This is a genomic window from Micromonospora sp. NPDC048842, from assembly GCF_040649935.1.
GTDB lineage: Bacteria > Actinomycetota > Actinomycetes > Mycobacteriales > Micromonosporaceae > Micromonospora > Micromonospora hortensis.
Map to the genome: position 1 here is coordinate 31,706 of NZ_JBEZGK010000019.1, position 57,671 is coordinate 89,376.

Annotated in this window: 49 protein-coding genes (1 of these 49 cut by a window edge); 35 read left to right on the plus strand and 14 right to left on the minus strand. The window is 70.5% G+C overall.

Annotated features, from left to right (window positions below):
• Window positions 1–316: 316 nt before the first annotated feature.
• Window positions 317–1,567 (minus strand): DUF222 domain-containing protein, encoded by a 1,251-nt coding sequence (locus AB0C19_RS23975; protein ID WP_357188796.1) that lies wholly within the window; start codon window positions 1,565–1,567, stop codon window positions 317–319.
• 354 nt (window positions 1,568–1,921) lie between these two features.
• Between AB0C19_RS23975 and AB0C19_RS23980 the strand changes: the two genes are divergently transcribed.
• The 3 genes from AB0C19_RS23980 to AB0C19_RS23990 are packed head-to-tail and all read left to right on the plus strand — an operon-like array spanning window position 1,922 to window position 4,749.
• Window positions 1,922–2,506 carry a winged helix-turn-helix domain-containing protein gene (locus AB0C19_RS23980; protein WP_357188798.1) on the plus strand — a complete coding sequence of 195 codons (585 nt, stop codon included), beginning with the start codon at window positions 1,922–1,924 and terminating at the stop codon, window positions 2,504–2,506.
• Between the two features lie 42 nt (window positions 2,507–2,548).
• Complete coding sequence (locus AB0C19_RS23985) at window positions 2,549–3,946, plus strand: MFS transporter (protein ID WP_357188800.1); 1,398 nt, start codon at window positions 2,549–2,551, stop codon at window positions 3,944–3,946.
• Window positions 3,898–4,749 carry a menaquinone biosynthesis protein gene (locus AB0C19_RS23990; protein ID WP_357188802.1) on the plus strand — a complete coding sequence of 284 codons (852 nt, stop codon included), beginning with the start codon at window positions 3,898–3,900 and terminating at the stop codon, window positions 4,747–4,749. The genes AB0C19_RS23985 and AB0C19_RS23990 overlap by 49 nt, the downstream gene beginning before the upstream one ends.
• 67 nt (window positions 4,750–4,816) lie before the next feature.
• On the opposite strand, the gene AB0C19_RS23995 is transcribed toward AB0C19_RS23990, so the two are convergent.
• Window positions 4,817–5,779 carry a hypothetical protein gene (locus tag AB0C19_RS23995; protein ID WP_357188803.1) on the minus strand — a complete coding sequence of 321 codons (963 nt, stop codon included), beginning with the start codon at window positions 5,777–5,779 and terminating at the stop codon, window positions 4,817–4,819.
• Window positions 5,779–6,759 (minus strand): hypothetical protein, encoded by a 981-nt coding sequence (locus tag AB0C19_RS24000; protein WP_357188805.1) that lies wholly within the window; start codon window positions 6,757–6,759, stop codon window positions 5,779–5,781. The genes AB0C19_RS23995 and AB0C19_RS24000 overlap by 1 nt, the downstream gene beginning before the upstream one ends.
• 371 nt (window positions 6,760–7,130) lie before the next feature.
• On the opposite strand from AB0C19_RS24000, the gene paaA reads away from it, so the two are divergent.
• The 25 genes from paaA (at window position 7,131) to AB0C19_RS24125 (ending at window position 34,843) form a co-directional block, all read left to right on the plus strand.
• Window positions 7,131–8,207 (plus strand): 1,2-phenylacetyl-CoA epoxidase subunit PaaA, encoded by a 1,077-nt coding sequence (paaA, locus tag AB0C19_RS24005; protein WP_357188807.1) that lies wholly within the window; start codon window positions 7,131–7,133, stop codon window positions 8,205–8,207.
• Between the two features lie 32 nt (window positions 8,208–8,239).
• Window positions 8,240–8,524 (plus strand): 1,2-phenylacetyl-CoA epoxidase subunit PaaB, encoded by a 285-nt coding sequence (gene paaB, locus AB0C19_RS24010; RefSeq protein ID WP_238679931.1) that lies wholly within the window; start codon window positions 8,240–8,242, stop codon window positions 8,522–8,524.
• Window positions 8,521–9,246, plus strand: coding sequence for a 1,2-phenylacetyl-CoA epoxidase subunit PaaC (gene paaC, locus AB0C19_RS24015; protein ID WP_357188809.1), 726 nt, complete (start codon window positions 8,521–8,523; stop codon window positions 9,244–9,246). Before paaB ends, paaC begins: the two co-directional genes overlap by 4 nt.
• A gap of 23 nt (window positions 9,247–9,269) precedes the next feature.
• Complete coding sequence (gene paaD, locus AB0C19_RS24020; protein ID WP_357188915.1) at window positions 9,270–9,764, plus strand: 1,2-phenylacetyl-CoA epoxidase subunit PaaD; 495 nt, start codon at window positions 9,270–9,272, stop codon at window positions 9,762–9,764.
• Window positions 9,761–10,870 (plus strand): 1,2-phenylacetyl-CoA epoxidase subunit PaaE, encoded by a 1,110-nt coding sequence (paaE, locus tag AB0C19_RS24025; protein WP_357188811.1) that lies wholly within the window; start codon window positions 9,761–9,763, stop codon window positions 10,868–10,870. Before paaD ends, paaE begins: the two co-directional genes overlap by 4 nt.
• 186 nt (window positions 10,871–11,056) lie before the next feature.
• Window positions 11,057–12,247: a cyclic dehypoxanthinyl futalosine synthase gene (gene mqnC, locus AB0C19_RS24030; RefSeq protein WP_357188813.1), complete on the plus strand. Its 1,191-nt coding sequence runs from the start codon at window positions 11,057–11,059 to the stop codon at window positions 12,245–12,247.
• Between the two features lie 374 nt (window positions 12,248–12,621).
• Window positions 12,622–14,253, plus strand: coding sequence for a hypothetical protein (locus AB0C19_RS24035; RefSeq protein WP_357188815.1), 1,632 nt, complete (start codon window positions 12,622–12,624; stop codon window positions 14,251–14,253).
• A 198-nt stretch (window positions 14,254–14,451) separates the two neighbouring features.
• Entirely contained in the window at window positions 14,452–15,162 is a 711-nt protein-coding gene (locus AB0C19_RS24040) for a demethylmenaquinone methyltransferase (RefSeq protein ID WP_196920656.1), read from the plus strand.
• Between the two features lie 87 nt (window positions 15,163–15,249).
• The gene (locus AB0C19_RS24045) at window positions 15,250–15,474 is read left to right on the plus strand and encodes a hypothetical protein (protein WP_091395588.1); all 225 of its coding nucleotides are present in this window, start codon (window positions 15,250–15,252) and stop codon (window positions 15,472–15,474) included.
• A 139-nt stretch (window positions 15,475–15,613) separates the two neighbouring features.
• Entirely contained in the window at window positions 15,614–16,891 is a 1,278-nt protein-coding gene (locus AB0C19_RS24050) for a geranylgeranyl reductase family protein (protein ID WP_238684806.1), read from the plus strand.
• Window positions 16,892–17,026: 135 nt separating this feature from the next.
• The gene (locus tag AB0C19_RS24055; RefSeq protein WP_007454588.1) at window positions 17,027–17,392 is read left to right on the plus strand and encodes an NADH-quinone oxidoreductase subunit A; all 366 of its coding nucleotides are present in this window, start codon (window positions 17,027–17,029) and stop codon (window positions 17,390–17,392) included.
• Window positions 17,393–17,406: 14 nt separating this feature from the next.
• Window positions 17,407–18,084, plus strand: a complete 678-nt coding sequence (locus tag AB0C19_RS24060) for an NADH-quinone oxidoreductase subunit B (protein WP_124821345.1) — start codon at window positions 17,407–17,409, stop codon at window positions 18,082–18,084.
• The gene (locus tag AB0C19_RS24065) at window positions 18,081–18,818 is read left to right on the plus strand and encodes an NADH-quinone oxidoreductase subunit C (protein WP_112620361.1); all 738 of its coding nucleotides are present in this window, start codon (window positions 18,081–18,083) and stop codon (window positions 18,816–18,818) included. Before AB0C19_RS24060 ends, AB0C19_RS24065 begins: the two co-directional genes overlap by 4 nt.
• A complete protein-coding gene (locus AB0C19_RS24070; RefSeq protein ID WP_210785487.1) occupies window positions 18,815–20,140 on the plus strand; it encodes an NADH-quinone oxidoreductase subunit D in 1,326 nt (441 codons plus the stop codon). The genes AB0C19_RS24065 and AB0C19_RS24070 overlap by 4 nt, the downstream gene beginning before the upstream one ends.
• A gap of 52 nt (window positions 20,141–20,192) precedes the next feature.
• On the plus strand, window positions 20,193–21,446 hold the full coding sequence (gene nuoE, locus AB0C19_RS24075) for an NADH-quinone oxidoreductase subunit NuoE (RefSeq protein ID WP_357188818.1): 1,254 nt from the start codon (window positions 20,193–20,195) through the stop codon (window positions 21,444–21,446).
• Window positions 21,443–22,759, plus strand: a complete 1,317-nt coding sequence (nuoF, locus tag AB0C19_RS24080; RefSeq protein ID WP_357188820.1) for an NADH-quinone oxidoreductase subunit NuoF — start codon at window positions 21,443–21,445, stop codon at window positions 22,757–22,759. Before nuoE ends, nuoF begins: the two co-directional genes overlap by 4 nt.
• The gene (locus AB0C19_RS24085) at window positions 22,759–25,266 is read left to right on the plus strand and encodes an NADH-quinone oxidoreductase subunit G (RefSeq protein WP_357188822.1); all 2,508 of its coding nucleotides are present in this window, start codon (window positions 22,759–22,761) and stop codon (window positions 25,264–25,266) included. Before nuoF ends, AB0C19_RS24085 begins: the two co-directional genes overlap by 1 nt.
• Window positions 25,267–25,327: 61 nt before the next feature.
• Complete coding sequence (gene nuoH / locus AB0C19_RS24090; protein WP_357188824.1) at window positions 25,328–26,680, plus strand: NADH-quinone oxidoreductase subunit NuoH; 1,353 nt, start codon at window positions 25,328–25,330, stop codon at window positions 26,678–26,680.
• A 1-nt stretch (window position 26,681) separates the two neighbouring features.
• Complete coding sequence (nuoI, locus tag AB0C19_RS24095) at window positions 26,682–27,323, plus strand: NADH-quinone oxidoreductase subunit NuoI (protein WP_357188826.1); 642 nt, start codon at window positions 26,682–26,684, stop codon at window positions 27,321–27,323.
• A complete protein-coding gene (locus AB0C19_RS24100) occupies window positions 27,320–28,090 on the plus strand; it encodes an NADH-quinone oxidoreductase subunit J (protein ID WP_357188828.1) in 771 nt (256 codons plus the stop codon). The genes nuoI and AB0C19_RS24100 overlap by 4 nt, the downstream gene beginning before the upstream one ends.
• A 58-nt stretch (window positions 28,091–28,148) precedes the next feature.
• Window positions 28,149–28,466 carry an NADH-quinone oxidoreductase subunit NuoK gene (gene nuoK, locus AB0C19_RS24105; RefSeq protein ID WP_088951135.1) on the plus strand — a complete coding sequence of 106 codons (318 nt, stop codon included), beginning with the start codon at window positions 28,149–28,151 and terminating at the stop codon, window positions 28,464–28,466.
• 12 nt (window positions 28,467–28,478) lie between these two features.
• Entirely contained in the window at window positions 28,479–30,404 is a 1,926-nt protein-coding gene (nuoL, locus tag AB0C19_RS24110) for an NADH-quinone oxidoreductase subunit L (protein WP_091395553.1), read from the plus strand.
• A 64-nt stretch (window positions 30,405–30,468) separates the two neighbouring features.
• Window positions 30,469–32,004: an NADH-quinone oxidoreductase subunit M gene (locus AB0C19_RS24115; protein ID WP_145794932.1), complete on the plus strand. Its 1,536-nt coding sequence runs from the start codon at window positions 30,469–30,471 to the stop codon at window positions 32,002–32,004.
• A gap of 109 nt (window positions 32,005–32,113) precedes the next feature.
• Window positions 32,114–33,667, plus strand: coding sequence for an NADH-quinone oxidoreductase subunit NuoN (gene nuoN, locus AB0C19_RS24120; RefSeq protein WP_210785495.1), 1,554 nt, complete (start codon window positions 32,114–32,116; stop codon window positions 33,665–33,667).
• Between the two features lie 90 nt (window positions 33,668–33,757).
• Window positions 33,758–34,843 carry a polyprenyl synthetase family protein gene (locus tag AB0C19_RS24125; protein ID WP_357188831.1) on the plus strand — a complete coding sequence of 362 codons (1,086 nt, stop codon included), beginning with the start codon at window positions 33,758–33,760 and terminating at the stop codon, window positions 34,841–34,843.
• Here AB0C19_RS24125 and AB0C19_RS24130 read toward each other — a convergent pair.
• A complete protein-coding gene (locus tag AB0C19_RS24130) occupies window positions 34,819–36,048 on the minus strand; it encodes an MFS transporter (protein ID WP_357188833.1) in 1,230 nt (409 codons plus the stop codon). The two genes, AB0C19_RS24125 and AB0C19_RS24130, sit on opposite strands and share 25 nt — an antisense overlap.
• A 154-nt stretch (window positions 36,049–36,202) precedes the next feature.
• Here AB0C19_RS24130 and AB0C19_RS24135 point away from each other — a divergent pair, with 154 nt between their 5' ends.
• Window positions 36,203–36,985, plus strand: coding sequence for an IclR family transcriptional regulator C-terminal domain-containing protein (locus tag AB0C19_RS24135; protein ID WP_091395539.1), 783 nt, complete (start codon window positions 36,203–36,205; stop codon window positions 36,983–36,985).
• A 102-nt stretch (window positions 36,986–37,087) separates the two neighbouring features.
• On the opposite strand, the gene AB0C19_RS24140 is transcribed toward AB0C19_RS24135, so the two are convergent.
• On the minus strand, window positions 37,088–39,214 hold the full coding sequence (locus AB0C19_RS24140; protein ID WP_357188836.1) for a PhoX family phosphatase: 2,127 nt from the start codon (window positions 39,212–39,214) through the stop codon (window positions 37,088–37,090).
• Window positions 39,215–39,440: 226 nt separating this feature from the next.
• On the opposite strand from AB0C19_RS24140, the gene AB0C19_RS24145 reads away from it, so the two are divergent.
• Both AB0C19_RS24145 and AB0C19_RS24150 read left to right on the plus strand, forming a co-directional pair.
• On the plus strand, window positions 39,441–39,956 hold the full coding sequence (locus AB0C19_RS24145) for a sigma-70 family RNA polymerase sigma factor (protein ID WP_051708644.1): 516 nt from the start codon (window positions 39,441–39,443) through the stop codon (window positions 39,954–39,956).
• Entirely contained in the window at window positions 39,953–40,669 is a 717-nt protein-coding gene (locus tag AB0C19_RS24150) for a zf-HC2 domain-containing protein (RefSeq protein WP_357188838.1), read from the plus strand. Before AB0C19_RS24145 ends, AB0C19_RS24150 begins: the two co-directional genes overlap by 4 nt.
• Window positions 40,670–40,790: 121 nt before the next feature.
• On the opposite strand, the gene rarD is transcribed toward AB0C19_RS24150, so the two are convergent.
• The 4 genes from rarD to eccE all read right to left on the minus strand — a co-directional run bounded on the left by rarD (window position 40,791) and on the right by eccE (window position 44,831).
• On the minus strand, window positions 40,791–41,735 hold the full coding sequence (gene rarD, locus AB0C19_RS24155; protein ID WP_357188840.1) for an EamA family transporter RarD: 945 nt from the start codon (window positions 41,733–41,735) through the stop codon (window positions 40,791–40,793).
• The gene (locus tag AB0C19_RS24160) at window positions 41,732–42,229 is read right to left on the minus strand and encodes a GNAT family N-acetyltransferase (protein ID WP_357188842.1); all 498 of its coding nucleotides are present in this window, start codon (window positions 42,227–42,229) and stop codon (window positions 41,732–41,734) included. The genes rarD and AB0C19_RS24160 overlap by 4 nt, the downstream gene beginning before the upstream one ends.
• A 128-nt stretch (window positions 42,230–42,357) precedes the next feature.
• A complete protein-coding gene (locus tag AB0C19_RS24165; protein ID WP_091395522.1) occupies window positions 42,358–42,744 on the minus strand; it encodes a phage holin family protein in 387 nt (128 codons plus the stop codon).
• A gap of 62 nt (window positions 42,745–42,806) precedes the next feature.
• The gene (eccE, locus tag AB0C19_RS24170; RefSeq protein WP_357188845.1) at window positions 42,807–44,831 is read right to left on the minus strand and encodes a type VII secretion protein EccE; all 2,025 of its coding nucleotides are present in this window, start codon (window positions 44,829–44,831) and stop codon (window positions 42,807–42,809) included.
• A gap of 228 nt (window positions 44,832–45,059) precedes the next feature.
• Between eccE and AB0C19_RS24175 the strand changes: the two genes are divergently transcribed.
• Window positions 45,060–45,380, plus strand: coding sequence for a WXG100 family type VII secretion target (locus AB0C19_RS24175; RefSeq protein ID WP_091395516.1), 321 nt, complete (start codon window positions 45,060–45,062; stop codon window positions 45,378–45,380).
• Between the two features lie 21 nt (window positions 45,381–45,401).
• Window positions 45,402–45,695, plus strand: a complete 294-nt coding sequence (locus tag AB0C19_RS24180; RefSeq protein WP_238684789.1) for a WXG100 family type VII secretion target — start codon at window positions 45,402–45,404, stop codon at window positions 45,693–45,695.
• A 106-nt stretch (window positions 45,696–45,801) separates the two neighbouring features.
• On the opposite strand, the gene mycP is transcribed toward AB0C19_RS24180, so the two are convergent.
• Window positions 45,802–47,025, minus strand: coding sequence for a type VII secretion-associated serine protease mycosin (mycP, locus tag AB0C19_RS24185; RefSeq protein ID WP_357188848.1), 1,224 nt, complete (start codon window positions 47,023–47,025; stop codon window positions 45,802–45,804).
• Between the two features lie 152 nt (window positions 47,026–47,177).
• Between mycP and AB0C19_RS24190 the strand changes: the two genes are divergently transcribed.
• Together AB0C19_RS24190 and AB0C19_RS24195 are read left to right on the plus strand one after the other, a co-directional pair.
• Window positions 47,178–49,991: an SseB family protein gene (locus AB0C19_RS24190; RefSeq protein ID WP_357188850.1), complete on the plus strand. Its 2,814-nt coding sequence runs from the start codon at window positions 47,178–47,180 to the stop codon at window positions 49,989–49,991.
• Window positions 49,988–50,353: a hypothetical protein gene (locus tag AB0C19_RS24195; protein ID WP_266303938.1), complete on the plus strand. Its 366-nt coding sequence runs from the start codon at window positions 49,988–49,990 to the stop codon at window positions 50,351–50,353. The genes AB0C19_RS24190 and AB0C19_RS24195 overlap by 4 nt, the downstream gene beginning before the upstream one ends.
• A gap of 4 nt (window positions 50,354–50,357) precedes the next feature.
• Here AB0C19_RS24195 and AB0C19_RS24200 read toward each other — a convergent pair whose 3' ends face one another.
• The 4 genes from AB0C19_RS24200 to acs form a co-directional block, all read right to left on the minus strand.
• The gene (locus AB0C19_RS24200) at window positions 50,358–51,290 is read right to left on the minus strand and encodes an alpha/beta hydrolase (protein WP_112638703.1); all 933 of its coding nucleotides are present in this window, start codon (window positions 51,288–51,290) and stop codon (window positions 50,358–50,360) included.
• Between the two features lie 214 nt (window positions 51,291–51,504).
• Window positions 51,505–53,958 carry an immune inhibitor A domain-containing protein gene (locus AB0C19_RS24205; RefSeq protein ID WP_357188918.1) on the minus strand — a complete coding sequence of 818 codons (2,454 nt, stop codon included), beginning with the start codon at window positions 53,956–53,958 and terminating at the stop codon, window positions 51,505–51,507.
• Between the two features lie 333 nt (window positions 53,959–54,291).
• A complete protein-coding gene (locus tag AB0C19_RS24210; protein WP_357188852.1) occupies window positions 54,292–57,087 on the minus strand; it encodes an immune inhibitor A domain-containing protein in 2,796 nt (931 codons plus the stop codon).
• 267 nt (window positions 57,088–57,354) lie between these two features.
• Window positions 57,355–57,671, minus strand: the final stretch of a protein-coding gene (acs, locus tag AB0C19_RS24215; RefSeq protein WP_357188854.1) for an acetate--CoA ligase. The gene runs 1,648 nt beyond the window's last position; the window shows 317 of its 1,965 coding nt (coding positions 1,649–1,965); its start codon lies off the right edge, out of view; the stop codon is at window positions 57,355–57,357.

Sequence of the window (57,671 nt, forward strand, 5' to 3'; positions counted from 1 at the left end):
GGTGGCGGTGGCAAGGCGCGGTGCTGAGGCGACGGTGGTGAGGCCGTGGCGGTGGCAAGGCGGTGGCGGTGGCAAGGCGCGGTGCTGAGGCGACGGTGGTGAGGCCGTGGCGGTGGCAAGGCGGTGGCGGTGGCAAGGCGCGGTGCTGAGGCGACGGCGGTGAGGCCGTGGCGGTGGTGAGGCCGTGGCGGTGGCAAGGCGGTGGCGGTGGCAAGGCGGTGACAGTGGCGGCGATGCGTGCCTGGGTCTCCGGGTCTGCGGCGGCGCGGGCGCTCGCAAGATGTGGGCGCGGGCGGCGCCGGCTTGGTTGCCGGAATCAGCAGCGCAGGTGGTAGAGGTTGCGACGCGGGGTGCGCAGTGGGTCCAGCCAGCCGGGCGGGAGGAATTCAGGTCGACCGTCCGCCGCGAGACGGACCGTCCAGTCGCCGCGGTGGATGAACCGGTGATGGTAGCCACAGAGCAGTACCGCATTGCCCAGCGCCGTCACCCCGCCGTCGGCCCAATGTCGGATGTGGTGACCGTCGCACCATCTCGGCGGCCGATCACAACCAGGAAAGGCGCAACCGCCGTCCCGCAGGACCAGCGCGCGCCGCAACGGGCCGGTGAATAGCCGGCGCTGCCGGCCGACGTCCAGAACCTGACTGTTGCCGTCCAGCACGACCGGCAGCACGCCCGCATCACAGGCCAGGCGGCGGACCGCACCGGGGGTGAGGCGCGTGCCGGTCTCCAGTGTTCCGGCGCGTACGCCGTTGACCAGTTCCTCCAGCGAAACGCTCACCACCAGCTGAGGACGGTCACCGCCGTTGTCGGGCAGCTGACCGGTACGTAACGCCAGTCGGCAGATCTCGCCCAACGCGTCGACGCGGCGCTGACCAGGACTGCGGTCATCCTGCTCACCCGCTGGGGCGCAGAGCGGGTCGATCGCCTCGCGCAGCAGGCTCGCGGTTTCGGTGTCGAGGTTGCCGCTGAGGCGTACCTGGCCGTTCCGTTGCTCGGAGAGCGTGACGTGCCGGCGGGCCTCGGCTCGCTCGGTGGCCCGCTCCAGTGCCTTCAACTCAGCCTGGTCGGCCAATTCCGGGGCGACGTGCGCGAGGACGCGCTCGCCGAGCCGGCTCAGGCTTGTCGGATCGAAACGGTCGGCCCAGGTGACCAGTAGTTGGGTGGCCTTGTCCGCCACCTCGGGACCGGCCTCGACCGGGAGGGCGGCGATCGTCTCGGCCACCACCCGACCCTGCTCGACGGTGATGGCACCGCTGAGCAGCGCGTCGCGCACCGCTGGCGGGGCGGCGTCGATGACGGCGGCGAGCTGGACCAGTTGGCGCGCGCTGCGACCGGAGAGCCGGAGCCGCTCCCGAAGCCAGACGGCGGTGGACGAGGCGCCCTGGGTGACCGCCAGCCCACGACCGTCCAACTCGCGGACCAGACCGAGCTGAACGGCGGCCAACCGCTGCGCCAACACGTGAGTCGCGTCGAGAGAAGCAAGCAACTCGTCATCGGAGAGCGCCCAGAGCGCGGTCTCGGCGCAGTCGTCAACTGCCCCATCCACCTGCGCCAACGCCTCCAGCATAAAAGCAGAATAGAACTGGTGTACGACAACTTGGAGTCGCCCTGATCGATGAGCCAACTAAATTTCGTCGATCATCGTGAGCTGCCCACTTGTCCCGTCAGCTTGCGCATCCGCCAAGCTGCGTCGCCAAGCTGCGTCGCCAAGCCGTGCCGCCGTGCCGCCGCGCCGCCGTGCCGCCGCGCCGCCGTGCCGCCGTGCCGCCGAACCGCCGTGGCGCGAAGCCGCCCCGCCAAGCCGTGCCCGCCGTCAAATCCGCTGCTCGCGGCCGAAGGCAAAGGCGCGGCCGACGGGCGTTGGTCCGAGCGGGGCGCGGGGGTGATGGCAGGTTGGGGGAGCTGCCGGGATCATGGGCGTATGACCGAGGCCCGCTCCGACTCGCGCCGGATGACAATCAGTGACCCCCAGGTGATGCGGGCGATGGCCCATCCGGCCCGGATCGCGATCATGGAGTATCTGAACAGTCGCAAGGGTGGTGGGACTGCCACGGAGTGTGCCGAGATCGTCGGGCTGTCGCCGAGCGCAACCAGTTACCACCTGCGGGCGCTGGCGAAGTTCGGCCTGGTTGAGCAGGCGCCGAGCCGGGGGGACGCGCGCGAGCGGCTGTGGCGTGTGCCGAGTGTGAGTGTGCTGGTCGAGGCGGGTCGTGATGCCGGGCCCGAGGCGCGTGCGGCCGAGCAGGCGCTGGTGGAGGCGCATGCGGTCCGGGCCATGGAGCGAACCCGGGACTGGTTGCGGCGCGCCGGGGACGAGCCGGCCGAGTGGTACGACACGGCCTTGTTCAGCGACACGCTGTTGCTGCTCACCGCCGAGGAGTTGGCCGAGTTGAACGAGGCGGTGCTGGCGCTGCTCCGGCCGTATCACCCGCGGCGGCGGCAGGGTGTCCCGCCGCCGGGGGCGCGCACTGTCGCTGTGCAGTACCGGACGGTGCCGCTGGCATAGCCGGACTTGCATGAATCAGTTGTGAAGTATTATTTTCGAAGTATGTCCTTCACAACTGACGAGTCGCGCTGGTCGGATGTCTGGCTCGCCGCTGCCGCCCGGGGCACCACCATCTGCGGTGACTTCCTCGCCGCGACCGCGCTGGCGCTGGCCCTACAGGGCGCTGGCGCAGGTGGGCTGGCCGTATCGGGGCTGCTGCTGGCCGCCACGCTGCCTCTGGTGGTGTTCGCCCCCCTCGCGGGCCGACTCGCCGACCGGATAGACAGCCGTACCTTGCTGGTGACAATCGGGTTCGGGCAGGCCGCGATCTGCGCGCTCCTCGCCGTCGTCGAACAGCCGGTCCTGGTGGTCGGGCTCGTCGCCCTGTTGGCCTGCGGGCTCGCGGTGACGCAACCCTGCCTGGCGGCGCTGCTGCCGGCGATGGTCCGCCCGGCTGACCTGCCCCGAGCCAGCGCGATCAGTCAGAACGCCGTCTCGCTCGGTGCGCTCGGCGGGCCGGTACTGGCCGGCCTGTTGGTGGGGCAGTTCGGCACCCGCGTACCGCTGCTTCTTGATGCCGCTACCTACCTGGCGCTCGTGGTCGCGGGCCTGCTGCTGCGGACCCGACGCGGCGGCCGCCGGCCCGCCGTGAGCAGCGAGGCCGCCGTTGCCAGCCCGGCAGCCGTGAGCAGCGAGGCCGTCTCGGGCAGCCAGGCCGTCTCGGGCGGCGTGGCACCCCCCGGGGGTACGGAGATCGGCTGGCGGCTGCGTCGTGATCCGCTGATGCTCGTCATGGTGGTGAGTACCGCAGTGGTGATCGCGGCGATCGGCGGTATCAACGTGATCGAGGTCTTCTTCATCCGGGAGACGCTGGGGGATTCGGCGACCACATACGGCCTGGTCAGTGCCGCATGGATGGCCGGCATGCTGCCGGGGAGCTGGCTTGCCGTACGACTCGCCAGGCGGCTCTACGACGACGGCGCGTTGGTACGGGGGGTGCTGGCCACTCTGGCCGTGTGCAGCCTGATGGTGTTGCTCGCGGCGACGGTGCCGGCGGCGGGTGTGCTGGTGCCGCTCTGGCTGGTGGGGGGCGCGGCCAACGGCGGCGAAAACGTCTTCGCCAACCTGCTCACCGCTCGGCGGGTGCCGGAGGCGATGCGCGCTCGGGCGTACGCCACCTACGGCGCGGCGGTGCAGGGTGGTTCGATGGTGGGCTTCCTGATCGGCGGGGCGTTGCTCGCGGTCGTTCCGCCTCGGCCGCTGATCGCCGGCGCCGGTGTGGTGGGGCTGCTGGTGGTGCTGGCCTTCGTGCCGGTCGTGACCCGGGCGGTACGACGGTCGTCAAGTGCGGGCTTGGCCACTCCGGGCCGGCCCGCCGAGCCGGAGCCAGCCGCCGGGGATACGGTCGGGCCATGGCTGAGCGCATCGCACGCCCGCGGGTCGGGCACATCCAGTTCCTGAACTGCCTGCCGATCTACTGGGGTCTGATGCGCTCCGGTGCCCTGCTCGACGTCGACCTGCACAAGGACTCGCCGGACCGGTTGAGCGCGGCGCTGGTCGCCGGCGACCTCGATATCGGCCCGATCACGCTGTTGGAGTATCTGAAGCACGCCGACCAGCTGCTACTCCTGCCGGACCTGGCGGTGGGCAGCGACGGGCCGGTGCTCTCGGTCAACATGGTCTCCACCCGACCGCTCGCCGAGCTGGACGGCGCCCGGGTGGCGCTCGGCTCGACCTCGCGGACCGGGGTCATGCTGGCTCAGCTACTGCTCGCCGAGCAGTACAACGTGCGGCCCGAGTACTTCCGCTGCCCGCCGGACCTGACCCAGATGCTGCTGGAGGCCGACGCCGCAGTGCTGATCGGGGACGTGGCGCTGCGGGCGTACTACGAGGCACCGCAGAAGGGTCTCACTGTCACCGACCTCGGGCAGGCGTGGCGGGAGTGGACCGGGCTGCCGATGGTCTTCGCCGTCTGGGCGGTCCGCCGCGACTTCGCCGCCGCCCACCCGGGCCTGGTGAAGGAGGTGCACGAGGCATTCCTGCGCTCGCGCGATCTCTGCCTGGCGGAGTTGGACCAGGTCGCCGAGGCGGCTGCCCGCTGGGAGACCTTCGACGCGGAGACGCTTGCCACGTACTTCCGGACCCTCGACTTCTCCCTCGGCGAGCGGCAGGTCGCCGGGCTGCGCGAGTGGGCCCGGCGGGCCGCCGCCATCGGCGAGGCCCCGGCGCTGCCGGACGGCGGCCCGGAGTTCTTCGCCGGCTGACCGCTGCCGGCCGGGCCGGCAAAGCGCCGGCCGGGCCGGCGCATGCCTAGGCGTCAGCCCGAGGGGCTCAGGTGCCGGGGCGGAGCAGCGCTTCGGTGATCTTCTCGCAGTTCTTCATGCCGTAGTCGTAGCCCATGTTGATCGGGTACTTGACCATCACGCCCATCGTCCAGGTGTCACCGATGGCCAGGCAGTTGATGTGCATCTCCTGCTCCCTGGTCCGGTCGATCCACCCGTTCTTGATGGCGATCTTCTTCTGCTCGGAGGCCGGGAAGGCCTTGCGGATACCGAAGTCGCCGGCACCGCGAACCAGTTTCATCTCGTTGAGCAGCCACTTGGTCCACTTCGGCCCGGCGGCGGTGCCGGTGGCGATGCAGTTGCCCATCCGGGCGGTGTCCCGGGGGGAGAGCGCCGTCCGGCTCCAACCCTTGTCGGGGGCGACGCTGCTGTCGGTCAGCTTGCACATGGAGATAAGCCGCCTGATCGAGGCGTCCCGGTCGACCTGGTTGTAGAACTGCTCGGCCCGAGTGTTGTCGCTGTCCCGGATGATCCGCGTCGCGTCGGCGAGCTTCGCGTCGCTCGGGGTCTGGCCGGCGTCGGCCGCGCGACGCAGGTAGTCGGCGACGATCCAGGCCTTGATCAGCGAGGCGGTCGTGCTGGTCTCGCCCATGTTCTTCGAACCGATGATCTTTCCGGTTCGGCGGTCGAGGACGCTCCAGGAGTACCAGCCCTCGATGTTCAGGTCGAGGTCCTTGGCCACGAAGGGCAGCGGTTCCAGCGACGGGCTGGGGCTCGGCGACGGCGAGGACGGCTTGCGGGCGCTGCGGTCGGTGCCGGCGCCGGTGGGGCGGTCGCTCGTGCCGGAGTCGGTGTCGCCCCACTTGGCTGCGGCGGACGACTCGAACGGCGACCCCGGCAGCAGCCGCAGCGACACCAGGACCAGCCCGATCAGGATGACCGCGACGGCGATCAGCCGGACCGGGGAGGCCTCGCCGCCGTTGCGCCGGTCGACCCGACGGTTGCCTGCCATCAGAGCTTTCCGACCGGCTGCTGTGGCACCTTGAGCGCGGCGCCCGGCTGCGGGGTGACCAGTTGGGTGGCCACACTGGCGCAGACCTTCGCGCCGTAGCTCAGACCACTCTTGATCGGGTAGCGCAGCATCACCGCGAGGCTCCACTTGCTGGTGACGGCGAGGCAGTTGACGTGCCAGTTGTTGTCGTAGGCAATCTGTGTCCAGCCGTTCTTGATGCTGACCGGCCCCTGCGCGGTGATCGACTTCGGTAGACCGTCGATGATGCCCCACCTGCCGCCGCCGGAGCGCTCCTGCTGCTTGGTCACGCTGCCCCGGACTTGGGCCATCTCGTTCAGCACCCACTTGGTCCACTTGGGGCCGGCGGCCTTGCCGTCAGCGATGCAGTCACCGAGCCGAACGGCATCGCGGGGGGACATCCGGGTGAAGCTCCACCAGCCCTCGTAGTCGGGGATGTTGCTGCGCTTGGTGTCGGTGAGGCGGCAGATGCTGATGGCCCGCTTGAGCACCGGACTGGGCTGGCCGCCCGGCAGGGCCTTGTACGAACCGCCGGCCGCCGAGTAGAGCCAGTTGGCCGCGTCGTCGCTGCTGTCCCGGATGGCAGCGGTCGCGTACTTCAACTTCTCCGCCGACGGCTCCCTGTCGCCGAGCTGGCGCAGGTAGTCGGAGACGATCCACGCCTTGATCATCGACTCGGTGGAGCTGGTCGCCGTCATGTTCGGCGACCCGGAGATCTTGCCCGTCTTCCGGTCCAGCAGAGCCCACGAGAAGAACTGACCCTTGAAGCTCACCGACACCGGGCCGGCGGCCAGGGTGGGCGGCGGTGGTGGGGTGGGCGCGGGCGCGGCGACGCTCGACGTACCTCCGCCGCCTCCGCCGCTGTCGTCGCTGGCGAGCCGGGCGTACGCGGTGGGGACCAGTAGGACGCCGCCGAGCACGACCGCCGTGATGGCGAGCACCAGGGTCACGCGAGATCGCATGAGTGGGTGAACTCCAGGTGTCAGGGCCGGGGGGACCGGCTTGTCGTCGGGACGAATCGGGTGCGATCGCCGAGGCCGGGGGAGGTGGCCTCTGTGGAGATGTCGATGTCGGCAGCCGATCGGTTGTCCGGCAGAAGTCTACGTCCGGACCGGCAGACCGCCAGGGTTCGACACTAGGCAACCTGCGATAAAGGCGGGATCTGGGGCCGGTATGAGGTTTTTGCAGGGATTCACCTTTGTTTCGTGGCCTAGGTCACGGCGAGACGGCGGTGTCCAGGTAGCGCAAAGCGCTCATCCGCTCACAGATGGGATGCGCGGATTCCTGTTACACCCCCTGGTGCAACGCGGCGCAAGCTGTAACACTTAGCCTCATGTATGGCAACGACTTCTCCGCCCCTGACGGCGCCACCGACGAGGCGCCCGGCGGCCTGCTGGGCGAGGTCGAGGCCGCCGAGGCCGAACTGCGGGCAGCGGCGGCGCGCGGACGGCGCGGCGGGCCCGCGCCGGACGAGGACCTTGCGGCGTACTTCGCCGAGGTCGTCGACGCCGAGCAGAAGATCGAGCCCCGCGACTGGATGCCCGACGCGTACCGGCGGACGCTGATCCGGCAGATCGCCCAGCACGCCCACTCCGAGATCATCGGCATGCAGCCGGAGGGCAACTGGATCAGTCGGGCGCCGTCGCTCAAGCGCAAGGCGATCCTGCTGGCCAAGGTGCAGGACGAGGCGGGTCACGGCCTCTACCTCTACGCCGCCGCCGAAACCCTCGGCATCAGCCGCGACGAGCTGGTCCAACTGCTGCTCGACGGCCGCCAGAAGTACAGCTCGATCTTCAACTACCCCACCCTGAGCTGGGCCGACGTCGGCGCTATCGGGTGGTTGGTGGACGGCGCGGCTATCGTCAACCAGGTCCCGCTCTGCCGCTGCTCGTACGGCCCGTACGCCCGCGCGATGATCCGGGTCTGCAAGGAGGAGTCGTTCCACCAGCGGCAGGGCTACGAGATCCTGCACACCCTGGCGCACGGCACCCCCGGGCAGCAGGCGATGGCCCAGGACGCGGTGGACCGTTGGTGGTACCCGTCGCTGGCCATGTTCGGCCCGCCGGACGGCGACTCCACGCACTCCGCCCAGTCGATGGCCTGGAAGATCAAGCGCTTCTCGAACGACGATCTGCGCCAACGCTTCGTCGACATGTGCGTCCAGCAGGCCGAGATCCTCGGGCTGCGCATCCCCGACGCGGACCTGCGCTGGAACGACGAGCGGCAGGCGTACGACTACACCCAGCCGGACTACGACGAGCTGATGCAGGTGATCTCGGGCGACGGACCGTGCAACCGGGAGAGGATGGCCCACCGCCGGGCCGCCCACGCCGACGGCACCTGGGTACGCGAGGCCGCCGCGGCATACGCCGCGAAGCGGGCGGGACAGAAGGAGGCGGTGGCCGCGTGAGCGAGCGTCGCGAGCAAGCCGAACAACCTGGCATGACGAGTCATTCGCCTTTGTGGGAGGTCTTCGTGCGGGCCCGGCGCGGGCTGTCGCACACGCACGTCGGCAGCCTGCACGCCCCCGACGCCGAGCTTGCCCTGCGCAACGCCCGCGACCTCTACACCCGCCGCCAGGAGGGCGTGTCGATCTGGGTGGTGCCGGCCGGCGCGATCACCGCGTCCAGCCCGGACGAGAAGGACTCCTTCTTCGACCCGGCCGCCGACAAGGTCTACCGCCATCCCACCTTCTACGAGGTGCCGGACGGGGTGGCACACCTGTGAACGGGCCCTTCGACTTCACCCTCTCGCTGGCTGACGACGCGTTGATCGCGGCCCAGCGGCTGGCCGAGTGGACCACCCGCGCACCGGAGATGGAAGAGGACATCGCGCTGGCCAACATCGCCCTCGACCAGCTCGGCGCGGCGCGCCTGCTGCTGTCGTACGCGGGCGAGCTGGAGGGCGCCGGCCGCGACGAGGACGCGCTGGCGTACCTGCGCGACGACCGCGAGTTCCGCAACGCGCTACTGGTCGAGCTGCCCAACGACGACTTCGCGGTGACGATGGCGAAGCTGTTCTTCCTGGCGGCGTACCAACTGCCGCTCTATACGGCGCTGGCGGGCTGCGCGGACGAGCGGTTGGCCGCGATCGGCGCGAAGGCGCGCAAGGAGTCGGCGTACCACCTGGACCACGGCGCGCTGTGGGTGAAGCGGCTCGGTGACGGCACCGAGGAGTCGCATCGTCGGATGCAGGCTGCCGTCGACCAGGTGTGGCCGTACACCCACGAGTTGTTCGCAGCGGACCCGGCGGCGCCGGTCGACCCGGCCACAGTGCGGCCGGCGTTCGACGAGGTCGTCGGCCCGGTGCTGGCCGAGGCGACGCTCACCCGGCCGGACAGCGCCTGGGCCCCAGCCGGTGGGCGGGCCGGTGTGCACACCGAGCACCTGGCCTACCTGCTCGCCGAGATGCAGGTGCTGCACCGCGCCCACCCAGGAGCGACGTGGTGAGCGCGAGGAGCGCGAGCCCCGCAATCGCGAACCGCGCCGCCACGGCGAGCGCGCGGGAGGCCGCCGCGAGCGTCGTGGACCCGGAGATCCGGGTCATCACCATCGACGAGCTGGGCATCCTGCGGGCGGTCGAGGAGGACGCGGCCAGTGGTCGGGTCACCGTCACCATCACCCCGACCTACACCGGCTGCCCGGCGATGGACGTGATCCGGGCCGACATCCGCCGCGCGCTTGCCGCCGCCGGCCACCCGGACGCGCAGGTCCAGACCGTCTACAGCCCACCGTGGAGCACCGACTGGATCTCCGAGCGTGGGCGGGCCAAGCTCGCCGCCGCCGGGATCGCCCCGCCGGCCCCGGTACGCACCGCCGGCGTCGTGTCGCTGACGCTCGCGGTCCGCTGCCCGCAGTGCGGTTCACCGGAGACCGAGCAGGTCAGCCGGTTCGGTTCCACAGCGTGCAAGGCGTTGTGGCGGTGCCGCTCCTGCTCCGAACCCTTCGACCACCTGAAGGCGCTGTGACTGTCACCATCACCCGCCCGGTTCGCCGCCGGCCGGTCTTCCACCCGTTGTCAGTCGCCGCCGTCGACCGGCTCACCGAGGACTCCGTGGCGGTGACCTTCGCCGTACCCGAGGAACTGCGGGAAACCTTCGCGTTCCGCGCCGGCCAGCACCTCACGGTGCGGCGAGCCGCTGAGGACGGCACCGACGTGCGCCGGTCGTACTCGATCTGCTCCACCCCCGACGACCTGGCCCGGCACGGCCGGTTGCGGATCGGGGTACGGGAGATCCCCGGCGGTGCCTTCTCGGCGTTCGCCTGCGGGGCGTTGCGCGGTGGCGACACCGTCGAGGTGCTGCCGCCGCTGGGCACCTTCACCACGGCGTTCGCGCCGGACCGCGCGCGGCACTACGGCGCTGTCGTCGCCGGCTCCGGCATCACCCCGGTGCTCGGGCTGGTCGCGACAGCCCTGGCCATCGAGCCGGCCAGCACCTTCACAGTGGTGTACGGCAACCGCACGGCGAACACCGTGATGTTCGCCGAGGAGTTGGCCGACCTGAAGGACCGTTACCCCACCCGGCTGCACCTGGTGCACGTCCTCTCCCGGGAACAGGGCGAGTCGCCGCTGCTCTCCGGTCGGATCGACGCCGAGCGGCTGGGCCGGTTGCTGGGCACCATCGTGCCGGGCGACCTGATCGAGGAGTGGTTCCTCTGCGGCCCGTACGGCATGGTGGTCGACGTCCGGGACGTGCTGACCGGACGCGGACTGCCCGAGTCGGCGGTGCGTACCGAGCTGTTCCACGTCGACACGCCACCGGAGCCGGTGCGCCGACCCGTCGATCAGGTGGGCGCCGGGGCCGAGGTGACCATCGTGCTGGACGGCCGGTCGTCGAGCTTCACAATGGGTCGCGAGGAACGGGTGCTGGACGCCGCGCTGAAGGTGCGGGGTGAGCTGCCGTACGCCTGCAAGGGTGGCGTCTGCTCGACCTGCAAGGCGAAGGTCGTCGACGGCGCTGTCACGATGGCCCGCAACTACGCGCTGGAGCCCGACGAACTGGCCGCTGGCTACGTGCTTACCTGCCAGTCCAGCCCGACCACCGACAAGCTCACCATCGACTACGACGCCTGACGGCGTCCTGCGCAGATCTTGGACACTTTCCGTTCCGAGCTGACGGTAAGTGTCCAAGATCTGGCCGCTGGACGGGGCAGCCCGTCCGGGCGCTGGGTCGAGAGGGTGCGAATGTCGGGCTGGGGTGCACGTCACCGGCAACGGAGGGGCGTGCCGGCCGCGAAGCGGGCGACGTAGGCTCGGGGTGTGACGGTGAGCCGGGAGATCCACGACATCCTGCAGCGCGGCGCGGACGGTGGGCGGATCACGCCCGAGGAGGCGCTGCTGCTCTACACCGAGGCGCCCTTCCACGCGTTGGGCGAGGCGGCGGACGCGGTGCGTCGGCGACGCTACCCGGACAACGTCGTCACCTACCTGATCGACCGCAACATCAACTACACGAACGTCTGCGTGACGGCGTGCAAGTTCTGCGCGTTCTACCGGGCACCCAAGCACAAGGAAGGGTGGACCCACCCGACCGAGGAGATCCTTCGCCGCTGCGGCGAGGCGGTCGAGCTGGGCGCCACCCAGGTGATGCTCCAGGGCGGGCACCACCCGGACTACGGCGTGGAGTACTACGAGGAGCTGTTCTCCTCGGTCAAGCAGGCGTACCCGCAGCTGGTCATCCACTCGATCGGCCCCAGCGAGATCCTGCACATGGCCAAGGTCTCCGGGGTGAGCCTGGACGAGGCCATCGCCCGGATCAAGACCGCCGGCCTGGACTCGATCGCCGGCGCCGGAGCGGAGATGCTTCCCGAGCGGCCCCGCAAGGCCATCGCCCCCCTCAAGGAGTCGGGCGAGCGCTGGCTGGAGGTCATGGAGCTGGCCCACCGGCAGGGCATCGAGTCGACCGCCACCATGATGATGGGCACCGGCGAGACGCACGCCGAGCGGATCGAGCACCTGCGCATGATCCGTGACGTGCAGGACCGCACCCGCGGGTTCCGGTCGTTCATTCCGTGGACGTACCAGCCGGAGAACAACCACCTCAAGGGCCGCACCCAGGCGACCACGCTGGAATATCTGCGCCTGGTCGCGGTGGCCCGGCTCTTCTTCGAGACCGTGCCACACCTGCAGGCGTCCTGGTTGACCACCGGCAAGGACGTCGGGCAGCTCTCGCTGCACATGGGCGTGGACGACCTCGGCTCGATCATGCTGGAGGAGAACGTCATCTCCTCCGCCGGTGCCCGGCACCGCTCCAACCTGCACGAGCTGATCGGCATGATCCGCTCCGCGGACCGGATCCCGGCGCAGCGCGACACCCTCTACCACCGGCTCGCCGTGCATCACACGCCGGCCGACGACCCGACCGACGAGCGGGTGGTCTCGCACTTCTCCTCGATCGCGCTGCCCGGCGGCGGGGCGGGGAAGTCCCTGCCCCTGGTGGACGTCAGCTGACTGTCGGCACCCGGCCGTTCGGCTGATCGACGCTCATGCTCCCGCCGGATCACCCCGGCGGTACGGGTGGTCCCCGCCGCCGCAGCGTCAGCCTCTCCGGTGCGGGGCTGGTGGAGATGATCGTCGGCGGCTAGCGTCCCGGCTCATATCCGTCACCACCGTCGACGGACGAGGCTGTCCTCCATCGGCCCGCTGCGGGTCGTTCATATAACGCACGGCAGTACGGGCGGGATGGGTGACCATCCCGCCCGTACTGTCTGCGCAGCTCGGACCGGACGGTTGAAAACGGCTCCGCCTGCTGGCGTGGAAGATCGGCCTCCGATAACGTCCGCTCGTTCCGCAACCATTCTTTCTTCCCTACCCCCGGGGGACTGATGACAGCGTTCCACCGCTCGACGCTGGTGCGCGCCAGTGTCGTGGCGCTGCTCGCGGCCGGCGGCATCGCCGCAGTGGCCGCTCCGGTGCTGGCGGCCGAGGAGGCCGATCTGGCCCTGGTGCCGCTCAGCTACAACCTGGCCAAGGGTGTGACGGAAGCCAAGAGCAAGCCGTTCAAGTTCTCCGTCGACAACACCCGGAGCAAGGAAGACGCCAAGGGCGTCAGTTACACGGTGGACACCAGCAAGCTGAAGACGAACAAGGTCCGGGTCGTGGTGCCCGACGGCTGCCGGGTGAACGGCAAGAAGTTCACCTGCCGCCTCGGCGACCTGGCCGCCGGCACCAGCGAGGACTTCGGTATCCCGATCTTCTCCACCGGTGGTAGGGGCGCCGCCGGCACTCTGGTGGTCACCATCCGCTCGGCCACCGAGGACCCCAACGAGGACGACAACAAGGTCCAGCACGACATCACCGTCACCGAGCCCGGGTACGACCTGACCAGTTGGGTGCAGGACGTCAACGCGAACGTCGTGGTGAACGGCGTCAACGGCGACGACCCCGACCTTCGGCCGGTGCGGCCGGGCGAGACGGTGCCGGTCGACTGGGCGGTCTACAACGACGGCAGCCGTAAGGCCACCGGCCTCGCCTACGTGCTGACCCTCCCGGCGGGCGTCACCTTCGACACCCTGCCGGACACGTGCACCACGCAGACCTTCGGCGTCGTTCAGGCGCTCTGCCAGGACGACGGCGCGGTGATCCGGCCCGGCGACTACTACACCGCGGACATCAGGGTGACCGTCGGCAAGAACGTCACCGAGCCGGTGCTGCGGGTCGGTGAGCTGGTGGCGCACGGCCTGGACGCGGCAGCCGGCAAGCCCGAGGAGCAACCGCGGCGGGCCAGCACCGCCCAGCGGAAGGCCTTCACCGAGATCGACGAGGGCGACAACCAGGCGATCTTCGACGTCTTCGTCGACCAGGCCGTCGATCCGACGCCGACGCCCACCCCGACGGGATCGCCGACGCCGACGCCGACTGTCACCCCGACCGAGACGCCGACCCCGACGGAGACGCCGACGCCGACGCCGACTGTCACTCCGACGGAGACGCCTACGCCGACCCCGACGGAGACGCCGACTCCGACGCCGACGGTCACGCCGACCGAGACGCCGACCCCGACGCCGACCGAGACGCCGACCCCGACCCCGACGCCGACGCCGACCCCGACGCCGACGCCGACGCCGACGGAGACGCCGACCCCGACGCCGACGGTCACGCCGACCGAGACGCCGACCCCGACGCCGACCGTCACTCCGACGAAGACGCCCACGGTTTCGCCGACCCCGACCCCGACCGCGACGGAGACGCCGACGGTCACGCCGACCGCGACGGCCACTCCGACGCCGATCCCCAGCGGTACGACGACGCCGGGCACTACCGTCTCGCCGGGTGCCGGTGGTGGCTCCGCCGGTGGTGGTACGGGCGGTGGCGGCCTGCCGGTGACCGGTGTGCAGGTCGGCCTGATCGGCGGCATTGGCGTGATCATCCTGCTGGTGGGTGGGGCGCTGCTGGTGCTCACCCGTCGCCGCAAGGTGGTCCTGGTCTCGCCGACCGACGAGAAGTCGACCGACTGACACCGGTGCCCTGACCAGCGGCGCGCGGGCGAGGCGCGACCGCGACGGGTGCGATGGCGACAGGCGTTCTGACCGAGGTGTCACGGACGCGGGCACGACGTGAGGGCGGGGTGGGCGACCACCCCGCCCTTTCGCGTACGGGATGCGTGCCGCCCACCCAGCGAACGTCGGTTGGCGGGCGGCTGGCAGAGTGAGGGGGTGAGCCGTACCCCGCAGGGCCAGCGCGCCAGTCTGGACAAGCAGCCGCACGAGGTCGCCGCGATGTTCGACGGCGTGGCAGAGCGTTACGACCTGACCAACACGGTGATCTCGCTGGGTCAGGATCGCTCCTGGCGTCGGGCCACCAGGGCTGCGCTCGGGCTGCGGCCGGGCGAGCGGGTGCTGGACGTGGGGGCGGGCACCGGCGTCTCGACGCGCGAGCTGGCCCAGTCCGGGGCGTACGCGGTCGGGGTCGACCTGTCACTCGGCATGCTGCACACCGGCAAGCGGGCCCGGCCCGAGGTGCCGCTGCTGGCCGGAGACGCGCTGCGGCTGCCGTTCGCCGACGCCAGCTTCGACGCGGTGACCATCTCCTTCGCGCTGCGCAACGTCAACGACACCGACGCGGCGCTGCGTGAGCTGGCCCGGGTGACCCGGCCGGGCGGCAGGCTGGTGGTCTGCGAGTTCAGCACCCCGGTCAACCCGGTCTTCCGGACGGTGTACCTGTCGTACCTGATGCGGTCGTTGCCGGCGGTGGCCCGCACGGTGTCGAGCAACCCTGAGGCGTACGTCTATCTCGCCGAGTCGGTCCGGGCCTGGCCGGCGCAGTCCGCCCTGGCCGGCCGGGTGGCCGCTGCCGGGTGGGGGCGCGTGGCGTGGCGCAACCTGACCGGTGGCGTGGTGGCCCTGCACCGGGGGATCCGCGAGTAGCGGACGGACCGCACCGACCGGTATGGACATTATTCAGGTTCCGTAAATGTCGGTCTTTAGTCCACTTTGCCCGGTACGCTCGATCGCATGACCGGAGCAGACCCGGCGGACCCGGTGGCCGCCACCGACGACGACGCGGCCGAACTCATCTCCCAGTTGCGCGAGTTGGCCGGGGCCGACCCGGTGGAGGTCCGGCAGGTGGTCGCCGAGGTGTTGGCGGCACTGGACCGGGCGGCGGGTGGGGCGCTCCGCGAGCATCTGCCGGAGACAATTCGGGTCGATGCGGGCCTGGACGCCTCCAGCCCGGCCTGACACCTGACCGCTGTGGACGGTCATGAGCTGTCACATCGGCGAGTTAGGTACCCCTGATCCTGCGCTGGTATGACGCCGGTCATACACTCGTCCCGTCTGGCTTGTGAAGCATTTCACGAGCGTGCGGGAGGAGGCGCGAATGACCGCGGTGGAACACGACGCCGACGTCATTGTCGTGGGCGCCGGTCCCGGTGGATCAGCTACTGCGTACCACCTGGCCCGGCACGGCGTACGGGTGCTGTTGTTGGAGAAGACCGAGTTCCCCCGGGAGAAGGTCTGCGGCGACGGGTTGACCCCGCGCGCCGTCCGTCAGCTCATCCGGATGGGTGTGGACACCTCGCCCGAGGCGGGCTGGCTGCACAACCGCGGCCTGCGGGTCATCGGTGGCGGGGTGCGTCTCGAACTGGACTGGCCGGAGCTGGCCAGCTTCCCCAACTACGGTCTGGTGCGCACGCGCCTGGACTTCGACGACCTGCTCGCCCAGCGGGCGGTGGCCGCCGGCGCGAAACTGCGGACCAGCGTCAACGTGCTGGGCCCGGTGCTCGACGGCGATGGCCGCGTCACCGGCGTCGAGGCGGAGGTCGGGCCGGGCAAGGAGCCCACCACCTTCCACGCCCCGCTGGTCGTCGCGGCGGACGGCGTCTCCGGCCGGTTCCCGCTCGCACTCGGGCTGGCCAAGCGGGAGGACCGGCCGATCGGCGTGGCCGTCCGCCGCTACTACCGCTCGCCGGCCAAGCACGAGGACAACTACCTGGAGTCCTGGCTGGAGCTGCGCAGCAAGGACAGCGGCGACAACCTGCTGCCCGGGTACGGCTGGATCTTCGGCCTCGGTGACGGGCGGGTCAACGTCGGGCTCGGCGTGCTCAACTCGTCCTCGGCGTTCGGCAAGACCAACTACCGCCGGCTGCTGACCGACTGGCTCGCCAACACCCCGGAAGACTGGGGGATGACCGACGAGACCAACGCCGACGGCCCGATCCTCGGTGCCGCGCTGCCGATGGGCTTCAACCGGGTGCCCCACTACACCCGGGGCGTGCTGCTGGTCGGCGACTCGGGCGGCATGGTCAACCCGTTCAACGGTGAGGGCATCGCGTACGCGATGGAGTCCGGCGAACTGGCCGCTGAGGCCATGGTCCAGGCTCTCGCTCGCCCTGCCGGCCCGGAACGCGAGCGCGCACTGCTGGCGTACCCGAACGAGCTGAAGGCCCGGCTCGGCGGCTACTACCGGCTGGGCGGGATCTTCGTGAAACTGATCGGCCGCCCCGAGATCATGCGGATCGCCACCAAACACGGCATGCCGCACCCGACGCTGATGCGTTTCGTGCTCAAGCTGTTGGCCAACCTGACCGACCCGCGCGGCGGGGACGCGATGGATCGGGTCATCAACGCGATGACGAAGGCCGCCCCAGCTGTCTGAGTAGGACGGCATCGGCGCTGGTCACGGCACCGATGCCGACAAAGATCGACCCCCGCCGACTGCCACTGCGAGGGACGTGAATAGTGTGATTTTCGTCAAGCACCGAGGGCAGGGAAGGACGAGCAGGAGAAAACGATGTCGCTCTCGCCTTACGCACCGATCATCGGGCTGTTCGCCCTCGCCGCGGCGTTCTCGCTGTTTTCCGTTGGCGCCGCCCGCTTCGCCGGTCCCCGTCGCTACAACAAGGCCAAACTCGAGGCTTACGAGTGCGGCATCGAGCCCAGCCCGCAGCCGGTCGGCGGCGGGCGGTTCCCGATCAAGTTCTACCTGACGGCGATGCTCTTCATCGTCTTCGACATCGAGATCATCTTCCTCTACCCCTGGGCGGTCTCGTTCGACGCTCTGCCGATCTTCGGCTTCGTGGAGATGGTCCTGTTCATCGTCGCGGTCTTCGTTGCGTACGCCTACGTGTGGCGGCGCGGCGGCCTGGACTGGGACTGAGGAAGGAACGTCAGATGGGCATCGAGGAGAAGCTTCCCGCCGGCGTCCTGCTCACCTCGGTGGAGAAGCTGGTCAACTGGTCTCGGAAGTCGTCCGTGTGGGGCGCCACCTTCGGCCTGGCCTGCTGCGCCATCGAGATGATGGCCGCCGGTGGTCCGCACTACGACATGGGCCGCTGGGGCATGGAGGTCTTCCGGGCGTCGCCCCGGCAGGCCGACCTGATGATCGTGGCCGGCCGGGTGAGTCAGAAGATGGCCCCGGTGCTGCGCCAGATCTACGACCAGATGGCCGAGCCGCGCTGGGTGCTCTCGATGGGCGTCTGCGCCAGCAGCGGTGGCATGTTCAACAACTACGCGATCGTGCAGGGCGTCGACCACGTCGTGCCTGTCGACATGTACCTGCCCGGCTGCCCGCCCCGGCCGGAGATGCTCATCGACGCGATCCTCAAGCTCCGCGAGAAGATCATGTATGAGCCGCTGGGCCCGAACGGCCGCAAGATGCTGGCGGCCCGCCAGGAGCGCGGTGACGTTCCGATCGTGCCCTACGGCTCGATGCCCTCCTCGTACCGCAGCGACAAGGCCCGGCGCGCCGAGTGGACCCGGGCGGTCCGCGAGGGCCGCGAGGAGCAGCTGCGCATCGAGAACTGGATGAACGCTCAGAACCACCTCCACCCGCAGGCAGGCCCGAAATGACGTCACCCACGGACAAGCCAAACGACGGCGGCGTACCGCTGCCTGTGGTGCCGGCCGGTGCCACCAGTGGCGCCCCCGCCGAGTTCCCGCCGGCCAGCCCGGCCGGTCGCGGGATGTTCGGCAACCAGGGCACCGGCGACGTGTCCGGCTACGGCGGCCTGGTCCGCCAGCGCCAGCCCATCGAGGAGGCGTCCCGGCCGTACGGGGGCTACTTCGACGAGGTCCGCGACGCGCTGGAGGAGGCGTACCCGGCCTTCAACGACGCGATCGAGAAGGTGGTTGTCGACCGGGGTGAGCTGACCCTGCACGTACGCCCGGAGCGGATCGCCGAGGTGTGCCAGGTGATGCGGGACGACCTGGCGCTGCGGTTCGAGCTGTGCTCGTCGGTGTCCGGTGCGGACTACCTGGGCGCCGACGAACGCCGGCTGCACGTGGTCTACCTGCTCACCTCGATGACGTACCGGCGGCGGGTCCGGCTGGAGGCCGCGGTCTCCGTCGAGGCCCCGCACCTGCCCAGCGTGACCGCCATCTACCCGACGGCGGACTGGCAGGAGCGCGAGGCGTACGACATGTTCGGCATCGTCTTCGACGGCCACCCCAACCTGACCCGGATCCTCATGCCGGACGACTGGGAGGGCCACCCGCAGCGCAAGGACTACCCGCTCGGCGGTGTGCCCGTCGAGTACAAGGGCGCGGAGATCCAGCCGCCGAACGAGCGGAGGTCGTACCAGTGACGACGTCGAACTACGCGAGCGAGCGCGAGACCGACGAGGGTCGGGTCTTCACCGTCACCGGTGGGGACTGGGACACGATCGTCTCGGGCACCGACCCGATCAACGACGAGCGGATCGTTGTCAACATGGGTCCGCAGCACCCGTCCACGCACGGGGTGCTGCGGCTGATCCTGGAGTTGGAGGGCGAGACGGTCCGCGAGGCCCGCTCGGTCATCGGCTACCTGCACACCGGCATCGAGAAGAACCTCGAATACCGCAACTGGGTCCAGGGTTCGACGTTCGTGACCCGGATGGACTACCTCGCCCCGATCTTCAACGAGACGGCGTACGCCCTCGCGGTCGAGAAGCTGCTCGGCATCACCGACGACATCACCGAGCGGGCCACCACCATCCGTGTGCTGATGATGGAGCTCAACCGGATCTCGTCGCACCTGGTCTGGCTGGCCACCACCGGCATGGAGCTGGGCGCGATCTCGATCATGCTGTACGGCTTCCGCGAGCGGGAGTACATCCTCGACATCTTCGAGACCATCACCGGCCTGCGGATGAACCACGCGTACGTGCGGCCGGGCGGTGTGGCACAGGACGTGCCGGACGACGCGATCGTCAAGATCCGCGAGTTCCTCAAGATGATGCCGAAGAAGCTCAAGGAGTACGAGGACCTCCTCTCCGGCCAGCCGATCTGGACCGAGCGGACGAAGAACGTCGCGGTGCTGGACGTCACCGGCTGCGTGGCGCTCGGCATCACCGGTCCCGTGCTGCGCTCCGCCGGCCTCGCCTGGGACCTGCGCAAGACCATGCCGTACTGCGGTTACGAGACGTACGAGTTCGACGTGCCGACCCACCCCGACGGTGACGTGTGGGGTCGCTACCAGGTCCGGCTCGCCGAGATCCGGGAGTCGATGAAGCTGGTCGAGCAGGCGCTGGACCGGCTCCGTCCGGGCCCGGTGATGGTCGCCGACCGCAAGATCGCCTGGCCGGCGCAGCTCGCCATCGGCGTGGACGGCATGGGCAACTCGCTGGAGCACGTCGCGAAGATCATGGGTCAGTCGATGGAGTCGCTGATCCACCACTTCAAGCTGGTGACCGAGGGCTTCCGGGTCCCGCCCGGCCAGGTGTACGTCGCCATCGAGGCGCCCCGCGGCGAGCTGGGCGTCCACGCGGTCTCCGACGGTGGCACCCGGCCCTACCGGGTGCACTACCGGGAGCCGAGCTTCGTCAACCTGCAGGCCCTCCCGGCGATGGCCGAGGGCGGTCTGATCGCCGACGTGATCGCCGGCGGCGCCTCGTTGGACCCGGTGATGGGTGGGTGTGACCGGTGAGTGCGAGGAGTGAGCTTGCGAGCCCCGCAGTCGCGAACGGAAGGCGGCTCTGATGACGACGACTTTCACTGACGAGACCCGGGAGCGGGCGCGCGACATCATCGCCCGTTACCCGGCGGACCGGTCCCGCTCGGCGTTGCTGCCGCTGCTGCACCTGGTGCAGGCCGAAGAGGGGTACGTCTCCCCGGCCGGGGTCGCGTTCTGCGCCGAGGTGCTGGGCCTGAACAAGGCCCAGGTCGGCGCGGTGGCCACCTTCTACACGATGTACAAGCGCAAGCCGACCGGTGACTTCCTGGTCAGCGTCTGCACCAACACGATGTGCAACGTGCTCGGTGGCCAGGAGGTCTACGACACCCTCGCCGAGCACCTGGGCGTCGGGCACGACGAGACCACAGCGGACGGCACGATCACGCTGGAGCACGCCGAGTGCCTGGCGGCGTGCGACTACGGCCCGGTGATGACCGTCAACTACGACTTCTTCGACGGCGTGGACTCCTCCGCCGCTGTCGGTGTGGTGGACGAGCTGCGGGCCGGCGGTCGGCCGATGCCGACCCGGGGCGCGCGGCTCTGCACCCTCAAGGAGATGGCGGTGCAGCTCGCCGGTTTCGCCGACGAGCGCGATGGTGCGGTCGCCGACGGCGGGCCGGGCGAGCCCACCCTGCGTGGGCTGCGGCTGGCCCAGCAGCACGGCGTCTCGGTGCCGGGCTTCGACCCGAACACCCCGATCCGCAGCAAGGCCGAGGCCGACAAGGCCGCCGCCGAGGCTAAGGCGAAGGCCGAGGCCGCCAAGCCGGCGCCCGTCGAGGCCAGCGCGGCGCCGGTCAAGGGTGGCGACGGGGCGTCCGCCCCGACGGGGGCGGCCGGGGTCGCCGAGCCGGCGAAGCCGGCAGAGGCCACCGGGCCGGCGAAGCCGGCAGAGGCCACCGGGCCGGCGAAGCCGGCAGAGGCCACCGGGCCGGCGAAGCCGGCAGAGGCTAGTGGCAGCACCACGCGGGACGTCAAGGCACCGGACGACAAGTCGCCGCAGGTGCGTACCGCCGAGACCCGGCAGCCGGACGCGGGCACCGCAGTGCCGGACGCCCCCGGCACCAAGGTCCCGACGGACGGCACCGGCACCGCGCCCGAGGCTGGCGACGCACGGGCGGCCGAGGCCGCCGGTGTGGCGGCCAACGCGCCGGCCGGCGACGGCAAGCCCGCCGGCGACGAAGCCGGGGCGCAGGAGCGCAACCTCACCGAAGCGAAGGCTGGCACGGACGCCGACGGCGCCGGACCGGCGGACGCGAACGAAACGGGGGCCCAGAAGTGACCACTCCCCGCCCGGAGACCGTGGCCAAGCTGACGCCGGTGCTGACCAAGCGCTGGCTGTCGCCGGACGCCTGGCGCATCGGCACGTACGAGCAGTTGGACGGCTACGCCGCGCTGCGCAAGGCGCTCAAGGCGCACCCGGACGACCTGATCCAGTTGATCAAGGATTCCGGGCTGCGGGGCCGAGGTGGCGCCGGCTTCCCCACCGGCCTCAAGTGGGGCTTCATCCCACAGGGCGACGGTAAGCCGCACTACCTGGTGGTCAACGCCGACGAGGGCGAGCCGGGCACCTGCAAGGACCTGCCGCTGATGACCCACGACCCGCACGCGCTGGTCGAGGGCGTCATCATCGCGTCGTACGCGATCCGGGCCGCCCGCGCCTACATCTACATCCGGGGCGAGGCGGTGCACGCCGCGCGTCGGCTGCGCAACGCGGTCCAGGAGGCGTACGACAAGGGTTACCTGGGCCGGAACATCCTGCGCAGCGGCTACGACCTGGAGCTGGTGGTGCACTCCGGCGCCGGGGCGTACATCTGCGGCGAGGAGACGGCGCTGCTGGACTCGCTGGAGGGGTTCCGGGGTCAGCCCCGGCTGCGCCCGCCGTTCCCGGCCACCCACGGCCTGTACGCGAGCCCGACTGTGGTGAACAACGTCGGCACCATCGCCAGCGTGCCGCCGATCGTGCTCGGTGGGGCCGACTGGTGGAAGAGCATGGGCACCGAGAAGTCCTCCGGGCCGATGATCTACTCGCTGTCCGGCCGGGTCGCCAACCCGGGCCAGTACGAGTGCTCGATGGGTGTCACGCTGCGCGAGCTGCTGGAGCTGGCCGGTGGCATGCAGCCCGGCCACAACCTGCGGTTCTGGACCCCGGGCGGCTCGTCCACCCCGCTGCTCGCCGCCGAGCACCTGGACGTGCCACTGGACTTCGAGGGGGTGGCGGCGGCCGGCTCGATCCTCGGCACCACTGCCACCCAGATCTTCTCCGACCAGGACTGCCCGGTCTACGCGACGTACCGGTGGCTGGAGTTCTACCACCACGAGTCGTGCGGCAAGTGCACCCCGTGCCGTGAGGGCAACTACTGGATGGTCCGGGTCTACCGGCGGATCCTCGCCGGTCAGGGCACCCACGAAGACCTGGACACCCTGCTGGACACCTGCGACAACATCCTCGGCCGCTCGTTCTGCGGCCTGGGTGACGGCGCGACCAGCTCGGTGACCTCCTCGCTGCAGTACTTCAAGCAGGACTACCTCGACTACATCGAGGGTCGGACCGCACCCAAGCTGTCGGAGAAGACCCTGGTAGGGGCGCACTGATGACCGACGTAGCCAAGCAGACCGAGACCGTCACCCTCACCATCGACGGCGTCGAGGTCACCGCCCCCAAGGGGACGCTGCTGATCCGGGTCGCCGAGCAGATGGGCACCGAGATCCCCCGGTTCTGCGACCACCCGCTGCTGGCCCCGGCCGGCGCGTGCCGGCAGTGCCTGGTCGAGGTGGAGGGGCAGCGCAAGCCGGTCGCCTCCTGCACCCAGGCCGTCGCCGACGGCATGGTCGTGCGTACCCAGATCACCTCCCCGGTGGCCAAGAAGGCGCAGGAGGGGGTGATGGAGCTGCTGCTGCTCAACCACCCGCTGGACTGCCCGATGTGTGACAAGGGCGGCGAGTGCCCGCTCCAGAACCAGGCGATGTCCACCGGCCGTACCGACTCGCGCTTCCACGAGCACAAGCGGGAGTACGAGAAGCCGATGGCGATCAGCAGCCAGGTGCTGCTCGACCGCGAGCGGTGCGTGCTCTGCCAGCGGTGCACCCGGTTCTCCGAGGAGATCGCCGGCGACAAGTTCATCGACCTGATGGGCCGGTCGTCCGCCGAGGAAATCAACATCTACCGGGACGACGCGTACGGCGAGGAGGGCGACGCCGGCGACGTACCGTTCAACTCGTACTTCTCCGGCAACACTGTGCAGATCTGCCCGGTGGGTGCGCTGACCGGTGCGCAGTACCGCTTCCGCGCCCGCCCGTTCGACCTGGTCTCCAGCCCGAGCGTCTGCGAGCACTGCTCGGCCGGCTGCGGGCAGCGCACCGACTGGCGGCGTGGCAAGGTGCTGCGACGGCTGGCCGGCGACGAGCCCGCTGTGAACGAGGAGTGGAACTGCGACAAGGGCCGCTGGGGCTTCCAGTACACCCGGGCCGCCGACCGGCTGACCACTCCGCTGGTCCGCGACGAGCACACCGGTGAGCTGCGCGAGGCGTCCTGGAGTGAGGCGCTCACCGTCGCCGCCGAGGGGCTGCACATCGCCCGGGAGAGCGGGCAGGGCACCGCGGTGCTCACCGGTGGTCGGCTGACCGTCGAGGACGCGTACGCCTACGCCAAGTTCGCCCGGGTCGCGCTGAACACCAACGACATCGACTTCCGGGCCCGCCCGGTCTCCCGCGAGGAGGCCGACTTCCTGGCCAGTTCGGTCGCCGGGGTCACCGACGTCACCTACACCGACGTGGAGAACGCGCCGGCGGTGGTGCTGGTGGGCCTGGAGCCGGAGGAGGAGTGCCCGATCCTCTTCCTGCGGCTGCGCAAGGCGTACCTGAAGAAGACCCTGACGGTGTACGCGCTGGCGCCCTTCGCCACCCGCGGCCTGGAGAAGCTCGGTGCCAAGCTGGCCCGGGTGGTGCCGGGCGAGGAGGCGAGCGTGCTCGCCGAGCACGCCACTGTCAGCGAGGCGCTGAGCGCACCGGGCGCGATCCTGATCGTCGGCGAGCGGTTGGCCACAGTGCCGGGTGGGCTCTCCGCAGCGGCCGACGTGGCCCGGCGTACCGGCGCGAAGCTGGCCTGGGTGCCGCGGCGCGCTGGTGACCGCGGCGCTGTCGACGCGGGCTGCCTGCCCAACCTGCTCCCCGGTGGACGCCTGGTGACCGAGCCGGCCGCCCGGGCCGAGCTGGGTGAGGCGTGGGACATCCCGGCCGGGGTGATCCCGAGCCAGGCCGGGCGGGACACCGACGGCATCCTGACCGCGGCCGCCAACGGGCAGCTCGGCGCGCTTGTCGTCGGTGGTGTCGACCCGGCCGACCTGGCCGACCCGCGACTGGCCGAGTCCGCCCTGGACGCGGTGCCGTTCCTGGTCAGCCTCGAGCTGCGCGCCAGCGCGGTGACCCGGCGGGCGAACGTGGTGCTGCCGATCGCGCCGGTGGCCGAGAAGGCCGGAAGCTTCCTGGACTGGGAAGGCCGGCTGCGCCCGTTCGAGGCGGTGCTGACCACCGCCGCGATGACCGACGGCCGGGTGCTCGACGCGCTGGCCGCGTTGCTCGACGTACGCCTCGGCACTGCCGACGTGCTGAGCGTGCGTCGTGAGCTGGGCACGCTGCCGGCGACGCGGATGTCTCGCCCGGCCGCGCCGTCGGTCGCGCCGGGCCGGGTGCCGCAGCCGAACGCCGGGGAGGCCGTGCTGGCCACCTGGCACCAGCTGGTGGACCTCGGCACCCTGACCGAGGGCGACGAGAACCTCGCCGGGACCGCCCGTCCGCCGGTGGTCCGGTTGGGTAAGGGCACCGCCGAGGCGCTCGGTGTGGTCGACGGTGACGCGGTCACTGTCGGCACCGACCGGGGGGCACTGACCCTGCCGGCGGAACTCACCGAGATGCCGGACGGCGTGGTCTGGCTGCCGACCAACTCACCCGGCTCGACAGTGCGGCGCAGCCTCGGGGCGACGTCCGGCGCGGTCGTCCGGATCTCCGTCCCCGCACCGAGTACGGCCATCCCGGCCGGACGCGTGGCGGCCGACGAGACCGGTCTCCCGGGTCCGCTCCTCAGTTCCGGGGGTAACCAGTGAGCGCGAGGAGTGAACGAGCGCAGCGAGTGAGCCCCGCAGTCGCGAACGAAAGGTGGGCACAGTGAGTCCGTCCTTCCTCGCCCAGGATCCGACGCTGGCCGACTTCGGCCGGGATCCGTGGTGGCTGGTTCTCGGCAAGATTGTCTTCGCGTTCGCCTTCGGTCTGCTGGCCACCCTGCTCGGTGTCTGGTTCGAACGGCGCGTGGTCGGTTACATGCAGGTGCGGCCCGGCCCCAACCAGGTCGGCCCGTTCGGCCTGCTGCAGACCCTCGCCGACGGCCTGAAGATGGCCTTCAAGGAGGACATCCTCCCGAAGGCGGCCGACAAGGTCGTCTACTTCTTCGCCCCGACCATCTCGGTGATCTGCGCGGTCACCGCCCTGTCGGTGGTGCCGTTCGGCCCGATGGTGAGCATCTTCGGTCACCACACGCCGTTGCAGGTCACCGATGTGCCGGTGGCGGTGCTGCTGTTGCTCGCCTGCTCCTCGATGGGCGTCTACGGCATCGTGCTGGGTGGCTGGGCCTCCGGCTCGACGTACCCGCTGCTGGGTGGTCTTCGGTCGAGCGCCCAGATGATCTCCTACGAGGTCGCCATGGGGCTCAGCATCGTGGCGGTCTTCATGACCGCCGGCACGATGAGCACCAGCGGCATCGTCGCCGCTCAGGGCGACGGCACCCAGCTGACCGTCTTCGGCCAGACCATCCCGGCGCCGGGCTGGTACGCGATCCTGCTGCTGCCGAGCTTCATCATCTTCTTCATCGCCACAGTGGGTGAGACCAACCGGGCACCGTTCGACCTGCCCGAGGCCGAGTCCGAGCTGGTCGCCGGCTTCATGACGGAATACAGCTCGCTGAAGTTCGCGCTCTTCATGCTCAGCGAGTACGTCGCGATGGTGACCATGTCAGCGGTCACCACCACGCTGTTCCTGGGCGGATGGCGGGCACCCTGGCCGATCACCATCTGGGAGGGCGCCAACTCCGGTTGGTGGCCGATGCTCTGGTTCTTCGGCAAGGTGATCGCCCTGGTCTTCGTCTTCGTGTGGTTGCGTGGCACGCTGCCCCGGCTGCGGTACGACCAGTTCATGCGGCTCGGCTGGAAGGTGCTGCTGCCGATCAACCTGGCCTGGATCCTGGTCCTCTCGGGCCTGCGCTCCATCGAGGACTGGGACACCCGCGGCAAGGTGATCGCCGTCGGCGTCCCGGCCGGCATCCTGCTGCTGGTCACGATCTTCTGGCCCAGTCGGCGCCCGAAGCCGAAGCCGACGACGCAGGAACAGGTCGACAACCGGCCGCACGGGAGCTTCCCGCTGCCACCGATGGATCTTCAGGTACCACCGAGCCCGCGCATCACGCGCGTGGTCGCCGAGCGGGAGCCGGCCAACATCGTTGCCGGCTCGGACTCCAGGGAGGTGTGACGTGGGCGCGATCACCGGAACGTTCAAGGGATTCGGTGTCACCTTCTCGCACATGTTCAGGAAGGTCGTAACGACCGACTACCCGTTCAAGCCGCCGGTGTCGGCGCCGCGCTACCACGGGCGGCACATCCTCAACCGGCACCCGGACGGCCTGGAGAAGTGCATCGGCTGCGAGCTGTGCGCCTGGGCCTGCCCGGCGGACGCGATCTACGTCGAGGGTGGCGACAACACCGACGAGGAGCGTTTCTCGCCGGGTGAGCGGTACGCCAGCATCTACCAGATCAACTACGCCCGCTGCATCTTCTGCGGGCTGTGCATCGAGGCCTGCCCGACCCGGTCGCTCACCATGAGCAACGAGTACGAGTTGGCCCGGGACAACCGGCAGGACCTGATCTTCACCAAGGAGCAGTTGCTCGCTCCGTTGCTGGAGGGCATGGAGCAGCCTCCGCACCCGATGCGGCTGGGTGACAGCGAGAAGGACTACTACGTCGGCGCGCTGGACAACCCGGGCACCTCCGCCGGTGCGGAGACGTCCCCGATGGGCCCCGGCCGCTACCAGGTCGAGGAGCACCCCGGCGTGACGTTCCCGGGCGCCGAGCAGGCCGCCCAGCGCGTGGCGGCCGGCAAGGGAGAGGAAGCATGACCACGTCTACGGTGCTCGCCGCGGCGGGTTCGGTCCCCACCGGCGAGGCGGTCACCTTCTGGATCCTCGCCCCGCTCGCGCTGATCGGCGGGATCGGGATGGTGGCCGCGCGCAACGCCGTGCACTCGGCGCTGTGGCTGGTGCTGACAATGCTCTGCCTGGGCGTGTTCTACGTGCTCCAGGCCGGCCCGTTCATCGGCATGGTGCAGATCATCGTCTACACCGGCGCCATCATGATGCTGTTCCTCTTCGTGCTGATGCTTGTCGGTCGGGACTCCACCGACTCGCTGATCGAGACGCTGCGCGGCCAGCGCGTCGCGGCGATCGTGCTCGGCCTGGGCTTCGCCGGCCTGGTCGGCACCGGCCTCTACCAGGCGCTGGACCGGACCAACACTGCCGGTCTGGACCAGGTCAACGCCGAGGGGAACGTGCAAGGCATCGCCCGGCTGCTGTTCACCAAGTACGTCTTCGCGTTCGAGCTGACCTCGGCGCTGCTGATCACCGCGGCGGTCGGTGCCATGGTGCTGGCCCACGTCGAGCGGCGTAAGCAGGACAAGGTCGACCAGGTGTCGACGATGAAGGCACGCTTCGCCCCGGGCAACTACCCCGGCCCGAAGCCGGGCCCCGGCGTCTTCGCGACCTCCTCCTCGGTGGCCACCCCGGCCCGGCTGCCCGACGGCCGCCTGACCGACCGCAGCACCCCGGCGATCCTTCCGCAGCGCGAGCTGACCGCCGAGGAGACGGCCCTGAAGGGTACGGACCGGTGAGCGCGAGGAGTGCAGCGGAGCGGAGCCCCGCAGTCGCGAACGGAAGGCAAACCAAGTAATGGGAACGTTCTTCTCGGTCGAGCCGACCTACTACCTCGTGCTCGCCGCGGTGCTGTTCACCATCGGCGCCGCCGGAGTACTGATCCGGCGCAACGCGATCGTGCTGTTCATGTGCGTGGAGCTGATGCTCAACGCGGCCAACCTGACGCTGGTCACCTTCAGCCGGATCAACGGTGACCTCAACGGCCAGATCATGGCGTTCTTCGTGATGGTGGTGGCGGCGGCCGAGGTCGTGGTCGGGCTCGCGATCATCATGTCCATCTTCCGGACGCGACGCTCGGCGAGTGTCGACGACGCCAACCTGCTCAAGTACTAGAGGGGTCCACCGGTGGAAGAGACTGTGGAATACGCCCAGGCCACGGGGCTGCTTGGTGGCGTCTGGCTGCTGGTGGCGATCCCGCTGGTCAGCGCGGCCATCCTGCTGCTGCTCGGCCGCCGGGCCGACCGCTGGGGGCACTGGTTGGGCGTCGCCGCCATCGGCGCCGCGTTCGTGCTCGGCCTGAGCTTCTTCTTCCAGCTGCGTGGCCTGGAGAACAAGTCGGTCGAGCTGAGCCTCTGGGACTTCATCGCTGTCGGTGACCTGCGCGTCGACTTCGGCCTGCTCTTCGACCCGCTGGCCGCTGTCTTCGTGCTGCTGATCACCGGGGTGGGTTTCCTGATCCACCTGTACGCGGTGGAGTACATGTCGCACGACGCGGGCCGTCGTCGGTTCTTCGCGTACTTCAACCTGTTCGTCGCCGCGATGCTCCTGCTGGTGCTCGGCAACAACTACGTGATGCTGTACTTCGGCTGGGAGGGCGTCGGTCTGGCGTCGTACCTGCTGATCTCCTTCTGGACGGAGCGGCCGAGCGCGGCCACCGCCGGCAAGAAGGCGTTCCTGATGAACCGGGTCGGCGACGCTGGCCTGGCCATCGGCATCTTCATCATGTTCGCCACCCTGGGCACCACCCAGTACGACGAGGTGTTCAACGGCGTCGGCGCGCTGACCGGCACCACGGTGCTGGTCCTCGGCCTGTTGCTGCTGCTCGGGGCCGCCGGCAAGTCCGGCCAGTTCCCGCTCCAGGCGTGGTTGCCGGACGCGATGGAGGGCCCGACCCCGGTGTCGGCGCTCATCCACGCCGCCACCATGGTCACCGCGGGCGTCTACCTGATCGCCCGGTCCAACCCGATCTTCTCGGCCAACTCGACGCTGCAACTAGTGGTGGTCAGCGTCGGCGCGCTCACCCTGTTGATCGGCTGCATCATCGGTGCGGCCAAGGACGACATCAAGCGGGTGCTCGCCTGGTCGACGGTGAGCCAGATCGGCTACATGTTCCTCGGTGTCGGCCTCGGCGGCGCGGCGTACGCGCTGGCCATCGTGCACCTGTTGGCGCACGGCTTCTTCAAGGCCAACATGTTCCTGGGCGCCGGCTCGGTCATGCACGGAATGAAGGACCAGGTCGACATCCGCCGCTTCGGTGGGCTGTCCAAGTACATGAAGATCACCTGGTTGACCTTCATGATGGGCTGGCTGGCCATCATCGGCATGTTCCCCTTCTCCGGCTTCTTCTCCAAGGAGCCGATCATCGTGGCCGCCTTCGAGCGGGAGGACTGGACCGCCTGGCTCTTCGGCGGTGCGGCACTGCTCGGCGCCGGGCTCACCGCGTTCTACATGACGCGGCTGTTCGTGCTCACGTTCCACGGGCCACAGCGGTGGACCGAGGACATCGAGCACCCGCACGAGTCGCCGAAGCTGATGACCATCCCGCTGATCCTGCTGGCGGTCGGGTCGGTCGGCGCCGGCTTCCTGCTCGCCACGTCCGTTCCGGACTGGCTGACGGAGACCGCCGGGCTGGGCGGCGAGCACGCGGAGCACGCGGCGGTCCTCTCGCACACCGTGATCACCATCCTGTCGCTGCTGGTCACCGTGCTCGGTGCCGGGCTCGCCTGGTTCCTGTTCCGAGCCGGCACGGCGACCGCGCCGCAGCCGGCCGGGGTGCTGGTCACCGCCGCCCGGCGCAACCTCTACACCGACACGGTCAACGAGGCGGTCTTCGAGAAGCCGGGCATCTTCCTCACCCGGGCGCTGGTGTACCTCGACAACCGGGGCATCGACGGGCTCGTCAACGGGCTCGCCGCCGCGGTCGGCGGGGGCTCGGGTCGCCTCCGTCGGATGCAGACCGGCTTCGTCCGCTCGTACGCCACCTCGATCCTGGCCGGTGCGCTGCTGGTGATGGCGGCGTTCCTTGCGGTGCAGGCGGGGTGGTTGGCGTGATCGACCTCAATACGCCCGCCCCCGCCGGCGGACCACGCATCCACGACGGAGGTAAGGCCACATAATGTCCAACTTCCCGTTCCTCTCGGTGCTCACCGTGGCGCCGCTGGTGGGCGCCCTGGTGGTGGCCTTCCTGCCGCGCCACCGCCCGGAGCTGGCCAAGCAGGTGGCGTTCGCCTGGTCGCTGCTCGTGCTGGTGCTCTCGGTGGTGATGTGGGTCAGCTTCAACGCCGGCGGTGACCGGTTCCAGTTCCGCGAGTCGTACTCCTGGATTCCGAACTGGGGGGTCAGCTTCACCTTCGCCGCGGACGGCATCGCGCTGGTGATGCTGATGCTGATCGCGGTTCTGGTGCCGCTGGTGATCCTGGCGTCCTGGCACGACGCCGAGTCGTCGAAGCGGTCGGTGCCCGTCTACTTCGCGCTGCTGCTGGTCCTCGAGTGCACGATGATCGGTGTCTTCGCGGCCGCCGACGTCTTCCTGTTCTACGTGTTCTTCGAGGTCATGCTGGTGCCGATGTACTTCCTCATCGGTAGCTACGGCGGCCACCAGCGGCAGTACGCGGCCGTGAAGTTCTTCCTCTACTCGCTCGTCGGCGGTCTGTTCATGCTGGCCGCGGTGATCGGCCTGTGGGTGGTCGGCGGAAAGACCTTCGACTGGCAGGCGCTCTCGCAGGTCGACATCAGCACCGGCACCGAGCGGTGGCTGTTCCTCGGCTTCTTCCTCGCGTTCGCCATCAAGGCGCCGTTCTTCCCGTTCCACACCTGGTTGCCCGATGCCGGTGGCGCCGCCCCGGCGGGCGCGGCGGCGCTGCTCGTCGGCGTGCTGGACAAGGTCGGCACCTTCGGCATCCTGCGCTACTGCCTGCCGTTGTTCCCCGAGGCGTCGAAGTGGTTCGCGCCGTGGGCGCTGGCCCTGGGCGTGATCGGCATCGTCTACGCCGCGCTGCTGGCGGTCGGCCAGAACGACCTCAAGCGCCTGGTGTCGTACACCTCGATCGCGCACTTCGGCTTCATCGGCGTGGGCATCTTCGCCTTCACCACCCAGGCCGGCACCGGCGCGGTGCTCTACATGCTCAACCACGGGTTGGCCACCGGCCTGCTCTTCCTTGTGGTGGGCATGCTGATCTCCCGGCGCGGTTCGGCGCTGATCAGCGACTTCGGTGGCGCCGGCAAGCTCGTCCCGGTGCTCGCCGGGGTGCTCTTCTTCGCCGGTCTCGCCTCGCTGGCGCTGCCCGGCACGGCGCCGTTCATCTCCGAGTTCCTGGTGCTGATCGGCACCTTCACTGTGAACAAGCCGGTCGCTGTCATCGCCACGCTCGGCATCATCCTGGCCGCCGCGTACGTGCTGTGGATGGTGCAGCGCACCACCCAGGGCACCCTCAACCCGGCGCTGACCGAGGTCGACGGCATGCGCCGGGACCTCAACCTGCGCGAGAAGGTGGTGGTCGCCCCGCTGATCGCGCTGATCGTGCTGCTCGGCTTCTTCCCCAAGCCGGTCACTGACGTGATCAACCCCGCCGTCCAGGCGACAATGGACGACATCGGCAGAACCGACCCGGCGCCGTCCGTGGGCGGCACCGTCCAGGAGGCAGGCCGGTGAGCGCGAGGAGTGAGCTTGCGAGCCCCACCCGCCCGCGCGAGGAGAGAGCGAAGCGAGCCCCGCAGTCGCGGGCAAAGGCTTCCGCAGTCGTGAACGAAAGGTCGGCCCAGTGACCGAGTTGAAGCTGCCGTCGATCGACTACGCGGCGATCTCTCCGATCCTGATCATGCTGGGCACTGCGTTGCTCGGCGTGCTGGTCGAGGCCCTGGTGCCTCGTCGCTGGCGGCACGTGGTGCAGTTGACGCTGGCGCTGCTCGCTGTGCTCGCGGCACTGACCATGGTGGTCCTCAGCGCCGATGAGCGGATCATCACCGCGGGCCAGGCGCTCGCGATCGACGGGCCGACGCTCTTCCTCCAGGGCGCGATCCTGGTGCTGGCAGCGATGGCGCTGCTGCTGATCGGTGACCGCTCGGTCGAGCGGGGCGGGGCGTTCGTCGCCCAGGCCGCGGTGACCGCTGAGTCGGCCGACGACCGGCGGCAGGCCGAGGGGCGCAACGGTCTCACCGAGGTCTACCCGCTGACCACGTTCGCGATCGGCGGCATGCTGATCTTCGTGGCGGCGAACGACCTGCTGACCATGTTCATCGCACTCGAGGTCTTCTCCCTGCCGCTCTACCTGCTCTGCGCGCTGGCCCGTCGCCGGCGTCTGCTGAGCCAGGAGGCGGCGATGAAGTACTTCCTGCTCGGCGCGTACGCCTCGGCGTTCTTCCTGTTCGGCGTGGCCCTGATCTACGGCTTCACCTCAGGGATCCCGGGCCGGACGGCCGGCGTCGACTTCGCCACCATCCACGCGGCGGTGGGCGAGTCGCCGGCCAGCCCGGTGCTGCTCTTCGCCGGCATGGCGCTGCTCGCCATCGGTCTGCTCTTCAAGGCCGCGGCGGCCCCGTTCCACGTCTGGACCCCGGACGTCTACCAGGGCGCTCCGACCCCGGTCACCGGATTCATGGCGGCCTGCACCAAGGTCGCCGCCTTCGGTGCCCTGCTGCGCGTCTTCCAGGTCGCGTTCGCCGACGCCAACTGGGACTTCACGCCGGTCCTCGGCGCGGTGGCGGTGCTGACCATGCTCGTGGGTGCGGTGCTCGCCGTCACCCAGACCGACATCAAGCGGCTGCTCGCGTACTCCTCGATCGCCAACGCCGGCTACCTGCTGGTCGGTGTGTTGGCGCCGAGCCGCGACGGGCTGGCCGGCACGATGTTCTACCTGGTCGCGTACGGCTTCTCGGTGCTGGCCGCGTTCGCAGTGGTGACGCTGGTACGGGACGACGACGGTGAGGCCACCCACCTGTCCCGCTGGGCCGGGCTGGGCCGTCGGTCGCCGTTCTTCGCCGCGCTGTTCACGTTCATCCTGCTGGCCTTCGCCGGTATCCCGCTGACCAGCGGCTTCACCAGCAAGTTCGCCATCTTCGGGCCGGCGCTGGAGGGTGGCCAGGCCTGGCTGGTGATCGCCGGTGTGCTGACGAGCATGATCCTCGCGTTCCCGTACCTGCGGGTCGTGGTGATGATGTGGCTCTCCGAGCCGGGCGAGTCCACCCCGACCGTCACGGTGCCCGGTGGGCTCACCTCCGCCGCGCTGATGATCGGTGTGCTGGCGACCCTGGTGTTGGGTGTCGCCCCGGCGCCGCTGCTCGACCTGGCTGCCGGAGCCGCCGAATTCGTTCGATGACCGAAGGATCGATCACCGGGGGCCGGCGCGTGTTCACGTGCCGGCCCCCGGTGCGTATCCCCGGGCCGGAGCAGGTCGAACGGGTGTGGCATGGTTGATAGCGTGGTGAAACCGGCGGGCGAGCGTTCAGGTGCCTCCGGCTCCGGCGGTCGACGGGGTCGGGCGAGCACGAGTCAGTTCGGCGCGCTTGGCCTCAACCTCGCCGATCCTCGTGTCGAGGCGTCCGTGCTGGGTCTTCTGGACACGGTCGAGGTCGAGTTGCGGGCCAGCGTCGCCAGTGCCGACCCGTTCGTCACCGAGGCCGCCCGGCACCTCGTCGAGGCCGGCGGGAAGCGCTTCCGGCCGTTGCTGGTGGCGCTCGGCGCCCAGTTCGGTGACCCGACCGGTGCACAGGTGGTCCCGGCGGCCGTGGTGATGGAGCTCACGCACCTCGCCACCCTCTACCACGACGACGTGATGGACGAGGCCGCCGTCCGTCGGGGCGCGCCGAGTGCGAACTCCCGGTGGACCAACTCGGTCGCCATCCTGGTCGGCGACTACCTCTTCGCCCGCGCTGCGGACATCGCCGCCGACCTGGGCCCCGAGGCGGTCCGGTTGCAGGCGCGCACCTTCGCCCGGCTGGTGCACGGCCAGATCGCGGAGACGGTCGGGCCGCGCGCCGACGACGACCCGGTGGCCCACTACCTGCACGTGATCGCCGAGAAGACCGGCTCGCTGATCGCCACGTCGGCCCGGTTCGGCGGCATGTTCGGTGGCGCCGCCCCGGAGCACGTCGAGGCCCTCGCCGGGTACGGCGAGACGATCGGCGTCGCCTTCCAGCTCTCCGACGACCTGCTGGACATCGCCTCCGAGTCGGTGCAGTCGGGCAAGACGCCCGGCACTGACCTGCGCGAGGGTGTCCCGACGCTGCCGGTGCTCTACGCCCGCGAGGCGGACGACTCCGACGCGTCGTCGGTGCGGCTGCGGGAGATCCTGGCGACCGGCCCGTTGACCGACGACGCGCTGCACGCCGAGGCGTTGGGGCTGCTCCGGGAGAGCCCGGCGCTCAAGCGGGCCCGGGAAACCGTGCGCAGCTACGCCGAGGAGGCCCGCGCGCAGCTCGCTCCGCTGCCGCACGGCCCGTCCCGCAGCGCGCTCGAGTCGCTCTGCGACTACATCGCCGACCGCACCAGCTGATCCACGCCCCGGCCCGCTGCGGCGGCGGCGCGGGTCAACAGTCGGCTGCCGACGAGCATGAGGGCGGCGGCGAGCAGCATCGCCACGGCCGCGATGGTCCACATCACCGGGTAACCGAGGTGGGCGGCGAGTGGGCCCAGGCTCAGCGGGCCGAGACAGCCGCCCGCGTACACCCCGGTCTGTGTGATCGAGGTGGCGGCGGCCGGTGACTGCGGGTGGAGCCGGACCACGGCGAAGTTCATCAGGCCGGGCCAGGCCCAGCCCAGGCCGAAGCCGAGCACCACGCCGACCACCAACGGCACCGAGCCGGTCAACGCGAGCAGGCCCAGCCCGACCGCGCCGACGACCAGCATCGCGGCGATGAGGGCGACGTGGCCGGTCTCGCGGCGGTCGGCCATCCAGCCGGCGCCCACCCGAGCCGCCACGCAGACCGCGCTGCCCAGGGTCAGGGTGAGGCCGGCGAGGCCCGGCGACAGACCCCGGGCCGCGGCGGAGTCCACCAGGAAGGTGCCCAACGAGTTGGCCGCGGCCGACGCCAATGTCGCTGCCGCGCCGATCACCACCAGCGCCGCCGTCGCCCGCCCGGCGCGCGCGGCGCCGGCCCGTCGGGCCAGGCCGGGCAACTGCCGGGGTACTGCGGCAAGCGTCGTCAGCGCGGCCAGGGCGGCGGCCACGAACGCCCAGCGCCAGCCGGCGGTGAGCGCGATGGTGGGCACCGCCACCCCGGCCAGCAGTGTGGAGACCGGGATTGCGGCCTGCTTGACACCGAAGGACAGCCCCTGCCGCCGGGCCGGCACGTGCTGGGCCAGCGCCGCGTTGCTGGCCAGCTGGCCGAGCGCGTTCGCGGCGGCGCTGAGCGCCAGCAGGCCGACCAGCACCGGGTACGACCGGGCGAAGGCGGCCACTGCCAGCATCGACCCGGCGGCCAGCAGGATGCCGCAGCGGGCCACCACTGCCGACCCGTACCGCTCGACCAACCGCCCGGAGGGCACCGAGGCCAGCGCGCTGACCCCGAAGTAGACGGAGACGGCCAGGCCCAGGCCGGCCGGCGAGAAGCCGAGGTCCGTGCCCATCTGCACGGCGAGACCGCCGAGCAGGAAGACGGGGAGTACGCAGGCCACAGTGGTGGCGACTGCGCCAGCGCTGGCCCGGACCGGACGGGGTCGGGCAACGGCCGGATCGGGGGTGTTGGAGGTGTCGGTCATCGTTCGGCAAACCTACGCGAGCCCCGCTCACAGCACTCCTGGTGACCGGCGGGGCACAACCTGTGGATGGTGATCTGGCATCCTCGACCCGAACAGGCATTTCGCACCGGGCCTGTTTTTCATATGGTGTAAGTCCCCGGCGGCGGAGGTGGTTGTGCGCGACCCCTTGGCAGAACCTTCGGACCTGATTCGCAGCGTGTCCCGAGCGCTACGGGTGCTGGAGTCGGTCGGTCGCGCCCCGAAGGGCCTGACCGTCAAGCAGATCGCCCGGCGCTGCGAGCTGACAGTGGCCACCACCTACCACCTGGTCCGCACCCTCGCCTACGAGGGCTACGTGATCCGTCGCGAGGATGGCACGTACATCGTGGGGTTGGAGGTGGCCGACCGGTACCGGGAGCTGGTGACGGCGTTCCGGGGCCCGCCGGCGGTCGGTGAGACGCTGCGGCGGGCCGCCCTGGACACCGGCTACAGCCACTACCTCGGTCGGTTCGTCGGCGGTCAGGTGGCCCTCACCGCTGTCGCCGAGGGTCACCGCTCGCCCTACCTGGAGGATCTGGTCCCGGGCTTCGACGAGGGGGCGCACGCGACAGCGCTCGGCAAGTCGTTGCTCGCCACCCTCACCACCGACCAGCGCTACCGCTACCTGCGCGAGTACGGCATGCGCCCCTTCACCACCGCCACGCTGACCACGACCGAGAGTTTCGAGGCCGACCTGGCGGCCGGCGACCGGCGCGGTATGCAACTGGAGATGGGGCAGTTCCGCCAGGGGGTGGCCTGCGCGGCGGTGCTCGTCGCGCCGGACAAGGACATGGAACGCCGCGTCGTGCTCGCCTGTGCGTTGCCGGCCAGCGAGATGATGACCTCCGCCCGGGTCGTACGCGCCAAGCTGCTCACAGTGGCCCGCGGCGTGGCCGACGGCATCGCTACCGACAACTGACCGCCGAGAGGCCCTCTCCCGGGCTGGGAGAGGGCCTCTCGGGGCGGTCCAGCGCCGGACCGCCGGAGCAACGTCAGCGGCCGCTCGGCCGCGGCTACGACGTCAGCTACCCACCGGGCCGCCGTCGAGGCGCCAGGTGACCACCACGCCCGGCTTGGCGTAGTCACCGTCCGGCCAGTTCGAGGCCGGGTTCTCCACCGAGGCCCCGGTGATCTCGCCCGGGTGTTGCACGGCGACGAAGACCGAGCGGTTGTCACCGGTGATGAACGGGCCGCAGGTCTCCGCGCCGAGCGGCACCGTCAGGAACTGCTTGAGGTGACCCCGCTCCGGACCCTCCACGGCGGTGGCGAACAGGCCGTCGTTGCTGCCCAGCGCGTTGCCGTCGGTGGAGATCCAGAGGTTGCCGGTGGCGTCGAAGGCGACGTTGTCCGGGCAGGAGATCGGGGAAACCTTGGTCTTGTCGTACCCGGCGAAGAAGGTCGACGGGTCGGTCGGGTCGCCGCAGACGATCGGCAGCGACCAGGCGAAGGTCTCCGAGGTGTTGTCGTTGCGGTCCTCGACCAGTTCCAGGATCTGCCCGTGCTTGTTGGCGTTGCGCGGGTTGGCCTCGTCCGCCTTCGGGTTGCTGCCGACGCCCCGGTTGGTGTTGTTCGTCAGCGCCACGTACACCTTGCCGGTGAGCAGGCTCGGCTCGACGTCCTCGGGGCGGTCCATCTTGGTCGCGCCGACCTTGTCGCCGGCGAGCCGGGTGAAGGTGAGTACGTCCGCGGCGGTCATCCCGTCGACGAACGACCGGTTGCCGCTGACCAGCCGGATCCAGCGACCCCGACCGTTGAACGCGCCGTCGGCGGGGAGCTTGCCCGTGCCGTCGATCTCGGCGGCGCTGGTCTGGTCGAGCTTCGCCGCGTAGAGCGTGCCCGACTCCAGCAGTGTCAGGTTGTGCTTGCGGGCAGCCCAGGAGTTGCCCTTCATGAACTTCTTGTCCGAGACGAACTTGTAGAGGTAGTCGAACCGCTCGTCGTCGCCCATGTACGCGACCACGTGGCCGTCCTTCGCCACGATCACGTTGGCGCCCTCGTGCTTGAACCGACCCATCGCTGTGTGCTTGCGCGGGCGGCTCTCCGGGTCGAACGGGTCGATCTCGACGACCCAACCGAACCGGTTGGCCTCGTTGGGGTGCTTCGCCAGGTCGAAGCGCTCGTCCGCGCGATCCCACTTGCGGCTGCCGCTGGGGTAGCGGCTGGCGGTGCCGATGCCGTACCGGTCCAGCTTCGGCTTCAGCTCGGCCGGGACGGCGTCGGCGCCTACGAAGTACTGGTTGAAGTTCTCCTCGCCGGAGAGCACGGTGCCCCACGGGGTCACGCCACCGGCGCAGTTGTTCAGCGTGCCGACGACAGTGCGACCCCTGGGGTCGGCGGCGGTCTTCAGCCAGGCCGAGCCGGCGGCCGGGCCGGTCAGGTCGAACTTGGTGCTCAGGGCGGTGACCCGCCGGTTGTACGGCCGAGGGCCCTTGCCGACCGGCTTCCACTGCCCGGTGCCCGCGACCCGCTCAAGCTCCACCACCGACATGCCGTGCGCGGCCATGGCGGTGCGCAGTTGCTCCACGGAGAGCCCGTCCAGGCCGGGGAAGCCCGGGAACATCAGGTCCTCGTTCGTGTACTCGTGGTTGACCACGAGCAGCGCCCGCTTGCCCTGCTTGTCCAGCGGCAGCACGCCCACGAAGTCGTTGTTGTACCCGAACTGCCTGGACTGCGCGGCGGCGGTCTGGTGGTGCAGGTCGAACTCCGGCGCGCCCGGCAGCACCGGGTCACCCCACTTGATCACCACGGCGTGGTCGTAGCCGTTCGGCACGACAAGGGTGTCCAGCTTGTTCGGTGGGATCGGCTTGAAGGTCAGCGCGCCGTTGCCGACCCCGGTGCTGGGACGACCGAACCCGAAGTTCTCCGGAACGTCCGGGGCGGTCGGGGCCGCCACGGCCGGGGCCGCCCCGGCGAGCGCGCCGGCTGCCGCGCCGCCGAAACCGAGCACCAACGCGCCGACCGCGCCGGCCCGGACCACGCCACGCCGCGACACCTCGGCGTTCACCACGTCACCGAAGTACGCGTTGTCGGAGGTGTTCGGGACCGGGTGGTCACACGCGTTCCCGCACCGGTACAGACAGGTCATGGCATCACGGGTGCCATGGCGGGTGCCGTTCAACAGGGGGAGCAGCCGGGGACGGTCGCTCATGGGGGAGGCCTCCAGAGAAGTCGGTGGCACGACAGGCGGCGTACCAGCCGGACGCTAGGAGGACGTGGTGAGCGCTCGTCAGCCGCGATGTGAACCGGGCATGAACACCTTCGTCGGCGGCATCACCACGCGACCGGTCTGACCTCGGGCTGAACCGATCGGCGTGACAGCACGTATTCCCGAGCGAACGCACCGCCGGACGCGCGCCGGAAGCGAGGAGACCGCCATCAGCGACCACGACGCCCAACTGCTCCGCGCGCTGCACGACGAGCACGCGGAGGCGCTGTACGCCCATGCCCTGCGGCTGGTCAACGGGGACCGGCAGCGGGCCGAGGACCTGGTGCAGGAGACGCTGCTGCGGGCCTGGCGACATCCGGAGTCACTCGACCCGAGGCGCGGATCGGTGCGGTCCTGGCTGTTCACCACCGCCCGCAACCTGGCCATCGACGCCTGGCGGCGGCGATCCACCCGGGTCGGCGAGGTGTTCACCGACGATCTGCCCGAACCGCCCGAGGTGATCGACGAGGCCGAACGGGCGGTGGAGGCGTGGACCGTCGCCGAGGCGCTGAACCGGCTCAGCCCGACCCACCGGGAAGTGCTTGTCGAGTGCTTCTACCAGGGGCGGTCGGTGGCCGAGGCGGCGTCCCGCCTGGGCGTACCGCCAGGGACCGTGAAATCCCGCACCCACTACGCGCTGCGGTCTCTACGGTTGGTCCTGGCCGAGATGGGGGTGACGGGATGACCCGGTGCGAGTTCGCGTACGACGACGGCGCGTACGTGCTGGGCGCCCTGGCCCCTGCCGAACGGGCGGCCTACGAGCGGCACCTGGGCGGCTGCGCCTCGTGTCGGGAGGCGGTCGCCGAGATCGCCGTCCTGCCCGGGTTGCTCGGGCGCCTCGACCCGGCGGGGTTGGAGCAGATCCTGCCGCCGCCGGCCCCGCCCCGGGTGCCCGCGCTGCTCGACGAGGCCCGCCAGCGCCGTCGTCGGGAACGCGCCGCGGACCGGCGACGGTACGCACTGACCACACTGGCCGCCGCCGGGCTGGCGCTGCTGGTCGGTGTGGGCACCGCAGTGGCGCTGCCTCGAACGGTCGACCCGTCCGGGCCGCCCGGCGCGCAGGGCAACCCGACCCCGCAGGTGTCGATGGTGGCCATGCGACCGGTGGCCGCCGCCGGGCCGGTGCACGCCGACCTCGGGCTCACCGGCACCAAGTGGGGCACCGAGGTGACAATGCGTTGTGGGTACGACGCGCGGACGAGCTACGGCAAGGCGTACCCGTTCCGGCTGGTGGCGCGCGGTCCGAACGGTGCCACCGAGCAGATCGGCTCCTGGTTGGCGGCGCCAGGCGACGACCTCAGCTTCACCGGCGCGACGAGGTTCACCGACGCCGAGCTGGTCAGTGTGGAGTTGCAAAAAGCCGACGGCACGCCCCTCCTGACCTACGCCGTCCCCTAGCCCTGGCCCTCCAACCCCGGCCCGCCCATCCGCGTCCCAGCCCCGCCCGCGCCAGTCCCGCAGCACCCGCCCGCCCATCCGCGTCGATCAAGGAGTTGTGGTGGGTGGCAAACCGCCCAAATTAGTGCCGAGCAGGCACCACAACTCCATGATCGACAGCGGGTGGGGGTGGGATGCGGCGGGACTGGCGGGTGCGGCGGGAAGCTCGTACGGCGTCGGCGGTGAAGACGATCAGGGCCAGCCAGACCAGCGCGAAACCCGCAAGGCGGGCCGGCGGCATCGGCTCGTGAAAGATCAGCACACCGCAGCCGAGCTGGAGGATGGGCGCCAGATACTGGATCATGCCGAGGCTGCTCAGGGGCAGTCGGTTGGCCGCCCCGGCGAACAGCAAGAGCGGGATCGCCGTGGCCGCGCCGGCCAGCACCAGCAGCACTGTGTGCCCGGCCGAGACGTGCCCGAAGGTCAGGTCGGCCTTCGCCGTCAGCCAACCCAGGTAACCCAGCGCCGGCAACGCCAGCACCGCCGACTCGACGAAGAGCCCTTCCGCCGCCGGCAGCCCGAGCCGCTTCTTGACCAGGCCGTAGCCGGCGAAGCTGAACGCCAGGGTCAACGCCAACCAGGGCAGCCGGCCGTAGTCCACTGTGAGCACCGCGACCGCCGACGCGCCGATCCCCAGCGCCACCCACTGCGCCGGGCGTAGCCGCTCCCGCAGCACAGTCACCCCGAGCAGCACCACTACCAGCGGGTTGATGAAGTAGCCGAGCGCCGTCTCCACCACCCGGTCGGAGTTGACCCCGTAGATGTAGGTGCCCCAGTTGACTGCGATCAGCGCGGCGGCGGCGACGATCCCCGCCACCGCCCAGGGGCGACGCAGCAGCGCCCGCAGGAAGCCGACGTTGCGCAGCGCCGCCAGCAGCAGCGCCACGAAGACCACCGACCAGACGATCCGGTGGGCCAGGATCTCCAGTGGGCCGGCGGGTCGCAGCAGCTTCAGGTAGAGCGGAAAGAAACCCCAGAGCAGGTACGCGCCGAGGCCGTAGAGGTATCCCAGGCGGAGTGGCGTCACGCCTCCACCGTAAGGGGCGTAGTGCTGCTTTGTTCCTTTCCGGTGATCGGGGTCACCGGGGGGCGCCGGTCCAGCTGCATCCAGCGCTGCGGCGCGTCCAGCGGGGTGAAGCCCACCCCCGCGTACACCTGGTGGGCGTCGCTGGTGCAGAGCAGGATCCGGCGTACGCCCAGCTCGTCCAGGTGGTCGCGGACCGCGCCGGCCAGCCACCCGCCCAGCCCGCGACCCCGGGCGGCCCGGTCCACGTACACGTCGCAGAGCCAGGCGAAGGTGGCGCCGTCGGTGACGACCCGGGCCACAGCGACCTGGCGGCCGTCCTCCGGCCGGTAGATGCCGAACGCCAGTGAGCCGGCGAACGACCGCTCGGTGGTCTCCCGGTCTCGTCCGAGCGCCCAGTACGCGTCGGTGGACAACCAGTGGTGCACCAGGTCCAGGTCGATCCGCGCCGGATCGGTGCTGAGCAGGTGGCCGTCGGAACTAGTCAGCGAGAACATGCCGCGACGCTAACCGCCGGGATGGGCAGTCCGGCCGCCACATTCCCGAACTCTGGTCATCGGCCCGCCGGGGCCCCGGCCGAGGTCGGAGCCCCGGACGGACCGGGTCGGCGCTGGCTGGTCGGCGGTCAGTCCCGGTCGAGGACGGCGCCGAGGATCCAGGTCACGATGCTCACGAAGAGGGCGCCGAGCACTGCTGCCGGCCAGAAACCGTCCACCGAGAACGGCAGCCCGGCCTGGTCGGCGATCCAGCTGGTGAGCAGGAAGAGCAGCCCGTTCACCACCAGGGCGATGAGACCCAGGGTCAGCAGGTAGAAGCCACAACCGACGGTCTTGATGATCGGCTGGAGAACCGCGTTGACCACGCCGAAGATCACCGCCACCAGGAGCAGCGTGGTCACCGTCTCGGTGGCCGAGTTCGAATCCAGGGAGATGCCCGGGATGAGGAGCGTGGCCAGCCAGAAAGCCAGAGCTGTGCTGGCCAGCCGGATCAGCAGACCTTTCAGAAAACCCATGGCGGGGATCGTGCCACGGACACCGCACCGACGTAACCCGCCAGCTGGCCGTGCCGGTGGAATCAGCCGCGCGTCGGCGGGCCGATCAGTTGCGCCTCGATCGGAGTGGGGGAGAGCAGTGCCCAGCGCAGCGCCCGACGGTTGACAACGGCCACCATGTCCTCCCGGATCCGGGTCAGCCACTCGGCCGAGCCGCCCAGCCCCAGCGCCGCTCCGGCCAGGGTGGCCTCGGCGGAGGTCAGTGGCTGTAGCAACGCCAGGTCGGCGCGGCTCAACGCGTCCACATCGGCAGGGGTCAGCTCGTCGCGTACCACAAGGGTGGCCCGCCACGGCGGGCCCGGCGCGGCCTCCGCCGCCACCGGTCCGGCGTCGACGATCAGCAGCAACGGACGCAGCGCGGTGCCCACCCCGTCGGCGACCGCCCGGCCGGGAGGGAGCAACGGGATCGTGCCGCCCGGCGCGCCAACCCCTCTGATGAACGGCTCCCAGGCGCGTGGCCGGGCGGTCTGCACCACCACCAGGGCACCGAGTGCCAGGGCGCGCAGGGCCACCAGCTGGGCTGCCCGCACCCCGCCGACCAGCAGGACGCGGGTGCTCTCCGGCCGGAACAGTCGCACTGTGACGGCTCGGCCGTGCCGGTTGGTGCCGACCATCAGTCCCGCGTCGCCCACTGACAGCTCCCAGTCGTCGACCGCCGGGTCGGGTCGCGCTCCGGGCGCCGGTGGGCGGGGCTGCACCCCGGGTGCCGCCAGCGCCAACGGCAGCGTGGCGGCCAGCCCGCTCAGGTGGGCCCCGTCCAGTCGGCGTAGCTTTCCGCCCAGGTCGGTCACCAGGCGGGTCAGCGCCTCGGTGGCCGCCACCAACTCGGTCGCCGTCCCGGCGGCCAGGCGTACGGTCAGCTCGGTCGGCACTCCGCTGGCCGCCGGCGGACCCGACGACGTCGACATCGTCGGCGACGGGCCTGAGCAGATCGACACCGTCGTGGCCGTCGCCGGCAGCGCGAGCAGGCGGGGCACCAGCCGGCGTCCAGCCGCAGCACCCGCGTCGGGCCGGTGGAGCAGCCGGAAGGTGGCCTGGACGAGAGTGCCGGTCCGGATCGCCGGCCAGGACTCCCGGACCGGTTCGCCGTCGTGGTGGGCCAGCTCGCCCAGGACGCGCAGCGCCGCCGGCACCCCGAGCGGCCGCGCGGCCAACGGCCCGAGCCGGCGGACGATCCGGCGGACCGTGCCGGCGAGTACCCGGCGCAGGTCCTCCTCGGACCAACCGTTCACCCGCAGCACCCGGACCGCCACCACCGCCCGCTCGCGCCCGGCGAGCCGCCCGTCGGTGAGCTGCCGGTACGACGTGCCGACGGTGCCACCGGCGCTCGGCACCGGTGCCGGCGCACCGGCGAGCAGCAGTTGGATCAGCAGCGGGGGCTGGTCCGGCCCGGTCGGGGGAAGCAACGCGGCCGGGGCGGGGATCGCCTGGGACACGTCGCCCAGCAGGTCGCCGGGGTCGCCGAGCTCCAGGAGCGCGACCATGCCGGTGGTGTCCTCCAGGACGGCCGCCGACCCGCCGGTCAACTCGGTCGAGCGGACCACGGTGCCCGGGGCGACCAGGTCGAGCAGTTCGGCCGCGTCGGCCGGCCCGGCCAACGCCCGTCGGCGGGTGAGGTGCCCGATGGCGGTGCCCAACCACTCGAACAGCCACCGCCCCCGCACCGGCACCCAGGCGGCGGCCACCAGCAGCACGGCCACCAGTACGGCCGCGGCGACGACCGGCGCGGGGCGGCCGAGGGTGACGAGCACGAGCGCCGCCGCGACCTGTGCGGTGACCAGTTGGCCGGCCCGCGCTCCGGCAGCCGCACGGCGACCTTGCGCGACCCAGTGGGCCACCGGCGACCGGCGACGAGGGGCGCGCTGACCGACCGACAGCGGGCCGCGGTCGGTGGATCGGCCCGGCCCGCCCACTCGTGGGGAGGCAGCTGCCTCGGACCCGACCGGGACCGGCGGGTGCGGCCCTCCGGTGGTGATCGCCGGCACCGTGCCTCCTCGACCAGTGGGGACCGGGGTCGGGCGGCCGGCCGCCCTCCGGCGGCCCGTCACGCGCCGCGACGTGGCTGCGGCACATCGTAAGCGACCGATGGCCGCCTCGGTTGTCCACAGGGGAAGCCGGTGGGGTAGCAGAACTGCTACGAGGTCGCTACCGTCAGCCACGAAGTCCTTCGCTGACCCGTGTCTCAGTGCTCGACGACCGGGCCAAGCGACGACGCGTCGCCACGGGGTGGGCGCGTCGACGGCCAGGTGCGATCCGAGAGACGAGGTGACGTCCGGATGTCCCAAACCAAGGCAGAAGCAGCGGTGATGCAGCAGACTGCCGCGAAGTTCGAGCAGGTGGACCAGTCGTTGCAATCCATGCTGACCGGCCTGCTGGCCGAGCTGGAGGTGTTGCAGCAAGCCTGGCGTGGCGCTGGTGGTCGGTCGTTCGAGCAGGTCAAGCAGCAGTGGTCACAGGACCAGGCGGCGCTGCACCGCGCGCTGCGCGAGACCGCCGGTGCGATCCGCACCGCCGGTCGGCAGTACCACGCGTCCGATGACGAGGTGGCCAGCCGGGTGGCCGGCACCAACCGCGGCGGCATCCAGCTGCCGCTCTGATCCCGTTGGGGAGGGAATCCGATGGACAATGGTGTGCTGGTCGTCAACTTCGCCGCGCTGCAGCAGGCCGGCGCTGACATTCAGAAGGCGTTGAACACCCTCGACGCGCAACTCGGCCAACTCGAACGCGACGCCGCCCCGCTGGTGGCGAGCTGGACGGGCGACGCGCGGCAGGCCTATGAGCAGCGGCAGGCGCGGTGGCGTTCGGCCTCGCAGGACCTGCAGGGGATGCTGCGTGACATCCGGTTGGCGGTGAACGACTCCGCCACCGACTACCTGGACACCGAGAAGAAGAACACCGGGCTGTTCCAGTGAGCGGTGTGGGCCGGGAGCGCTGACAGTGTCCGGGTCAGCGCCCCGCCCGCAGCCGATCGGCGGCCAGGGCCGTACGTCGGCGGGTTCAGGCCGTGCGCGGGCGGGCTCAGGCCGGGTCGGCCGGGCGCCAGCGTCGACGGGCGCCCCGGGGCAGCACCAGGGCGAGCAGCGCCACTGTGACCGCCGTGATGCCGGCCACCGCCCCGACAAGCAGGGCTCGGTCCCGTGCGGCGGCCCGGCGGGCCTGGTGGGCGAGCTGCGCCGGGTCGGCCCGGTCGTCGGCAAGGGCGGCGATCGGCCGCGCGTCGGCCGCACGGCCGCCGCTGGTCTCGGTGACCGCACGGTAGGGGTTCAACACGCCGGCGCCGTACCCGCCGCCCCGGCCCGAGCCCGGAGCTGGATCGGCGGTGGCGATGATCCGCTCCGCCACCTGGGCGGCGGTCAGCTCCGGCCGGTATTGCCGCAGCAACGCGGCGGTGGCGGCCACGAAGGGCGCCGCGTAACTGGTGCCTTCGACCCGATGGTGGCCGGCACCGGGTGCGGCGGTCAGCACCTCGCTGCCCGGGGCCACGAGGTCGACGTACGGGCCGGTCTGCGAGAACGTCGCCCGCGCGCCGTCCGCCCCGATCGCGCCCACGCCGAGCACCCCGTCGTACCCTGCGGGGAAGGGCCGGGGGTCCCCGCTGTCGTGCAGATTGCCGGCGGCGGCAACCAGCACCACGTCCCGGTCGACCGCGTACCGCACTGCCGAACGGACCTCCGGATCGTCCGCGTACAGCACCACGGACAGGTTCACCACGTCGGCGTCATGGTCGACGGCCCACCGGATGGCCCGGGCGAACTCGTCGGCGCTGACCGTGCGCCCGGACTCCCGCCCCTGCACCACCTGCTGCTCACTCACCCGCACCGGCAGGATTCGGGCACCCGGCGCCAGGCCGCGGAAGGCGACGTCGGGGCGGGGTGCCGCGGCGATGATGCTCGCCACACCGGTGCCGTGCCCGGCGCAGTCCCGGCCGCCGTCCCCGCCGGGGTCGAGCAGGTCGGTGCCGGCCAGCACCCGCCCAGCCAGCTGCGGGTGCACCCGGTCAACCCCCGAGTCGACCACAGCGACTGTCACCCCGGCGCCGGTGGCCAGCGGCGCGAGCCGCGCCGGGTCGTACCGTTGCTGTGGCCAGGGCCTGGCCGCTACCGGCCGGACGGGGGTGAGTGGTGTCGCGCAGGCCGGTGCCGCCCGGAGCCCGGCGGTGGCGGCGACTGTCGGAAGGGCCGGTACGGTCAACAGGCTGGCGGCCAGACCTGCGAGGACCGGGCGCGTGATCGATCGGGACATCGACACCCTCCGTATCGTGTCGGCTCCGGAACGGGATGTTATCGCCTCCTCCGGGCCCTGGCAGGCCGCCGCCGGCCAGCCATTGTGATCTTGGTACCACCTTGTAGGTTGTACGCGATACCTGTGGCCTGTTCTCGGAAGGGGAGGTGGCCGTGACCGCATGGGAGCCGGCCACGGAGGCCGAGGTGGCGATGCGCGACGCGCTGCGCGCCAACGACCAGGAGTTGTACTTCCGGCTCCTGTCCCGCACCGATGTGCTGCTGCCGGTCTCCGCGCCGACGCAGCCCGGCCAGCCACCCGCCGGATGGGGCACCTGGACCACCGGCGGCCGGACCCACGTCCTGGCCTTCACCTCCGCCGCCGCCCTGCGAGCCTGCCTCGGCGATCATGCCGGCAGCAACCGACGCATCCCCTTCGCCGATCTCGCGGCCAGCTGGCCCAACCACGAGTGGTGGCTCGCCGTCAATCCGGGTCTGCCGGTCGAGGGTTACCTGCCGGCCTGGTTCGTGTCGCAGCTGTCCCGAGGTGACGTGCGACTGCCCGGCCGTGCCATGGGTGCCCGGGCTCGCCTGGAACGGGCCGAGACGTTGGCGCGCACCCGGCCCGGCGCGCCACTGCGGGACGCCGCGTCACTGCGGGACACCGCGCCACCGCGGGACGCCGCGCCAGCCGCTGGATCGCCTCCGGTGACGGGGGCGGCCCCGTCCGGGCCCGAGAGTGCTCCGCTCGCACCCCGAAGGCCCGCACGAAGCCCGGCCCCACGGGTGGGGGCACCGCCGGTGCCGGGTCCGGCGCCTCGGCCACCCGTCCCCGCTGAGCCGCCGCGCCGACCTGCCGAGGAGGACCTACCCGCCGCCGGTCAGCGGCACCTGACCGAACCGCCCCGGCCCGCGCCGGGCAACGGAGCGCTGCCCCGAGCCGGGCGGCCGTCCCGGTTCACGCCGTTGGCGACCGCCGGCCCCACCACCGACCAGGCCGGGCCGGGCGCTGGCTGGCCCGCAGCGACCCGACCGGGCGACGTCGACGGCCCCGCTCCGGCTAACGGCAACGGTGGCCCCCAGGCCGCGCCTCGCCGCTCCTTCTTCGACCCCAGCCCGGCCCGCGACCCGGCCGCGAGCGGGGGACACCCCGGTGACCGGGCGGCCCCGCCGACCCGGTTCGGGCGAGGCAGCCAGCCCTTCCCTCGCCGCCGCCCAGCCGATGCGCCGGCCGACGAGACCGCGACGCGGGCCTTTCCGATGGCGGCGGACCCGGCAGCCACTCAGCCGATACGACGGCCGGAGGGCGGCCTCGGCGCGTCCCGCGGGATGGACGCGCCACCATCCGGCGAGGAGATCACCCAGCCGCTGCCGCCGCGCCGGCACAACCCACTGGCTGAGGAGCCCACCCGCGCGTTCCGGATGACCGGTGAGCCACCCCTGACCGGTGCGCCTGGGCGGCCATCGGCGGAGGAGACGCAGGCGATTCCCCAGGACCGGCCGGGCCGGTTCGCGCCGACGGAGGATCTGCCGGCGTCCGTCGCGGAACCGGTCTCCGGGCCGCCCGCGCCGCGCCGGGGCTTCACGCCCATCGTCATCGAGGGCACCATCATCGAGTCCCGCGACATCACCGACCCGGTCGAGAGCAGCGCGCCGGTCGACGCGCCCCGACGGCCCAACCCCGCCGAGGCCGCCCCGCCGCCGTTCGGCTCGCCGCCCCCTGATCCGGGCCTGTTTAGTCCGTCGTCGTTCGGATCCAACCCGTCCGGGCCCACGTCGTTCAGCCCCGGCCAGCCGGCCCCGAGCCCGTCCGCCCCGCACCCGGTGGTTCCGGCAGAGGCCGGCGCTGCCGGCGGCGGCCCGGGTGACCCGCGAATCGACGGCCGCGTCGACGCCCCGCTCCGCGCCGACAGTGCTGTTTCGTCGGCCGGCCCGGCCAGTACGGACCAGGACGGCGGCGCGAGCGTGATCGCGGACGACGTTCCGCACCCACCGGTCGACGAGCCGGCGCCGGTCGAGTTCGAGCCGGCCAACACTGTCGAAGAGGACCTGCTCAGCGCCGCAGGCTCGGGCAGCACCGACACGTTCCTGTCCACCCTCCTGCTGGCCCGGGTGCTACTGCCGGCGGCACCGGACTCGGTGCGGGGAAGCCGCCCCGGAGATCCCGGCTTCGTCTGGCGTACCGGGCAGCTCGACGGCGAGACGTACGTGGTGGTCTACACGTCGTCGGAGCGCCTCGCCGACCACGTCGAGGGGGATGTCGACACGGTCCGGGTGAAGTTCGCCCAACTGATCCGGCGTTGGCCCGACGAGGACTGGTCGTTCGCCGTCAACCCGGGCACGCCGGTGGGTGCCAAGTTGCCCGGCGAGCAGATAGTCGCGTTGGCCAACTGGGCCGCCGAGGTGGGGCTCGGGGACGACCTGGAAGTGGACCAGGTGGAAGCGCCGGCCGCTGCCGAACCCGCCGCCCGTCCCCGGTATGCCCCCGCGGCGGTCGACCCGACCCGGCCGACGGTCATGCAGAAGGCGGTCGCCCCCAGCCAGCTCGCGTACTACCTGGATCGTGGGTACGACCGGGTGTCCGGGTTCGTACACCGAGCCGGTGAGCTGTCCCACCTGACCACACCGGCTCAGGTGCACGAGGCGCTGGGCCTCAGCTACCCCGGCTCGCCGTTCGCTCCGGACGCCGAGGAGATCTACGTGCTGCGCTGGCCGGCGCACCGGCCGAGCCTCTACCGCATCCCGTACGGCGGTCAGAACGAGCCGGCGATGCGGGCCATGGAGGGCTGGGTCATCGAACGTCCGCCGTTCCGGGGCAACGGCTTCGCCCCTGGTGAGAGCAGCGACGTGGTGGCGGAGTTCAAAGTGGACAGCGCACGGCTGCCGCACGGCGCCCAGCTCTGGCGCATCGGCGTGGACGGCAGCGAGCGGGTGGTCGCGGAGCTGGACACCGACTCGGTCATCTGGCGACGGGTCGGGGAGGCGTGATGCGCGACGGTTACGTGGCCCGTTGGCAGGGCCGGGAATACCAGGCCAGCCCGGACGGCGACGACATCCGCCTCTACCAGCCCGAGCCGGGTGAGGGCTTCGAGGAGGTCCGTGCGGGCCGCTACGTCCGGGTGCTGCCGGCGAGCGAGATCGAGGATCTGGCGTACGTGCGGACCACCTGCACCTGGCAGGGGCAGCCGTTCATCGTGCTCGGCAAGCACGACGCCTGGCTGCGGGTGGAGTACACCGGTGGTCGCTGGCCGGTGGCCGAGGCGATGCGACTGGAAGTCTTCGACTTCGGCGTCTACCAGGGTTGGGCGCCGGCCGCCGAGGTCACCGACCTGCGGGAGCAGCGGGTCTGACAGGTCAGGTCTTCGCCCACCGCAGGATCTCGCCGAGCACCAGTTCCGGTGCCTCCAGGTGCGGGAAGTGCCCCACCCCGTCGAGCAGTCGCCACTCGTACGGGGCGACGACGTACCGGCCGGAGCCCAGCGCTGTACGCGGCAGGGAGGCGGTGTCCAGGGCGCCGTGCAGTTGCAGGGTCGGGGTGGACAGTGGCTTCTGCATCAGGCGGACGAACCGGTAGCCGTGCAGTCGCAGCAGCGAGCGGAACGCCCAGCGGTAACCCTCCAGTGCGCAGAACGCGGCCTGCGGGATGCACATCGCCTCCCGGCACCGTTCGGCGTACGCCTCGAAGTCCGGCCCGGCCACCCACTGTGGGCCACCCCAGCGGCGCATGATCTCTCCGACTGCCGCAGCGCCGTCGCGGGTCAGGACGTGCTCGTAGCGGGGTAGCTGGAACTTCAACGCCGGTGTGGAGGCGGTGAACTGCCCGCGCGGGTCGGCGAAGATGGCGGCGCGCAGTCGCAGCGGGTGCGGTGCCCCCAGCACGACGAGCCGGCGGACCAGGGACGGGTGGAACGAGGCCACCGTCCAGGCCACCATGCCACCGAGGCCGCTGCCGACGATCGTCGCGGAACGTTCACCGAGCGCGCGGATCAGCCCGGCGATGTCGGCGGCGAGGGTGTAGCCGTCGTACCCCCGTGGCGGTTTGTCGCTGGCCCCGTAGCCGCGCAGGTCCACGGCGACCGCCCGGAAGCCGGCGTCGGCGATCGCCGGCAGCATCTGGTGCCAGGCCCACCAGTGCTCCGGGAAGCCGTGCAGGAAAAGCACCATCGGCCCGGTGCCGCCCTCGACCACGTGGAACCGGCTGCCGTTGGCGCCGACGAAACGGTGCGTCCACGGCCCCTCGGTGAGGACACAGGACTCGTCGACGGCCCCGCCGCGCTGGTCGGTCATGGCAGACAGCCTAGGACCCGGTTGCCGCGGGCGACCCTGGTGGTCGCGTTGAACAGGGGAAAGCCCCGGGTAGTCCCGGAGCGGGACCAGGGGAGATGACTCGACCGCCAGTGGAGAAACACGGTCCGGAAACATCCGGGAGGTGGCGCGCAAAGGGCGACGCCCCGGGCAGATGACCTGCCCGGGGCGTCGCTGGTTGGTGCGGGATCAGTGGTCAGCTGATCCGGATCTTCATCGAGGTGCCGTCCTGCTCCAGAACCTTGATCTTGACACCGGTCGCGGGGAGCTTGACGCCGTGGTTCGGCAGCTCCTCGTAGAAGTACTTCTTGGTGTCGTCGAACAGCGGCTCAGCAGCCTGGCCACGGATGTACTGCGGCTGGCTGTTCAGGTGCAGGGTGAACGAGTCGGCCTTGTTCAGGCTGAACGGTGCGTCGTACACCTGGACGCGGGCCCGCCACGGAGCCCCGGTCAGGTTGTAGATCGGGCGCGGGTGCGCGTCGATGTACAGGTTGCGACCCTCACCCGGGTGACCACCCGGGTTGGACGCCGACGCCGGGGCGGTGTTGTTGTCCGACCAGCGGGTGTTCCAGTACGAGATGAGCAGGCCCTCCTGGTACGCGTAGTGGTCCACCCAGTCCGGGCGGGTGTTCGCGTAGCCGAAGAAGTACGGGCCGGTCTTCAGGTACTTGTCGTACGAGACGTACGACCGGTTGCCGGCGATGTAGAAGTTGTCGAACAGCCGGGTGTAGGTCGCCCCGACCACCTGGAACTCTTCCAGCGCCCAGCCGGCGTCGGTCTCGGCGCCGTCGCTGAACACGGTCTGACCGTCGGCGGTCACGGTGATCGCGTCACCGAAGAAGCCGCCCTCGGAGACGCCACCGTCGGTGACGTAGTGCAGGCGGACCTGCGCCACCTTCCCGGCGACCGAGGTCAGCGGGATGTTGATGTCAGCCCAGGCGCCCTTGCTGGTGCCGGCGAGGGCCGGACGCCCCGCGCCGTCGACGCCGATCGGCGAACCGTTGACGGTGCCGTTCAGGTCGGTCCAGGTCTTGCCGCCGTCCGTGGACGCCTCGAAGTAGAGGAAGTCGTAGCCGGCCTCGATGCTGTACTTGCCCTTGAGCGACAGTGCCGCCGCGGACTTGCCGGTGAGGTCGAACGTCCTCGTCATCCTGCTGTCGAGGTCGTCCTCGTTACCGGAGAAATACTGCTTGGCGCCCTCGAACGGTGCGCCGTAGTTGAACGTGTACTCGCGCGGCGGCAGCACGACCACGGCGGCCTGTGCCTTGTCCGAGTTGTACTCCTGCGGGCCGAGCTCCAAGGAGCGCTTCTGCCCCGCCACGATGACCTCGTAGTCGAGCCAGCCGAGCTGGAGCTTGTTCCACGCCCCGAGGTCGCCGCCCCGGTCGCCGATGCCGACGTCGTTCTTGGCGCCGAGCCGGCTCTGGGCCATCAGGGTCCAGTGCTCGTTGCTGTTGTCGGCCGGGCCGTAGTCGTCCGGCAGGCCCAGGTCGTGGCCGTACTCGTGGTAGAAGACGCTGCGACCGCCGTTTTCCGGCTGGATCGTGTAGTCGCGGATCCAGACGCCGGTGTTGCCGATCTGGGTGCCGCCGATCGGGAAGTTCGGCGGGCCGACGGGCGAGCTGTTGAACGCCGACCAGCGGTGGCTCCAGATCGCGTCCTCACCCTGCTGCGGGTCACCGTCGGCCTGGTCACCGCCGGAGTGGACGATCTGGAAGTGGTCGATGTAGCCGTCCGACTCGTTGAAGTCGCCGTCACCGTCGAAGTCGAACCGGTCCCACTGGTCGAAGGACTTCATCTCGGTGGCGATCTGGGCGTCCGTCCGACCCTTGGCCTTCTGGTCGGCGACCCACTGGGTGGCGGCGTCGGCGATCAGGTTCCAGGTGTTCGCGCAGACGTTGTCGGGGCAGACGGCCCGGTCGTCCTGCGGGTCCGGCTCCTGGCCGGGCTCCGGGTCCGGGATCGGGTCGTCGGAGCGACCGTAGCGGGCCTCGTTGTACCGGACCTTGACCCAGTCGGTCACCTCACCGTCGACGGTGTAGCGACCCGAGGACTGGGCCTCGTAGTACTGCTTGAGCGACTCGTCGCCCGGGTTGGTGCCGAAGTAGAGCTGGCGGAAGTGCTCCGGGCTGAAGTCCGGCTGCCAGATGGTGGAGTTGTCCACGGCCCGGTTGGGCTCGGGGATCTTGTTGTGCAGCGGACCATCGAACGTCGTCGGTCCGGCGATGTCCGGGTTCATGTCCTTGTCCGGGTAGGACGGGTGCCGTTCGTCCCCGAACTCGGCCAGGATCACGAAGATCTTGTCGGTCCGCTCGCGCTTGAGCTCGACGTACTGGTCCTTGGTCTGCTTCGCGCCAGCGGTGGTGCGGGCGTTGGCGCCCAGTCCGGCCGCCTTGGCGACCTCGCCGACCTTGACGACAGTGCTTCCGTTGCGCTCGATCGGCTTGCTCCGACCGCTCAGTACGTCGCTGAGCCCCTGCTCACGCAGTGCGCGGCGCTTCTCCTCGAGCTTGTCGGGGAGTTCATCCTTGAGCGCCTGTGGTTCGGCAGCGGCCGGTGCTGCGGCCGGCAGTTTGGGCTGAGGCGCCGCCGAGGCGGACGGGCCGAAAGCCAGGCCTGTCGCCGTCAGTGAGAGCCCGAGCAGACCCACTGCGACTTTGCGCACGTGGTACCTCCGGTTTGAGGGAACCGGCCCAACGGGGGTACGGGCCGGTGGGAGATCGATCCCACTAGTGGGACCATTGGTGAACATAGTTACTGGCGGGACGGGTGGGAAGACGAACGCGTCGATTTGTTGCAAGATTTTGTTGGGAATGCTTTTCACCGTCACACCCCGCCGGTTCATCAGCCCCGTTGACCAGCGCGGGCTCGGTCACGAACGTATACAACGACATTATTCGATCAACCTGAGCGCACATGCGACAGTGGGGCCGGCAGCGTCTCCGCCACCGGCCCCACAGTCAGTTGTCGAACCGTGAAACCGTTACTTCTTCGCCGGGGTCACGTAGATCATGGCCGACGAGTTGTCCCCGGCAGCCTTCTTGATCGTCAGCGAGACGCCGTAGTTCACGCCCTGGTCGCCCGGGTTTCCGGTGCCCAGCACGATCGCGCCACCGCCCAGGGTCACGCCGTAGAACTCCGGCGCCGGGCTACCGTCCGGGTTGGTGACCCGGGTGGTGTACGGCGCGTTGTTACGCGACGGCAGGACCACCGACGCGTCGTTGTCCCGGGCGTAGGCCGCGCCATCGCGCATCTCGATGCCCGGGTACCAGCCCTTGGCGTCGGTGAACGACTTCACCGGCGGCAGTCCCTTGAACTTCGTGCAGTACGCGCTGTACGGCTCGTCCGCCGCCTCCAGGCACTCGGTGAACGGGTACGTCCGGTTCAGCGTGAAGGCCGCGTTCGAGGACTGCGGGCGGCTCGGCAGGTTGTCCGTCACCGACGGGTCCTTCACGGCCGCCTCACCGGTGCGCCGCAACGGGTCGAAGTGCGAGTCGACGATGAGCAACCCGCCCTTCGCGCCGTAGCTGGGCAGCGAGGTCATCTGCCCGGTGACGTGGTTGACGTCGCCGAGCGCGGTGTCCCGGTACCAGACCAGCATGCCCGGGGCGTTGTAGGAGATCCGGTCGACCTTCCACGCCTCGTGCGAGTAGATCGTGTCGTAGGCGTACTTCAGGCCCTTGTCGAAGCCGTCGAAGTTGCGCCACTCCGCGAGGTAGAACTGGGCGTGCACCTCGGTGCCGCTGGAGACCTTCCAGCCCCCACCGGTGGTGTCGACGAAGGTGCCGACCGTGGCCGTCCAGCCGTTGGCGCCGCCCTCGACGTCGTCACTCCAGGTGGTGGCGCCGCCGCCGGTGACCGAGAAGTCGTCGACGAACCAGTTGCGCTCCTCGAACGCCTCGTCGGTGGCCTGGCGCAGCCGCAGCTGCACTGTCGTCCCGGCGTACGCCGACAGGTCGACGTAGTCGTGCCGCCAGCCGTCGGTGCTGCCGGTCAGGCCGTACTTCTTGCCGCCGAAGTCGTTCATGCGGCCGTTCGGGTCCGGGTAGCCGTCCGGCGTGGTGACCACCGTGCCGCCCTCGTCGTACACCTTCTGCTCGGTCCAGGTCGTACCGCCGTCGGTGGAGAGCTCCACGAAGCCGTAGTCCCAGTCCTCCTCGATGATGTAGTTGTTCCACATCCAGAACTTCGAGTCGGCAGCCGCCGGCACGTCGACCGAGCGGCTCAGCTTGACGTCGGCCCACTCCTGGTCGTTGTTGCTGTGCCACATCTTGGTGCCGCTGTGCGGGGTCGCCAGCGTCGTCACCTTGTCCGGCAGGTCGACCTTGATGCCGTCCTCGGAGTCGATCGGGGTGCGCGACGTCTGGCCGAGCTTCACCTCACGCGGGTTCGACCCGGGACGGATGGTCAGCGGGTCGGCCCAACCGAGCACCCACTTGTCCCAGATGCCCATGTGCGTCGGCAGCGCCTGGAAGATCTCACCCGAGTGCGAGCCCGAGGCCATCAGGTCCCAGAAGTCCACGTCGGAGTCGGCGTTGCCGGACGTGTCGTAGAGATCCGGCAGACCCAGGTCGTGGCCGAACTCGTGGGCGAAGACGCCGACGCCGGCGTCCTCCGGCTGCACGATGTAGTTCGACGCCTTCAGGTTGGTGCCCGGGATGGTGTAGCCACCGGCAACCGTGGAGGAGTGCGCCCACACTGCGTACACGCCCTCGGCGCCGCCACCGCGGGACTTGCCCTGACCGGCGTGCACCAACACGAGGTGGTCGATCACGCCGTCCGGCTCGAAGACGTTGCCGTCACCGTCGCGGTCGGCCTGGTCCTCGATGTCGTAGTCGGCCCACGGGAAGTTCGGGTCCTTCGCGACGAGCGCGTCGATCGCGTCGGTAGCCAGGCGGCCGGCGCCCGCCGGGTTGTCCGGGTGGCCGTTCATCGACTGCTCACGGCCGGGAACCCACGCGCCGGTCTCGTCCTGGAAGCAGCGGTTGGCCGCGTACCAGCCCTCCGAGTGCGGCACCGTGATCCACGGGCTGGCCTGCCCGTCCACCGTGTACGCGTTCTTGGACATCTCCAGGTACATGTTGTGCATGGTGCGACCGGACAGGTCGATGCCCTTCTTGCCGTCCGGGCCCTTCAGGTCCGTGCGGACCCGCTCGGTGATGCCCTTCTTGCTGTAGAGCATCTTGTTGTAGTGCTGCGGCGAGAAGTTCGGCACCCACATCGAGTTGTTGTCCTCGTGGGGCAGGCGCGCCGGGTCTGGGATCTTGTTGTGCTTCGGGCCGTTCTGGACGGTGCCGGGGACGCAGGTGCGGTCCTCGAACACCGTCTTGGGGACCATCACACCGGTGAAGTCGTCGTTGGCCTTGTCGTTGAACTCCACCAGCAGCGTCAGCAGCTTCGCCGTCTGGGTGGTCGGCGACTTCTTGAACTTGCGGGGGTTCTGGCCCGTCTTCAGCGACTTGGCCTCGTCCTTGGCCAGTTGCCGTGCGGTCACCGGGTTGCCCCGGGCGTGCTTGCGGTCGAACGCGCGCGCGGACTCCGCGGCAGGGGTGTAGATGCCACCCTTGCCCTTCACCTCACGGCCGGTGGTGTCCGGCTGCACCTCGGGCTCGGCGTAGTTGATGTAGTGCTCGTCGGCGCCGATCACCGCCTGGGGGGTGCCGGACGGCGACTGGGCCGCCGCGCTGCCACTCACTGTCAGTGATGTGGCCGCGAGGGCGATGGCGGGCAGTGCGACGAGTAGACGTCGCCGCGCCCTGGACTGCGGTTTGTGGTTCATGCCGCTCCGTTTCTCGGGCATGGGGAGGAGGACGTTGGCGTGGCCGACAATCGATGTGATGTGTGTCGAACTCTTCCAACCTGCGTGAACCTAAAGCACAACCGGCCGAAAGGACAGCGGTGGCCGACGCCTGTGCCCGTTCAGCTTCTCCCGACTCCCCCGACCGACCGATGTGACAGCGGCGAGGCGGCACGAACCGTACCCGTAAGACATGACGGAGGGTGGCGGTCCGCACGGACCACCACCCTCCAATGGGTACGCCTACCGTCAGTCCTCGTCGGACTTCGTGCCGCTCATCCCCGAGGAGATCAGGTCCATCACCGAGGAGTCCTGCAACGTGGTCACGTCGCCCAGCGACCGGTTCTCCGCCACGTCCCGCAGCAGCCGGCGCATGATCTTGCCGGAGCGGGTCTTCGGCAGCTCCGCCACCAGCATGATCTGCCGCGGCTTGGCGATCGGGCCGAGCGTCTTCGACACGTGGTTGCGCAGGTCGGCGATGAGCTGCTCGCCCGCCTCGCCGACGATGTCCGTGGTGCCGCGCGGAATGGCGAACGCGACGATCGCCTGACCGGTGGTCGGGTCGG

What these genes read in the sequence shown, in the direction of transcription:
- AB0C19_RS24065 (WP_112620361.1), top strand. Translation starts at nt 18,081, where the DNA reads ATGACGTCACCCACGGACAAGCCAAACGACGGCGGCGTACCGCTGCCT.
- AB0C19_RS24000 (WP_357188805.1), bottom strand. Translation starts at nt 6,759, where the DNA reads ATGCGATCTCGCGTGACCCTGGTGCTCGCCATCACGGCGGTCGTGCTC.
- mycP (WP_357188848.1), bottom strand. Translation starts at nt 47,025, where the DNA reads ATGTCCCGATCGATCACGCGCCCGGTCCTCGCAGGTCTGGCCGCCAGC.
- nuoE (WP_357188818.1), top strand. Translation starts at nt 20,193, where the DNA reads ATGACGACGACTTTCACTGACGAGACCCGGGAGCGGGCGCGCGACATC.
- AB0C19_RS24200 (WP_112638703.1), bottom strand. Translation starts at nt 51,290, where the DNA reads ATGACCGACCAGCGCGGCGGGGCCGTCGACGAGTCCTGTGTCCTCACC.
- AB0C19_RS23980 (WP_357188798.1), top strand. Translation starts at nt 1,922, where the DNA reads ATGACCGAGGCCCGCTCCGACTCGCGCCGGATGACAATCAGTGACCCC.
- AB0C19_RS24035 (WP_357188815.1), top strand. Translation starts at nt 12,622, where the DNA reads ATGACAGCGTTCCACCGCTCGACGCTGGTGCGCGCCAGTGTCGTGGCG.
- AB0C19_RS24150 (WP_357188838.1), top strand. Translation starts at nt 39,953, where the DNA reads ATGACCCGGTGCGAGTTCGCGTACGACGACGGCGCGTACGTGCTGGGC.
- AB0C19_RS24175 (WP_091395516.1), top strand. Translation starts at nt 45,060, where the DNA reads ATGTCCCAAACCAAGGCAGAAGCAGCGGTGATGCAGCAGACTGCCGCG.
- AB0C19_RS23995 (WP_357188803.1), bottom strand. Translation starts at nt 5,779, where the DNA reads ATGGCAGGCAACCGTCGGGTCGACCGGCGCAACGGCGGCGAGGCCTCC.
- AB0C19_RS24085 (WP_357188822.1), top strand. Translation starts at nt 22,759, where the DNA reads ATGACCGACGTAGCCAAGCAGACCGAGACCGTCACCCTCACCATCGAC.
- AB0C19_RS24115 (WP_145794932.1), top strand. Translation starts at nt 30,469, where the DNA reads ATGTCCAACTTCCCGTTCCTCTCGGTGCTCACCGTGGCGCCGCTGGTG.
- AB0C19_RS23975 (WP_357188796.1), bottom strand. Translation starts at nt 1,567, where the DNA reads ATGCTGGAGGCGTTGGCGCAGGTGGATGGGGCAGTTGACGACTGCGCC.
- nuoK (WP_088951135.1), top strand. Translation starts at nt 28,149, where the DNA reads ATGGGAACGTTCTTCTCGGTCGAGCCGACCTACTACCTCGTGCTCGCC.
- AB0C19_RS24165 (WP_091395522.1), bottom strand. Translation starts at nt 42,744, where the DNA reads ATGGGTTTTCTGAAAGGTCTGCTGATCCGGCTGGCCAGCACAGCTCTG.
- AB0C19_RS23990 (WP_357188802.1), top strand. Translation starts at nt 3,898, where the DNA reads ATGGCTGAGCGCATCGCACGCCCGCGGGTCGGGCACATCCAGTTCCTG.
- AB0C19_RS24125 (WP_357188831.1), top strand. Translation starts at nt 33,758, where the DNA reads ATGGTTGATAGCGTGGTGAAACCGGCGGGCGAGCGTTCAGGTGCCTCC.
- paaA (WP_357188807.1), top strand. Translation starts at nt 7,131, where the DNA reads ATGTATGGCAACGACTTCTCCGCCCCTGACGGCGCCACCGACGAGGCG.
- AB0C19_RS24210 (WP_357188852.1), bottom strand. Translation starts at nt 57,087, where the DNA reads ATGAACCACAAACCGCAGTCCAGGGCGCGGCGACGTCTACTCGTCGCA.
- AB0C19_RS24050 (WP_238684806.1), top strand. Translation starts at nt 15,614, where the DNA reads ATGACCGCGGTGGAACACGACGCCGACGTCATTGTCGTGGGCGCCGGT.
- AB0C19_RS24060 (WP_124821345.1), top strand. Translation starts at nt 17,407, where the DNA reads ATGGGCATCGAGGAGAAGCTTCCCGCCGGCGTCCTGCTCACCTCGGTG.
- AB0C19_RS23985 (WP_357188800.1), top strand. Translation starts at nt 2,549, where the DNA reads ATGTCCTTCACAACTGACGAGTCGCGCTGGTCGGATGTCTGGCTCGCC.
- AB0C19_RS24180 (WP_238684789.1), top strand. Translation starts at nt 45,402, where the DNA reads ATGGACAATGGTGTGCTGGTCGTCAACTTCGCCGCGCTGCAGCAGGCC.
- AB0C19_RS24140 (WP_357188836.1), bottom strand. Translation starts at nt 39,214, where the DNA reads ATGAGCGACCGTCCCCGGCTGCTCCCCCTGTTGAACGGCACCCGCCAT.
- AB0C19_RS24160 (WP_357188842.1), bottom strand. Translation starts at nt 42,229, where the DNA reads ATGTTCTCGCTGACTAGTTCCGACGGCCACCTGCTCAGCACCGATCCG.
- AB0C19_RS24130 (WP_357188833.1), bottom strand. Translation starts at nt 36,048, where the DNA reads ATGACCGACACCTCCAACACCCCCGATCCGGCCGTTGCCCGACCCCGT.
- AB0C19_RS24100 (WP_357188828.1), top strand. Translation starts at nt 27,320, where the DNA reads ATGACCACGTCTACGGTGCTCGCCGCGGCGGGTTCGGTCCCCACCGGC.
- AB0C19_RS24045 (WP_091395588.1), top strand. Translation starts at nt 15,250, where the DNA reads ATGACCGGAGCAGACCCGGCGGACCCGGTGGCCGCCACCGACGACGAC.
- paaB (WP_238679931.1), top strand. Translation starts at nt 8,240, where the DNA reads ATGACGAGTCATTCGCCTTTGTGGGAGGTCTTCGTGCGGGCCCGGCGC.
- AB0C19_RS24055 (WP_007454588.1), top strand. Translation starts at nt 17,027, where the DNA reads ATGTCGCTCTCGCCTTACGCACCGATCATCGGGCTGTTCGCCCTCGCC.